Below are 45,217 nucleotides of genomic sequence, written 5' to 3' on the forward strand. Positions count from 1 at the left end.
AGGGCGAGAGGTTCCTAACCTCTCGATCGCGGGTTCGAATCCCGCCGTGCCCGCTACCTGCGAACAAAGTGAGCAGTAGCGGCACAAGCGGGATTCGAAGCAGGGAACGGAGCGAGCGTAGCGAGCGGAGTGACTGAGGTTCGAATCCTGTCGCGCCCGTTCCTTCGCTTCGCTCAGTCACGGGCGCGACTGGCTCCACGCTCGCTCACTCCGTTCGCTCGCGTGGATCCCGCCGCGCCCTCTCAGTCATTCCCGCCGCGCCCTCTCACCCGTCCTCCCCGAGTCGCGGGAACGACCGCCACGCCAGCCATACCGCGAACGCGGCGATCGCGAGCGTCGCGCCGGCCAGCAGCGGTCCGGGTTCGTATAAGAGGGGCGGGTGGTAGCCGAGCCCGTAATCGAGGGCGACGTTGCCGACGGCGAGCGTCAGCGCCAGCGCCAGCGCTCCGCGGGTCGTCCGGCCGAACGCGGGGAACAGCAGCGCGAGACCGACGAACAGCAGGTGCGTGCCGAGCACGCCCCAGTAGTATATCCACGCGTCGGGAGCCGCGACGTACTGCGAGACGGCGAGGTTCAGCGAGACCAGCGGCCAGAGGCCGAAGGTGACCAGCCAGACGAACGCGAGGGTCTGGAGGTACGCCAGCGGCCGCGAGGTCGGCGCGTCGTCGACGACGCTTCCGCCGGCCCGGACCGTCGGGACGAGCGCCGCGAGGGCGGCCCCGCCGAGGGCGACCGCGACCGCCGAGTCCGCGTAGAGGGGCCACAGCGGAACCGGCACCTCGCCGGCGGTCGGCGCGTAGTACCCGATCCCAACCGCGAGCATGAACGCGACGAACGCGAGCACGACGCCGAGGCTCCGAGGCGTGCCGAGCAGCTCCTCGGCGATCGCCGCGCGGACCCGCCGGCGGACGGCCGACAGCCGGAGGCGACCGAGCGCGCGGCGAACCGGAGCGTCGTCTGAGCGCGTCACGGCGTCGCTTCGGCGTCCACCGACCTAAAACCGCTCGCTCGCCGGGCGATTATCAGTCGCGGGGTTTTGCGAGACATCTTTTTTAACTGGAACGGAGTTAATACGACTATGGCAACAGAGGACGCCGAGCGCCCGCCCCAGTCGCCCGCCGAGGCGGCCGGAGCGACGCCGGCGTCCGACCCCGCGGAGACGGCCCGCCGGATTCGGGCGGCCGCGGCCGTCGGCGAGGTGGTTCGGGACCTGTGTTCGGTCCGGTACGACCTCGACGAGGTCCCGGTGTGTAAGGGGTACTACACGTGGGACGACTACCGCGACGAGTACTTCCTCGACGACGGGGGGAATCCCCCGACCGACGAGGCGGACGACCCCCTCGAATTCACTCACGAGGACAAGACGGAGGCGCTCGGATTCGACCCCGACCGGACCGAGGAGCTGCTCGGCGCGGGCGAGAGCGCCGCCGCCGAGCTCGCCGACCTGGTCGACGAGCGCACGGTGAACGTCAACCCCGAGGTCGACGAGGACGCGTTCTTCTCGACGGCCGCGGGCGACACCACGCTCGCGAACCGGTACGACCTGGAGAAGGCCGTGCCGATGCCGAAGAAGCGCCACTTCCGCGAGACCGAGCGGTACTGGGTGAACGAGCCGTACGCGTTCGTGATCGTGTTCCGGTCGACGAAGGAGAACGAGGTGAAGTACTACGCGGTCCAGCCGTACCGGACCGAGATCGAGACGGACCTCGTCGAGTTCCTGACGGGGAAGCTCCGGACCTCGATCAAGTACGCCGACGAGGCGATCGCCGGCGGCGACGAGGCGTTCCGGAAGGACGTTATCGTCGACGAGGCGCTCACGCTGCTCGACCGGTACGACCTCTACGAGCGCGAGGACGGCGGCCGCGGGGTCGTCGACGACCTCGTCGACGGGGCGGTCGAGCGGTTCGGCTTCGACGTCACGGAGGGGATCGCCGCCCGGATCACGCAGTCGCTCGGCTACGAGCCGCCCGCCGAATCGCCGTCCGAATCGGGCCCGACGAGGGTCCCCGCGCGACCCGAGCCCGCGGTGCTGGCGGAGGACTCGGAGACCCTCTCCGAACACCAGGTCGAGAAGCTGCTGTACTACCTCAAGCGCGACTTCATCGGGTACGAGCGGATCGACCCGATCAAGTACGACATCAACGTGGAGGACATCTCCTGTGACGGGTACGACTCCCCCGTCTTCGTCTACCACTCCGACTACGAGCAGATCATTACCAACGTCTACCACGGGACCGACGAGCTCGACGACTTCGTCGTGAAGCTCGCCCAGCGCTCGGGCAAGGGGATCTCGAAGCGGCGCCCGCAGGTGGACGCCACGCTCCCGGACGGCTCCCGCGCCCAGCTCACGCTCGGCCGGGAGGTGTCGGACCACGGGACCAACTACACCATCCGCCAGTTCAACGAGATCCCGTTCACGCCGATCGACCTGATCAACTGGAAGACGTTCTCGCTCGACGAGATGGCGTTCCTCTGGCTCTCGATCGAGAACCACAAGAGCTTGATCTTCGCGGGCGGCACCGCCTCCGGGAAGACGACGAGCCTGAACGCCGTCTCTCTCTTTATCCCCTCGAACGCGAAGATCGTCTCGATCGAGGACACCCGCGAGGTCGAGCTCCCCCAGCGCAACTGGATCGCCTCCGTCACCCGACCCTCCTTCTCCGACGACGACAAGGGGGACATCGACGAGTTCGACTTACTGGAGGCCGCGCTCCGCCAGCGCCCCGACTACATCGTGATGGGCGAGATCCGCGGCGAGGAGGGCCGGACCGCCTTCCAGGTCATGTCGACCGGTCACACCACCTACACCACCTTCCACGCTGACACCGTCGGCGAGGTGCTCAAGCGGTTCACCACGGAGCCGATCAACGTCTCCAAGACGATGTTCACCGCCCTCGATCTGGTCTCCGTCCAGACCTCCACGCGGGTCCAGGGGAAGAAGGTGCGCCGGAACAAGTCGCTGACCGAGATCAACCACTACGACGCCGAGAACGACGAGATCAACGTCCAGGACGTGTTCCAGTGGCAGGCCGAGACGGACGAGTTCCTCCAGATGGGCGACTCGAACACGTTAGAGGACATCATGTTCGACCGCGGGTGGAGCCGCGAGACGCTGAACGCCGAGCTCCGGAAGCGCCGGGTCGTGTTAGCCTACCTCATCGACCGCGGGCTCAACAGCTACGCGCAGGTGGCCGCGACGTTCCAGGCGTTCATCAACGACCCGGAGACGGTGCTCGCGCTGATGGCTAACGAGGAGCTGGAGCGCTCGCTGGAGGACCTCCGGGAGATGGAGTCCGTCCTCATCAACGTCGACCGCGACAAGGAGGAGATGGTCCCCCGGCCGGAGCCGGACGAGGCCGGCCGCGCGGAGGTCGAGCGGATCCTCGACGAGGCCGAGGACCTGTTCGCCGAGTACCGCGGTCGGATGCCCGACTCCGTCGCCGACGCGCTGCTCGACGTGGCCCCCGCTCGCGACGTCGAGGCGACGCCCGACGCCGCCCACGAGACGCTCGCGGAGACGGCCCGGGAGGCGGCCGCGCTCGCCCCCGAGGCGGCCGGTCCCGAGCGATCGGACGCGAGCGCGGACGGCGAGGAAGCGAGTGCGGACGGCGAGGACGCGACGAGCGGCGAAGCGGCGGCCGAACCGGTCCCCCGCGACGACTTCGAGGGGATCGCCTCCGTCACTCCCCTCGACGGGGACCCCCGAATCGGTCCGGGCGATCGGGGCTCGGACGCGGACGGTCCCGATACGAGCGGCGAAACCGGCGAGAGCGACGGAGCCGGCGACGGCGACGGGATCGACTTCGACGAGCCGTTCGAGGAGGGGGTCGACGTACTGGATCCGGCCGCCGACGAGAGCGGGGCGTCCGACGCCGCTCCCGGCGAGCGTGACGCGGCCGAATCGAAGCCCGAAGCGGGGGACGACCCCGACTCGGACGGCGACGCCGAGAGCGAGTCCGACGGCGACTGGGGGTTCGGCACCGTCGAGTCCCCGGAGGAGGGGTAACGCCGTGTCCCGGGCGAGGTGGACCGCGTGAGCCTCGATACGGGGGTCGGCGACGGCTCCGCCGACGGCGACGCCCTCGGCGAGCTGTTCTATCCCGTCTTCGAGCTACTGTTCGACCCCGACGGCGACTTCGTCGGGGACGTCGAGCGAAAGCTCGCGGAGGCGCGGATGCCGGACCAGGTGGAGATGTACGTCTCCCGGGCGCTCGGTGCCGGGCTGCTCGTCGGCGGCCTCCTCTGGGCGCTCGGCACGCTGATCGGGTACGGCGTGTTCTCGCTCGGGCTGATCGACCCGAGCGCGCTGTCGCTGGGCATGCCGGCGCCGACGCCGGCGATCCGGGAGCTGTTGCGGTCGCTGGTCGTGCCGACCGCGGTGCTGCTCAGCGGACTCATTTTCGGCTCGATCGGGTTCGCGCTCGGGTTCGGCGGCGTCGTGGCGATCCCCTACTCGCGGGCGTCCTCGCGGAAGCGCGAGATCAACCTCCTGCTCGCGGACTCGGTGTCGTTCATGTACGCGCTCTCCGTCGGCGGGCTCAATCAGCTGGAGATCCTGCGCGCGATGGCGACGGCGGAGGACACCTACGGCGAGGTCTCCCGCGAGTTCCAGAGCATCGTCAACGAGACGGAGTACTTCGGGACCGACTACCGGAACGCGATCCGTCAGCAGTCGATGGAGACCCCCTCCGACGAGCTCTCGCAGTTCCTCGCCGACATGCTCTCGATCGTCAACTCCGGCGGCGACATGGAGAGCTTCCTGAAGGACAAAAAGGAGAAACACCTCCGCACGTCGAAACAGGAGCGCGAGATGACCCTGGAGACGCTGGAGCTGTTCGGCGAGATGTACATGACGCTCTCGCTTTTCCCCCTGCTTCTCATCATCATCCTCGTGATCATGGGGATGATGGGCGAGGCCGACGACCGGCTGCTGTACGCGACCGTCTACGTCCTGATCCCGCTGACCGGGATCGGCTTCCTCGTGCTCGTCTCCACGGTCAAGCAGGACGAGCCCGGCGACGGCTACCTCCATCCCGACGGAGGAAGCGAGCGCCTCAGGCAGACGAGCCAGGAGGGACTGCTCCACTTCGGGCTGATCGAGGGGTTCGTCGGCCGTTTCGGCGTCTTCGACCGGATCCGCGACCGCGAGGGGACGTACAAGACGAAACGGATCGTCTCGGCGCCGCACGTCTTCCTGCGGGACAACCCGCTGTACACGCTGGCGCTGACCGCACCGGCCGCGGTCGCGATCGTCGCCGTCGCCGCGCTCACCGGCAACGCGCCGGCGACCTTCGACGGGTGGGTGGACCGTCCCGTCTGGTCGACGTTCGTCTGGGTGTACGTCCCGGCGTACCTCGTCATGGTCCCGCTCGCGACCTTCCACGAGTGGAGCCGGCGGTCGAAGCGCGCGATCACCGGGAAGCTCTCCGAGAGCCTCCGGAAGCTCTCCTCGGCGAACGACACCGGACAGACGCTCCTCGAATCGGTCCAGACGGTCGCGGAGACCTCCACGGGGCAGCTCGCCGAGGAGTTCGAGGTCGTCCACGCGAAGGTGAACTACGGGATGAGCCTGCGCGACGCCCTCGTGGAGTTCAACAACAAGTACGCGGTTCCACGGCTCGCTCGAACGGTGAAGCTCATCTCGGAGGCGCAGGAGGCCTCCTCGCAGATCACGGACGTGTTGACCACGGCGGCGCAGGCGTCCGAGAACCAGGACGACATCGAGCGCGACCGCGTCTCCCGGACCCGGATGCAGGTGGCTATCATCGTCATGACGTACGTCACCCTGCTCGGGGTGATGGCCATCCTCCAGACCCAGTTCATCGACGTGATGGGCGGGCTCTCCTCGCAGGCGGACGGCGGAGGCGCCGCCGGCGGCGCCGGCTTCGGCGGGGGCGGCGGCGTCGACCCCGAGGTCCTCTCGTTGCTGTTCTTCCACGCGGTGACCCTACAGGCGCTGCTCTCCGGGTTCATCAGCGGCTACATCCGGAACGCCGACATCGTCTCCGGGGTCAAGTTCGCGGTGGTCCTGATGACGCTCGCGCTGGGGGTGTGGATCTATGTCGGGTGAGCCGCGGGGGCCCGCTTCCGGGTCGAGCGAGACGGCCCGCGCGCAGACCCCGATCGACTTCGCCGTCGGCGCGAGCGTCTTCCTGCTGACGCTGGCGTTCGTGGTCGCGTTCACCCCGACGCTGTTCGACCCGTTCACCGCGGCCGAGACCGCCTCGCCGCTCGTGAGCGATCGCGTCGCGGCCGGGATCGCGGGCGACGTCCTCGCTGCGTCGCCGGCGGAGCCCGGGGTACTGTCGCCCGCCTGTACCGTCGCCTTCTTCGAGTCGAACGAGAGCCTCGCGACGGACGCCGGTTGCGACGGGGTCACGGAGAGCCCCGCCGACCGCTTCGGGACCGACGGCGACGTCCTGGTCGTGATCCACGCGCTCGGCGAGACGCGTCCGAGCGGGAACGCGTCGAGCCTCTCGGTCCGGACCCGCCACGGAACGTTCGAGGACGTCGAACTCTCCCGGTCGACGGACGAGGCGGGCGCGACCGGGGGCGACGACGTCACCGTCTCGCGTCGACTCGTCTCGATCGACGGGACGCAGTACCGGCTCACGGTGCGGGTGTGGTGACCGTGTTCGGGAGCGACGACCGCGCGCAGGCGCACACGCTGGAGGCGTTCGCGGCCGCGATCCTGCTCGTCGCCGGTCTCGTGTTCGCGCTCCAGGCGACCGCGGTGACGCCGCTGTCCGCCAGCACCTCGAACCAGCACATCGAGAACCAGCAGCGCGCGGTCGCGACCGACCTGCTGGCGACGTGCGCCGAGAGCGGGGCACTCCGGGAGGCGCTGCTCTACTGGGACCCCGAAGACGAGCGGTTCGCGGGGAGCCGCCCGGAGTTCGGCACCTACACCCGCGGCGGGCCGCCGAACGGGTTCGGTGAGGCGCTGAACCGCACCTTCCTCGACAGGAGCGTCGCGTTCAACGTCGAGGTCCGCCACGGCGACCGGAACCGGACCGCGATTGTCGATATGGGATCGCCGAGCGATAACGCCGTGACCGCGACCCGGGCCGTGTCGCTCCCGGACGACGCGAACCTGACCGCGCCGGGGTACGAGGAGACGACGCTGGAGGGATTGACCGCCGGGGACGATCCCGGATCGTTCTACGCCGCCCCCGACGCCGACGGCGCGGTGTACGACCACGTGGAGGTGCGCATCACCGTATGGCGGATGTGAGCTCCCCGCCTCCGGCGAGAGGCGGGAGAGGCGGGTCCGAGGGCGACGGCCGGTTCCGCGACGCCGACCGCGGACAGCTCCTGCTCGTCGCGGGGGTGGTCATGGCTGTCTCGCTGGTGACGCTCGTGGTCCTGTTGAACGCCTCCATCTACAGCGAGAACCTCGCGACTCGCGGCGTCGAGGCAGCCGACGGCGAGGCGCTGGAGGTCAGGGCGGCCGCGGTCGAGGGGACGGGGACCGTCGTCGACGCGGCGAACCGCGACGCCACGAACGAGACCACGCACGCCGAGGTCAGTACGGCGGTGAGCGACGGGATCGCCGCCCTCGACGAGGACCTCCTCCGCACGTACGCGGGGAGGGGAGGGACGCTCCGTCTCGAGACCGACGCGTCCGCGATCCGGGACGGGAGCCGGATCGCCGACGACCTCCCGGGAACGGTGAACGAGACGACCGTCGCCGGGGGAGTCACCCGGACGCGGGGGTTCGTGCTCGACGTCGACGCGTCGACGCTCGCGGAGACGAACGCGTCGACGGCCCGCGAGGAGGCGTTCCGCGTCGCTCTCAACGTCTCTGGGGGCGGGAGCGACGAGGTATACGTCTACAGGAACGAGTCGGCGACCGACGCGGTCACCGTCGCGGTCGGCGACGACGGCGGGACGCCATCCGTCCTCTGTGAGGTCGATCTGAGCGGCGACGACCGGGTCGCAGTCGACCTCACCGGCGAGCGGCTCGGCGGCGAGTCCTGCCCGGGGCTCTGGCCGACGGGGCTCGTCGACTCGGGGGACGCGTACGACATACGCGTCGAGAACGGCGACGCGGCCGACGGCGAGGTGACCGCGACCGTCCTCCCGGCGTCGGGCGACGTCACCTCCGACTTCGACGCCACGGCCGCGGCGTACGACGCGGCGATCGACCTCCGATACCGGACCGCCGAGCTCCGGTTCGAGACGACGGTCCGGGTCGCCCCGGGTGAGCCGGATGCGTGACCGGACCGGCCGCGACGGGCGGCGAAGCGGTCGGCTCGACCGAGGGAGCGACCGCGGCGGTGCGCCCGTCGGAGGCGGCTTCCGTGCCGACGACCGTGGCGTGAGCGTCGCGGTCGGGTACGTCCTCACCCTCGCGATCGGCGCGGTCTTGCTCTCGGGGGTCGTGATCGGCGTCGGCGGCGTCGTCGACTCCCAGACCGAACGGACGATCGACGGCGAACTCGAAGTCGTCGGGGAGACGACCGTCGCGAACCTCGAGAGCGTCGACCGCCTCGCGCGTGCGGCGCACGAGGACCGACCGTCGTCGGGCATCGACCCGACCGTCTCCGTGATCGTCGACCTCCCGACGCGAGTCGCCGGCATCCCGTACCGGATCGAAGTGGGGAACGAGAGCGTCACCCTCCGGACCGACGCCCCGGCGGCGAGCGTCGAAGTGACACATGCCGCGCACCTGGACGTCGCCCCGACGAGCGTGCGGGGCGGCCCGCTCCGGATCGCGTACGTTGACGACGGGACCGGCGACGCCGAACTGGAGGTGACGGAGCGGTGAGCCGGCGTCGTCAGTCGACCGTTTCGATCGGCGGAGCGGACGCGTTCGCGAGTGACGACCGCGGCGTCAGCGACGTCGTCGGGTACGTCCTCGTGTTCTCGCTGATCACGATCACCATCGGGACGGTGTTCGCGGTCGGGATCACCGGCTTGGAGGACCGGCGAGCGGCCGAGCAGGTCGCGAACGTCGAGCGCGCGTTCGACGTGTTCGACGACAACGTGCGGGACATCCAGCGGTACGACGACCCCGGTCGGTCGACGGAGATCCGGCTCAGCGGCGGCGCGCTGTCCCTGTCCGAGACGACGACGGTGACGCTGACGAACGGGACCGGCGACGTCGTGCTTCGGCGCGAGCACCGGTCGCTGACGTACGCGAACGGCGACGCGACCGTCGCGTACGAGACGGGCGCCTGGTTCCGCGGCGACGGCGACGGTGCGGTGATGCGCTCCGAGCCGCGGTTCGTCGCCGCCGACGGTCGGACCACCCTCCCGCTCGTGCTGTTGTACCCCGTCGGTGACCCGACCGTGCGCGGCGACGGGACCGTGCAGGTAAGCGCGAGCCGACGTTCGACCACCGGCTTCGACTACACCGAGGCGAATGACGGCCCCTATGAGCTCCGGATCGACTCGACGTACGCGGACGCGTGGGAGCGGTACTTCGAGCGGACGGACGGGTTCGACGTTAACGGGACCGCGACCGAGAACGCCGACGACGCCGTCGTCGTCGGCCTGACCGAGGCCGACGACGCGCTGTACGCTCCTCGGATCGCCCTCGACGTCGCGCTGCGTCGCTGACGGGACGCCGTTCGGAGGGTCGACGCATAGTATAAGCCGACGGCGCCGCTCCGTTCGGCCATGACCGAGGCGTTGTACCTCGCCGACGACACGGTGACGACGTTCGAGGCGACCGTCGAGCGGACGCTCGACGACCGGGTGGTCCTCGACCGGACGGGATTCTACCCGACCGGGGGCGGTCAGCCCCACGACACGGGGACGCTCCGCGTCGCTGACGAGGGGAGCGACGCCCGATGGCGGGTGGTCGACGTCGAGAAGACGGACACGATCTACCACACGCTCGCACCGGTGGACGGCGACGGGGGAGACGACCCCTCACCGCCCGAGCCGGGAACGGTCGTGGTCGGCGAGGTCGACGCGGCGCGTCGGGCGGCCCACTCGAGGTACCACACCGCCCAGCACCTGCTGTCGGCGCTGCTGCTCGACGAGTTCGACGCGCCCACCACCGGGAACCAGCTGTACGACGATCACGCGCACCTCGACGCGGCGTACGACCGCTTCGACGAAGCGGACCTCGACCGGATCGAGACGCGACTGAACGAGCTCGTCGCCGACGGGCGTCCCGTGACGAGCTCCCTGCTGGACCGCGCCGAGGCGGAGGCGACGCTGGACCCCGAGCGCACGCGCATTCACCTCCTCCCCGATTCGATCGAGGAGATCCGGATCGTCGAGATCGGCGCGGCGGGCGCGGACGAGGCGAGTCCGAAGGCCGACGCCGACCCCTACGACCGCACCGCCTGCGCCGGGACTCACGTCGGCGACACCGCCGACATCGGCGAGGTCGTCGTCACCGGCCGGGAGACGAAGGGGAGCGACGAGGAGCGCGTGCGGTTCGCGCTCGCCGACCACCTCGACCGCGAGGAGTAACGGGTCCGGCGACGCGCCCGTTCGTTCGCGATCCCGCCGTTTATATACGATCCGTGGCTGGGTTCCGCCATGAAGTTCTGCGACGAGTGCGGCTCGATGATGAAGTCGGGCGAGGGCGAGGACCACTGGGTGTGCGACTCCTGCGGCAACGAGATCGGACGCGACGACGGCGACGACGAGTGGACCACGGAGTCGCAGGTCGAGTCCGAGGTCATCGACGTGAGCGACGCCGAGGACAAGGGGCTTCCGCAGACGACGGCGCACTGCCCGGAGTGCGGCAACGACCGCGCCTACTGGTATATGCAGCAGATCCGCTCGGCCGACGAGTCCGAGACCCGCTTTTTCGTCTGCACCGACTGCGAGCACAAGTGGCGCGAAGACGACCACTGACCCGCCTCAAGCGGCTCCTCGCGACCCGTCGGACCCCGCCGCGTCATCGCTCCGATCCCTCGCCCCGCGACCGCTTTTAATTACCCTCCCGCCGAACGGCGACCATGGACCCGCCCGTCTCGCCAGCCGACCGCCTCGACGGCTGGCGACGCGTCGCCGAGACGACGGACCGCCCGTTCGCCGCCGGCCCCGTCTCGGTGACCGCGAGCACGGTGCGGTACGAGCGCGCGGACGCGACGGCGCCCCGGCCCTTCTGTTTCGCGAGCCGCCTGCGGATCCGCCCCGAGACCGCACCGAACGCCGCGCTCACCCGGCTGGTCGAGCGCGAGGCCAGGTCGGGGTTCCGCGACCGGCTCGCCGAGCGCGACATCGAGGCGGTCGAGCGCCGCGGCGACCGCGAGATCGCGGTCGACGACCCGGCGGGATCGCGCGCGACGCTCTGGACGTTCCGCGGCGACTGCCGGATCGAGGCGGACGACGGCAGTGACGACCGCGATGTCCCGGTCGAGGCGCTGCTCGCGGTCTGGGCGACGGACGAGTACCTCCTCGCCGGGGGCGCCTACCCGCTCGCCGCGGACGCGTACCCGGCCGGTCGGAGCGCCGAGGACGCGCGGCGGGAACTGCTGGGAATCGTTCGCGGCGTTCGCTCGCCGCCGCGCGAGGAACGCGACGATAGGTAGCGGAACGCGCGGCGCGCTCCGCCTCAGCAGTCCGCGGTGCCGGCGCCCGACTCGATCGGCGGGCCGTCGTCGCGGTACTCCGCGTCGTCGACCGCCCCGCCGAACATCGGGAGGTTGAGTTCGTACGCGTACAACACGTCGAACGCCGCGAACGGGTCGACCCCGTTCGCGACGGCCTCGCGCGCGGTGAGACGGACGCCCGCGGCGAGCGTCACGACGGGGTCGTCGTCGAGGGTCCCGGCCGCCTCCAGCCCAAACTCGTTGCCGGCGGCGGGATCGGTCAGCACGGAGAGGTGGACGATCGCGTCGATCGTCGCCCCGGTCTCGCCGATCGAGATCGGGTAGCCGTCGCCCGCGAAACAGCCCGTCGGCGACGCCGCGGCGCCGCCGGGCGCGTCGCCGTCGGCACCGCCCGGAGCGCCGCCGTCCGTCTGTGTCGCGCCGTCGCCCGCCTGCGCCGCGCCGACCCCGACGGCCGCACCGCTCGCGGCGAGCGCCGAGACGAGGAGGAGCGCGGTCGCCAGCGCGGCGAGGCGGGCCGCCGAGTGACCGGTCATGGATCCGAGGTACGAGGGACGCACCTAAAATTTCGCCCCTCGCGCTATCCGATCTGATACTCGGGGCGAGGCGCCGTCACGGTGAGCCGAGCAGCCCCTCGACGAGCAGCTCGCCGGAGGCGACGTTGGTCGCCAGCGGCACGTCCTTCACGTCGCAGACGCGCAGGAGCGCGGAGATGTCCGGCTCGTGGGCCTGCGCGGTGAGCGGGTCCCGGAGGAAGACGACGCCGTCGATCGCGTCGTTCGCGATCATCGCGCCGATCTGGAGGTCGCCGCCGTACGGGCCGGACGCCTGCCGGTTCACGGCGAGGCCGGTCTCCTCGCTGATGCGCTTCCCCGTCGTCCCGGTCGTCACGAGTTCGCAGTCGTCGAGGGTCGCGGCGTGTTTCGTGACGAACTCGACCATCTCGTCTTTCAGCTCGTCGTGAGCGATGAGCGCGATGCGCATGGGACGACGTTGCCGCGTCGCGATTTAAAAACTCGCGTCGCCGCAACGGGGGAGCGGGATGGGACGACGAGCGTCTTCGCCGGACCGGTTCACTTGAACCGGAACGTCTCCAGGTTCTTCGGCGCGAACGTCCGCATGTTGTAGTCGTGGTACAGCGCCGACGAGAGGTCCTGGACGGAGCGCTCGTCGCCGTGGACACAGAGCACCTTCTCGGGGCGCGGGTTCATCGTCTTCACGAAGTTCTCTAACCCCTGCCGGTCGGCGTGGCCGGAGAAGCCGTCGACGACCTCCGTCCCCATCTCCAGGGTGAGCGTGTCGCCGCGGCTCCCGCCGCCCCAGCCGTCGACCGGGATCTCGTCCCAGCCGTTCTGGATCCGGCGGCCGAGCGTCCCCTGCGCCTGGTAGCCGACGAAGACGAGATTTGAGTCCGGGTCGGGGCCGATGTGGCGGAGCCACGACATGATCGGGCCGCCCTCGATCATCCCGGAGGTGGAGATGACGATACACTCGTCGCCGTCGGCGACCTCCTGTCGCTCGTCCTCGCCGGCGTCGATGTGGTTGAACTGGTCGGCGAGGAACGGGTTCTCGTCGTCGTGGAAGATCCGGTCGCGGAGGTCGTCGCGGAGGTACTCGGGGTAGGTCGTGTGGATCGCGGTCGCCTCCCAGATCATCCCGTCGAGGTGGACGGGCATCTCCGGAATCTCGCCCTCGCGCATCGCCTCCTCTAAGACGAGCATGATCTCCTGGGAGCGCCCCACCGCGAACGCGGGGATGACGACCTTCCCGCCCTGCTCGTACGTCTCGTTGATGACTTCCTTGAGCGCCTCCTCGGAGTCGGCTTGGTCGGTCTGGTAATCGTCACGACCGCCGTAGGTGGACTCCAACACGAGCGTCTCGACCCGCGGGAAGTCGTTGACGGCGCCGTTGAACAGGCGGGTGTCCTCGTAGTGGATGTCGCCCGAGAAGGCGACGTTGTAGAGCCCGTCGCCGATGTGGAAGTGGGTCACCGCGCTGCCGAGGATGTGGCCCGCGTTGTGGAAGGTGAGCTTCACGTCGGGCGCCACGTCGGTGACGTCGCCGTACTCCAGCGGGATGGTGTGTTTGATCGCCTCGCGGACCTGCGCCGACTCGTACGGCGGCGTCCGCCCCTCCTTGGCGGCGACATCGAGGTAGTCGAGCGTGAGCAGGCCCATCAGGTCGCGGGTCGGCTCGGTCGTGTAGATCGGGCCGTCGTAACCGTACTTGAAGAGGAGCGGGACCAGCGCCGAGTGGTCGAGGTGGGCGTGCGTCAGGATGACCGCGTCGAGGGTCGCCGCGCCGGCGCCCAGCGCCTCGGGCACTTGGAGGTACGGCACCTCGCCCTCCGCGCCGGGCTTGTCGCCGCAGTCGATGAGGATGCGCGTCTCGGGCGTCGAGAGGATGAAGGCGGCGCGGCCGACCTCGCGGCAGCAGCCGAGGGTCGTGATCCGGACCCACTCGTCGTCGGACATCTCTTCGCGGTGGATCTGTCGCCCGACGCGTTCGAGGATGTCGCGGCGCTCCTCGCGCTCGTTCTTCAGGAAGCCGCGGACGTTCGAGACGGTGGAGGACTCGATCGGGGGCGTCCGAACGACCTCGGGGGTCCAGCCGACCTCTTGGGTGATCTCGCGGAGGGTCGAACCGCGGCGGCCGATCACCATCCCGGGCTTTTCGGCCTCGATGACGACCTCGCCGGTGTCCTCGTGGAAGTCGAGGTCGGTCACGCCGGCGTCGTCCGGGATCACCTCCCGGACCTCCTCCTCGGCGCGGGCCGGCGGGGAGAGGGCGCTCGGGTCCGGACGGACCGTGATCCGCTTCCGAAGCTTGGAGGCGAGCCGGCGGATGAGGTCGCCGTCGCCGGCGAACTCCTTGGGGTCGCGCGTGTACACGACCAGCTCCGGTCCCTCGTACTTCACGTCGGTGACCGTGATGTCGTTCGGAATCTCCTGTTCGATCTCTGATTTCAGGGTATCGAGTTGCTTATCGACTTGACTCATATCTCACCGCGGGTCGTCGCGATCGCCGTCGCCGTCGAGTCGTGTCGCGTGCCGATACGCGGCTCGGCGCCGAACGGTCGACCGTGACGGGGTAGGCATAGTGGTAGTACTGTCCGTAGGTGGTACCGTGCGGGAACAGCCAACGAAAACCCGCTTAGATGCTCGTACACCCCGGTTGTTATAAAACCCTTCGCAAAGGGCAAACCCCTTTCCCGCCCCCGCCGTTCGCAATCGCATGCGCGTCACGCCCGAGACGGTCCGCGACGAGCGCGCGTGGGTGCGCGACCGCGCCTCGGTCATCGTTCCCCTCATCAACGAGACCCGCGAGCGGCTTGGAACGCTGTTCGAGACGGACGTGGACCCCGTGAGCCGCGCGGCGTATCGCGCCGAGGTCGACGCCGTCTTCGCCGACGGCGAGGTCGCGGTCAACGTGGCCGGCTGCGTCGCGCTCCTGCGCGACCTCGACGTCGCCGGCGACTACCCCGGCTTCGTCGTCGATGAGGTCCTCGGCCGCGAGCTCGCGGCGACGGTCGCCGGCGGTCGCCCGCTCTCGCTGCTCGCGGAGGCGACGTTCCACCTCGTGGACGTGCGCGTGAGCGAGGACGCGACCGCGCCGGGCGACGACGCCGGGACCGCCGGCGCCGACGACCTCGACGCCGCGCTCGCCGCGGGCTTCCAGACGCGGCTCCCGGGCTGGAAGTGGCGGGAGGGGGAGAGTCCGTTCGCGGTCGGGTCAGGGGACGACGGCTCGGGGCCCGGGAATCTGAACCCCGACGACTGATCTTACGACGTGAACTTCCGGACGAACTCGTAGCCGCGGTCGAGCAGCGCATCCGGGAGGAACCGCGCGAGCACGCCGACGCGGGCGGCCGTGCCCGGCTGGACCCGCGCCGGGGGCCGGGTCGCGCTCGCGGCGTCGTAGATCGCGCTCGCGACGAGCTCCGGTTCGACCGCGCCCGGGCCGCCGCCGCCGATCAGCTTCGCGTCCTCGAACATCGCGTAGAACTCCTCGTAAGCGCCGGAGCGATCGATGCCGGCGTCGGCCTCGTCGCCGTCGTCGGCCCCGTCGGCGCCGCCCGCGTCGCCGTCCGGATCGACGCCCGCCTCCTCTTGGGCGCGCTTCGAGAAGTTCGTCTTCACCGGCCCCGGCTCGACGACGACGACGTCGATCCCGTGCTCGGCGACCTCGTTGCGGAGCGCGTCCGACATCGCCTCGACCGCGAACTTCGAGCCGCAGTACACCCCGCCGCCGGGGAACGAGACGCGCCCCGCGACCGACGAGACGTTGACGATGGTGCCGTCGCGCTCGCGCCGCATCGCCGGCAACACCGCCCTGATCAGCCGATGCGGGCCGTACACGTTCACGTCGAACTGCTCGTGCACCTTCGCCGTCGACACGTCCTCGATCGGGCCGAACTGGCCGTACCCGGCGTTGTTGATCAGCGCGTCGATCGCGCCCTCCTCGTCTAAGATCCGCTCGACGACACGGTCGATGTCGGACCCGTCGGTGACGTCGAGCGTCGCGAGCTCGCAGCCCGCCTCGCCGAGCGCCTCGACGTCCGCGGGGTTCCGCGCGGTCGCGTACACGGTCCACCCCTCGTCGTTGAACGCGTGGGCCGCGGCGCGGCCGATACCCGAGGAACAGCCGGTGATGAGTACCGTCTTCTGCACGCGTCGTCGGTCGGCCCCCGTCGGCATAACTCTCCCGACCGGATGTCGCCGCGACGGGGCGAAAAAGAGCCGAGCAGCGGGCGCCTTACTCCTCGTCGGCGTCGGTCGCGTCGTCGTCTGCGTCCCCGTTCTCGGTCTCCGCGTCTCCGTCGGTCGCGAGCAGGTCGCGCTCGTCGAGGATCGACTCGATCTCCTCGTTCGACCGCTCGGTGTAGCCGTCGTCGTCGCCGACGGTGATCGTGGCGACGCCGACGCCGTCGGGCGCTAGCTCGCCGTCGTTCGACTGCGCGAGGGTGTCGAGCGCGAGCCCGACCGCCTCGTCGGTGGAGAGGCCCGCCTCGTACTCCTCCTCCAGGTAGTCGCGGAGGTCGCTCCGGTCGGAACCGATCGAGAGCGCCTGCCACTCGTAGGGGGTGCCGGAGGGGTCGGTCTCGAAGAGACGCGGCTCGCCGTCCTCGATCCCGCCGACGATCAGCGCGACGCCGAAGGGGCGCGCGCCGCCGACCTGCGTGTACTGCTGGATGTGGTCGGTGATGTTCTTCGTCAGCGTCTCGATGCCGACGGGCTCGCCGTAGCGGAGCTGGTTCACCTGCGCCTGCCGGCGCGCGAAGTCGATGAGCTGGCGGGCGTCGGCGACGTGGCCCGCGCTCGCGACGCCGACGTGGTCGTCGGCCTTGTGGAGCTTCTCGATGCTCGCCGGCTCCATCAGCGGGGAGCGGGCGCGCTTGTCGGCCGCGAGGACGACGCCGTCCTCGGCGCGGACGCCGACGCTCGCCGTCCCGCGTTTCACCGCCTCCCGGGCGTACTCGACCTGGTAGAGCCTGCCGTCGGGAGAGAAGATCGTGATTCCGCGGTCGTACGCCTGCTGTTGGGATTGTCCCTGCATGATATCACTCGATGTCGAACGCCGCCGCGCCGACGTAACCCGACTCGGTCCGCACGTCGCACGCGTCCTCGCGCACGACCGCGGGCCGCTCGGCGTCCCGGAACGCGACGTCTCGCTGTGTTGAATTAGCGCCCGCGCGACCCATATATCTTTCCTCACAGGCACGCACCGTCCCCGAGATCCCACGGACGTGGATCCCGACCGACTCGCCGTCGACCTCGCTCACGCAGGCGATCGCGGCGCGCGCCTCGGCGACGTGTCCGTGGCGGACCTTCACCACCGCCTCCCCGATCCCGTCGCCGTGCGAGAACGAGAGCAGCGTGAGGTCGGCGTCGGCGCTGCCGGCGTCGCCGAGCAGGTTGCCGGCGGCGTACCAGAGCGCGCGCTGGAACGCGCGGCGTCCGAGCTCGGCGTCGGGCCACGTCTCGATCCCGACCGCGACGTACCGCCAGCGCGGCCGGAGGTGTTTGGGGAGGTGTTTCATCGCGCTCGGTCTACTCCCCGTCCGCGCCGGCGGCGCCGGACTCGTCGCCGAGCCGCTCCGCGACGATCACGGCGACTTGGTCGTGGACACGCTCGACCGCGGTCACCGCGAACCCCTCCGCGGTGAACGCCTCGACGAGGGTGCCGACGGTGGCCGGATCGTCGACCTCGGGGCCGTAGAAGGGCGCCTCCGGGTCCGGATCCTCGAAGAAGGCCACGTCGCCGAGGACGATCCGGCGGGCGTCCGTGGCGGCCATCTCGCGGATCGCCTCGCGCTTCTCGTCGTCCGCGAGGTGGTGGAGCGCGAAGTTCGAGGTGACGATATCGATCCGCTGATCGGGGTCGACCCCGGGGTCGCGGAACTCGCCGTACGCGAACTCGACGTTGTCGAGGCCGCGCTCCTCCGCCTTACGGCGCCCCTCGTCCATCATCCCCTCGCTGATGTCGCGGGCGAGCACGCGCTCGGCGACCGGCGCGAGCGCCAGCGCGATGGCGCCCGTTCCGGCGCCCAAGTCGAGGACGACGTCGTCGGTGTTCGGGTCGGCGTAGTCGGTCACGAGGCTCGCGCAGGCGTGGTACTCCTCGCTCTTCGAGTCGTCGTACTCGGCTGCCTTCTCGGAGAAGCGCGCCGCGTGCTCCTCAACCGTCTTCTTCATGTCTCCCCAGTCGGACCCCCGGCTCTATGAAGCCCTCGGAGCGCCGCTCGCGGTTCCGCTCGGCGATCTCGCCCCACGCGCGGAGCCCCTCGCGGACCCACTCGGCGTCGAACCCGACGGCCTCGCCGACCGCGACCAGCTCCCGGGGCGCCCGGAGTCCGAGGTGCGACCGCGGGTTCGCGCTGACGACGTGGGGCGCGTCGTAGTAGGTGACTATCTCGCGGAGCTTCCGGAGGTCGGCGAGCGCCCGCACCCGCTTCCCGCCGGTCGCCCGGAGGACCGGACCGAGGTCGAACTCCACGTGGACGCCGTTGTCGCGGGCCGCCTTCGCGAGGACGTGGTTGAAATCTCCCGACCCCTCTGTCGGGCGTGCGAGCACGTCGACGCGCGGCTCCTCGACCGCGAACCGGTTGAGGCCGTCGTCGCCGCCGACGAGACAGACGACGGTGCGCTCCGACCGGTAGTTCCCGACCGCGCCCGACGCGCTCGTCGGGTCGTCGGCGTCGACCTCGACCGCGTCGACGACGTCGACCCCGTACTCGTCGCGGAGCCCGGCCGCTTCGTCCGATGGCTCGCCGGCCTCTCCGGCCGGGGCGAGCGCGTCCCGCGTGCGGACGACGATCCCGTCGTAGCCGCACCGCGCCGCCGTGGCGGCGTGGCGAGCGACGGTCGCGTCGCCGTCAGGGTGGGCGTGGACGGCCTCGTACATAGACACTCCTTTCGCGCCGGGCCGTATCGTCGTTGCGCTTTCGGCGCCGCTCTCGCTTCCCGTCTTCCCTCCCCTTTCGTGTCGTCGCTTCCGAGTCCAATTGCACCTCTCGCTTTCGGTCCGGGATCAGTCGTCGCCGGCAGACTCCTCCCGCTTCTTCCACTCCCGTCTCGGGTCCTCGCCGGTGAACCACGTCGCGATCCCGTCCGGGTCGTCCTCGCGGACGGCCCGACGCCGCCCCCACTCGACGGTCGCCTTCGCGAGCGCGGTCGGGAGGAGATACGGCAGGAGGACCGCTTCGGCACCGAAGGCGTCGGCGACGCGATTGAGCAGCCCGGGAGCGAGGGCCGCTTCGATCACAACGATCCCGACGGTGACCGGGATCACCGTCAGCATCCCGATGACGAAGTAAAAGAAGACGACGCGCTGGGCGGCCTCCACGACCATGTACGGCGACCGCTCCTCGTAGGCGCGCTCGGCAAAGAACTCCCGGTAGACCTCCGCCGCCTGCGCGCCGCAGACGCCGAGCGCCGCCAGCCCGACGGTGGGTGTGAGGTACGAGAGCGCGTCAAAACCGACCGGCGCAAGCGGGAACAGGAGGAAGGCGAACACCCCCAGCGACCGGGCGACGACGCGCGCGTTCCGGCGGTAGATCGGCGGGAGCCACGAGACGGGGCGGATCGGGTTCGGATCGCGTTCCCACACGTCGTCGCGCTCCGCGTCCTCGTCGTAGCCGGTGATGTAGAACGAGCGGTCCTCCAGCACGATCGGTCGCTCCGCGAACATCGCGGCGACGCCGTGAGCGAGCACCAGCGCGGCCACCTCGATCCAGTAGACGGCGAGCAGCTCCCCGACGCGCCAGTCGAACGCGACCACTCCGGCGAGCGGGAGGAGGTTCGTCGCGACCACGATCCCGAGGGCCCCGGGACCGGTCGGGTCGAGGGGGCGCGACGGGCCGGACTCGGTGTCGGGCGATCCGTCGGAGGGCATCGCCCGGTAGTGCGGACGGAGCGAGTATAAATCCGGCTTCGCGGGCGTCCGCTCCTGCGGTCGAGCGTCCCGAGTTCCGGTCTCTCGTCCGGCCGCAATCCCCAGCCGTCACCCCGGCCGTCCCCCGCGTCCGGCCGCCGCGCCGCCCGCGCCCCGACGCCCTTTTCATCCGCTCGCGGGAACCGGGGCGCATGAGCGCCGACTTAGAGGAGAAGACCGACCGGTACGAGCGCATGCTCGCCGACGCGCTGGCGGCCGCGGAGCCCCGGCCGCCGGCCGACACGCCCCTCGGTGAGGCGGCGGCCGACGTCGTCGAGATGGCGGAGTCGTACCTCGACGACGGGCGGCACTTCCGGGAGGACGACGACCCGGTGAACGCGCTCGCGTCCTACTCGTACGGCTACGGCTGGCTCGACGCCGGCGTCCGGCTGGGGCTGTTCGCCGTCCCCGACGACACCGAGCTGTTCACGACGTGAGCGTTTAGTATGTGAGCGTTCACAGCGTGTGGAGTGACGCAAGCGTGAGTGTCTGGTTGTCTGCAGTCGATCGAGTATGAATTGTTGCCGATGGGTCCGCGGTGAACACGTTCAAATCCCCAACCGCTCGGCTATATGTGATTGTTAGCGGATCGACGGAGAACACCTCCAAAGCCCCAGCCGGGAGGCGGACGCACGCTCGCTGCGCTCCTCAGTCGCTCACTCCGTTCGCTCCCTTCGGTGCTCGCGTCGCCTGGGCCCGCCTCCCGGCTGCCCCTTTGAGTCCCACCCGGCCGCAACCGCGCCGCAGCCTCACGCCTCCCCAGCCTCGCCGCGGCTGCCACAGGCAGCCGCGGGCTCCCTCGCGCGTGCTCCTCGCGCCCGGTGGGCGCTCGGAGGCACGCGCCACGGCACCGTTTATTAATAAGATCTCACGTGGCCGTCGCTCGGTGTTTATAAGTAACTCTCCGTTGAGGAGCCTCACTCGCCCCGCTCTCGCATGTCGGCCAGCACCCCGGCAGTCCCGTCCATGTACGCCTCGTCGAGGACAATGTCGGCCGCCTCGCGTGCGGTCGCGTCCGCGTTGGCGACCGCGTACGCCTCGCCGGCGACGCCGAACGTCGAGGCGTCGTTCTCGCTGTCGCCGACGGCGACGAACGCCTCGGGGGCGACGTCGAGCGCGTCGCCGACGCGCTGTAGGGCCGTTCCCTTGCTCACGTCGGGCGACTTGACGTGGTACGCGTAGCCCGTGTCGACGACCTCGACGCGCCCCTCGGCCGCCGCTGCGACCTCGCGGAGCAGCGCCTCGTCGGCGTCGGGCGACAGCGCCACCTCCGTCTCGCGCCAGCGGTTCACCGTGTCGCCGTCGCCCCAGCCGATCTCCCCGCCGCGCGCCTCGAACGCCTCGACGACGGCGCGGGGGGCCGCCGGGTCGCCGAGGATCGCCGTCTCGCCGTCGACGTGCGCGACCCCGCCGTTCTCGGCGATCACGGTCTCGGGCCGGCCGAGGAAGTGCGCCAGCGCGACCGGGAACGGGAACGCCTTCCCCGTCGCGAGGACGACCGGCGCGTCCCAGTCGGGCAGCAGTTCGAAGACGCGGGGATCGATCCGGCCGGTCGGCGTCGTCAGCGTTCCGTCGATGTCCAGCGCGAGGGGCGGGACCATACCGGCGGTGGGGCGGCCGGGCGCAACTGTCTTGCGCTCGGGCTCGGCGCGGGGTCGAGCGGTGATAAAGAGAGGCGTCCGCGGTCGTCGACCGCGGCGGCTTGGTCGATCGGGGCGGCTCAGACCGACCACGACGGCCGGTCGAACAGCTCCCGAAACACGAGCGTCGGGAACCGCGGGACGAGCCGGCTCGGCGGGCGGCCCTTCCCGTCGCTCCGGCGGACCGTCACCCGGTCGAGCAGGCCCGCGTCCGCGAGCTCGTAGAGCACCCGGCGCACGGTCGAGGCCGAGAGGTCGACGGCGGGCCGCGAGGCGATCGTCTCGGTCGCGGCGCTCACCGACTCGCGGTCCTCGTCCGGCAGGCTGACGAGCTCGTACAGCAGCCGGCGGCGGCTCTCGGAGAGCGCGAGGACGCGGCCGAGCGCCGCGCCGGGCCGCGGCACGTTCTCGATCCCCGCGTCGAGGTCGGCCGGCCGGACCGTCGAGGCCCCAGCCCGCTCCGCGCTGATCGCGGCGCCGGTGACCGCGGCGAGCGCGTCGTGGGCGTCGCCCTCGGCCCACTCGCCGACCTCGCGGATCTGGTCGTGGCTGATCGCGTCGCGGCCGAGCCCCGTCGAACACCGGCTCGTCAGCAACTCGACGAGCACGTGTCTCCGGTACGGCTCGAACGCGACGCGCTCGTCGGGCTCCCACTCGATCGCGTCGGGCGGGTCCCGGCCGAGACAGACGGGCGCGACGTGCCCGCTGAGGTCCGCGAGCCAGTCGACGACGGTCGTCGCGTCCGGCATCTCCGGCTCGTTGACATGGTCGACCGCGACGACCACGTCCGGCCCGGTGCGGACGGCGTCACGGAGCTCGTCGGCGAGCTCGTCGGTGCCGATCCCGTGCTCCGGGACCGGGTCGTCGCCGATCTCCGAGAGGACGTCGTGGTAGAGCCGGAACCGGGTCGAGCCGCGCCGCGCGTCGACGTAGACGAACCCCGGCAGGGTCGGCTCGACCGCCCGCGTCGTGGTCTGGATGGCCCGCCGCGGACCGCTGTGGGACGCGAGCCGATCGAACAGGGCCGAGACGACGGCCGACTTCCCGCTCCCCTTCGGCCCGTGCACGTAGGTGCTCGGCGGGAGCGACCCGGAGAACGCCGGGCTGAACGCGTCGAGCAGGCGCTCGAACACCGGTCCCCGACCGGTCGGGGACGCCACGTGCGAGACGGGGGAGACGGCGTCGAGGTCGACGAGGACGCCGGCGCCGGCGTCGTATCCCAGCCGGCGCTCGATCCGGTCGTCGATGTTCACGGTTGGGCCTCCACGGTGATCGGCCGAGAGCGATTCGGAACGGTCGCGAACCCCTGCGGCGTCCGGCTTCGGGTCGGCGGGCGTCCGCCGCCGGTCACCAGTGGTCGGGCTTGTACCGGTTGATGAGCACCGTCGAAATCACGAAGACGACCCCGCTGATGAGGCCGGTTATCAGTCCGACGGTGAGACGAACGCCGAGCGTTCCCTCTGAGGCGACCGCCATCACGACCGCGACGACCGCCATCACTACGAGGAGGTTCCGTCGGTCTCGCCGCCCGAAACTCAACCGATCCAACATACCACGTCATCCTCGCCGCGGTGTTTAAATACCTCACGTTCGGTCCGCGGTCGTCACGCCACGGTCGGGCGACCGCTCCCGCGGTCGTCGCCATCGAGCGAACGGTTCCCACCCGATGGAAACTTATACGACTATTCGGCGAGGTACGCTCGGTATGTCGAACGATCCGGCCGTGGAGACGCTGCACACGGTCGACGACCGAAGCAAAGTGGCCGCCGTCTTGGCGACACTGATCGCGTTCGGGGCGGGCATGCTCACCATCGGCGATATCGAGTTCGTCTCGATCCCCGCGGCCGCGGTCGGAGTCGGGGTCCGATTCGCGTCGGTGTGGTGGGGCGCCCGTGCCTTCGTCGAGGGCGATTCGGCGACGGTCGCCGAGCAGCCGACTGCCGGGAGCTACCATCATGGGGCGATCGGCATCGCGCTTGCGGCGGCCGGGGGACTCGCGCTGACCGCCCGGTACCTCGGCGGTGGGGTACCGGCGGTAGCCGTCGGCGCCCCGGTGGTCGCCGTCGGCGCGTTTCTGGCGCTCTCGATGCTGCTCCCCGACTGACGGTCGCACTCGCTCGCGGGCGGTCTCACACTGGTCGCTGCCCGGACGATTCCGACCGACCGCGGATGAGCGAAGTGCCATAATAAAATACTGCCGAGAGTGAGGACGCGTTAGATCCCCGTGCCGGGGATCCAGACGGCCCAGTTGAGCAGTCCGGCGATGACCATCAGTCCGAGCGTCAGCGTCCAGACCACGATGGCGGCCGCCGGCGGGTCGAAGTGCGTGTCGGAGTGCGCGTAGAACACGCGCTGAGACGCCTCACCGACGACGGCGGAGAACAGCCCGAAGACCGCGCCGAACAGCAGTGCCGGCGCGGCACCGAACGCGAGCGGCGCCGTCAGGTCGGCCGCCGAGAGGTCGGTGAGCATCAGGATCCCGCCCTCCCACGTCGAGAGGAACGCCGTCGCCCCCGCCAGCGTCATGTGGTGGGTGACCGGTATCCGGTCGACGCCGAGGTTCAGGAACAGCAGCGACGCCGCGCTGATCCCGAAGCCCGCGAAGACGGCGATAAGGCCGTGCCCGCCGCTGATCATGTTGTAGGTGATGACGCCGGCACCGAGACCGGTGAAGAATCCGATCGCGGCGACGTGCGACCACTTGTACATGTTCGGCAGCCACGGCTCGACGGCGAGCCGGTCCTCGCTGCTCTTCCCGCCGTCGCCCTTGACCTCGCCGGGCTCGCGCATCTCCTCGCGCTCGAACGGCCCCATGTCGAAGTAGCCGTTGGCCTTGTCGCTCACCTTGCCGACGATGCTGTACCCGAAGACGGCCCGGACGACGAGCGCGCTGATGACGATGCTAACCGGGATCGGGTCGACCGGCAGGGCGAGTTGGCGAGAGAGCTGTTCGATGAGGACGCCGAAGACGCCGAAGACGGCGCCGACGGCGAGGATGTCCGGTTTACTCCCGAGCGCGAAACCGATGTCCTTCGCGTTGTGGTAGTCGAAGCCGGACTCCATGTATCCCTTGTTCGCCGCGTACCCGGCGGCCGCGACACCGCCCGCGAAGGAGATGTGCGGACCGAACACCGGCCCGAAGCCGACGTCGACGCCGAAGCCGCCGCCGCCGAGCGACCCGCCGATCACGAGGAAGCCGGTGAAGATGAACGCCGGCAGCGCGCCGAGCGCCGCCCCGAACGCGCCCCCGGCGAGCGCGCCGAGGAGGATCCCCGGATTGGTGAGGCTCTGTACCACGTCGGTCGGCGCGCCGGGCTCGTACCCGACTTGCAGCACGGCGTCGGCCGCGACGGCCAGCTCCGGAACCAGTTCGACGCTCATCTACTCGTCCTCCTCGTCGTCCTGCGCCCAGTCTTTCGAGCGCTCGACCGCGTCGTCCCAACGGCTGTACAGCTTGTCGACCTCCGCCTGCTCCTTCTCGGGGCTGAACTCGCGGTCGACCTGCCAGTTGTCGCGCAGCTCGTCGACGTTGTCCCAGTAGCCGACGGCGAGCCCGGCAGCGTACGCCGAGCCGAGCGCGGTGGTCTCGTCGACCTCCGGTCGCGCGATGTCCGTCTGGATGATGTCCGACTGGAGCTGACAGAGGAAGTTGTTCTTGACCGCGCCGCCGTCGACGCGGAGCGTCGTCGTCTCCACGCCGGAGTCGGCCTCCATGGCCTCGGCAATGTCGCGGGTCTGATAAGCGATCGATTCGAGCGTCGCCCGAACGATGTGCTCCTTGCTCGTCCCGCGGGTCATCCCGACGATGGTCCCGCGGGCGCGGCCGTCCCAGTGCGGGGCGCCGAGCCCCGTGAACGCCGGGACCATGTAGACGCCGTCGGTCGAGTCGACCGACCGAGCCAGCTCGGCCGTCTGTGCGGCGTTGTTGATGAGGTCGACGTCCTCCAGCCACTCGATGGCGGCGCCGGTGATGAAGATCGAGCCCTCCAGCGCGTACTGGACGGGCTCGCCGGACATCTGGAACCCGACGGTCGTCAGCAGTCCGTGGTCGGATTTGACCGCCTCGTTGCCCGTGTTCATCAGGTAGAACGAGCCGGTGCCGTACGTGTTCTTCGCGTCGCCCTCGTCGAAGCAGGTCTGGCCGAACAGCGCGGCCTGCTGGTCGCCCAAGGCGCCGGCGACCGGGACCTCCTCGCCGAGGAAGCCGTCGGCGTCCGTGTGGCCGTAGTAGTCCTCGTCGGACGAGGGGCGTACCTCGGGGACCATCTCCTTCGGTACGTCGAACTCGTCTAGGAGTTCGTCGTCCCACTCCATCTCCCGGATGTTGTACAGCATCGTCCGGGAGGCGTTCGTGACGTCCGTGATGTGGTTGCCCGTCAGGTTGTAGATGAGCCACGAGTCGATCGTGCCCATGAGGAGTTCGCCGTCACGGGCCCGGTCGCGGAGGTCTCGACCGCGGGAGGCCGACATCTTGAGCGGCTCGGCGTTGTCGAGGATCCACTCGGTCTTGGTCGCGGAGAAGTACGCGTCACACTCCAGACCGGTCTTCTCGCGGATCTCCTCGACCTTGCCCGCTTCCTGGATCTCCTCGACGCGGTCCGTCGTCCGCCGGTCCTGCCACACGAGGGCGTTGTGGACCGGCTTGCCGGAGTCTTTGTCCCAGACGATCGTCGTCTCGCGCTGGTTGGTGATCCCGATCGCGTCGAGCTGATCCGCGTCCAGCCCCGCGTCCGCGAGGCCGTCGAGGACGACCTGTTGGGTGTTCTCCCAGATCTCGATCGGGTCGTGCTCGACCCATCCGGGGTTCGGGTAAATCTGTTCGTGCTGTTCGTAAGCGTTCGCGACGACCTGGCCCTCGTGGTCGAACACCATGAACCGGGTGCCGGTCGTCCCTTGGTCTATCGCACCGACGTACTGTGTCATGTTTTGGATCCCTCCTGTGGCGCTGGTCCGCACGCGTCGACGACGCCGATCCCGTCTCGGGCGCCCCCCGGACGAGACGGCTCCCGGCCGGACCGGGAGTCGGTTCCGCGAGGCGACCCTGCCCGAGAGACCGCGTCCGGCCCGCGCGCCGGCCGCACGGCCCGAGTTCGGGGGGCACCATCGTCGTCACCGCGGTATATCTTCACGGAAGCTACCACGCCGTTCGTGAACATAATGTACTACCATAATAATCTAACCCTTAAAATCCGCTTCTCAGCGCGATTGAAAAAGGGGATATATAAACAAATTGCTCCAACCAACGCTTACACCAGTTGAACGTCCCTGATAGTTATGCAAACCACCGGGGAGGGGGTAAAGTAAAGTGCACGGAGTCCGAGCGGCCGGATATGGACCAACAGGTGGACGTCGTGGTCGTCGGGGGCGGGTCGACCGGCTGCGGCGTCGTCAGGGACCTCGCGCGACGGGGGCTCGACGCGGTACTCGTCGAGAAGGGGAACCTGACGCACGGCACGACGGGACGGATGCACGGGCTCCTCCATAGCGGGGGCCGGTACGCGGTCTCCGACCAGAAGAGCGCGAAGGAGTGTATCGAGGAGAACCGGGTACTCCGCGACATCGCCGCCCACTGCGTCGAGGAGACGGGCGGGATGTTCGTCAAGCGCCCCGAGGACTCCGAGGAGTACTTCCAGGAGAAGCTGGAGGGGTGCCGGGCGTGCGACATCCCGGTCGAGGTGCTCGACGGCGAGGAGGCCCGCCGCCGCGAGCCGTACCTCGCGCGCGACGTCGAGAAGGCGATCGCGCTCCCGGACGGCGCGGTCGACCCCTTCCGGCTCTGCGTCTCCAACGCGGCCGACGCCCGCGAGCACGGCGCGCGGATCGAGACGCACGCCCCGGTGACGGACGTGCTCGTCGAGGACGGCGAGGTCGTCGGCGTCGAGATCGAACACGAGACCGGGCCGGGCAAGCGGGTCCACCGCGACCCCGGCGCGACCGAGGAGATCCGCGCGCGCCACGTCGTCAACGCGACCGGCGCGTGGGCCGGCAACGTCGGCGAGATGGCCGGCGTCGACGTCGAGGTCCGCCCCTCGAAGGGCGTGATGACGGTGATGAACACCCGCCAGGTCGACACCGTCATCAACCGATGCCGACCGAAGGGCGACGCCGACATCGTCGTCCCCCACGAGACGGCCTGCATCCTCGGCACGACCGACGAGGAGGTCGACGACCCCGAGGATTACCCCGAGGAGGAGTGGGAGGTCGACCTGATGATCGAGACGCTCTCCGAGCTCGTGCCCGCGCTGAAGGACGCCCGGACGCTGCGGTCGTTCTGGGGCGTCCGCCCCCTTTACGAGCCGCCGGGGACCGGCACCGAGGACCCGACCGACATCACGCGCGACTACTTCCTCCTGGACCACGGCGACCGCGACGACCTCCCCGGGATGACGACCATCGTCGGCGGGAAGCTCACCACCTACCGCATGATGGCCGAGTCGATCTCCGACCACGTCTGCGAGACGCTCGGCCACGAGGCGACCTGCGACACCGCGGAGGCGCCGCTCCCCGGGTCGGAGAGCGAGGCGCGGATGGCGGAGCTGATGGACGAGTTCGGACTCCGCTCGCCGGTCGCCCGCCGCTCGGGCCAGCGACTCGGCTCCCGCGCCGACGACGTGCTCGACGAGTACGACCCGAACCCGATCGTCTGTAACTGCGAGAGCGTCACGCGTGCCGAGGTCCAGGACGCGATCGGCGACGCGGGCAGCGATCTCAACGCGGTCCGCCTGCGGACCCGCGCCTCGATGGGGAACTGTCAGGGCGGGTTCTGCACCCACCGGATCGCCGCGGAGCTGGCACAGGAGTATCCGGAGCCCGTCGTCCGCGACGCGGAAGACGAGCTGTACCAGGAGCGCTGGAAGGGCCAGCGCCACGCGCTGTGGGGCGAGCAGCTCTCGCAGGCGATGCTGAACCACCTGCTGCACGCGACGACGATGAACCGTGACGGCGACCCGGCGAACCTCGATAGTGAGGTCGACTTCGGCGCGTTCGACGGCGGGGCGGAGGCGCCGGACGCCGCCGATACCGGCGGCGAGACCGGGACCGCCGCGGCCGACGGCGGCCGCGCAGCGGACGACGCGGTCACCGACGGAGGCCGCTGATGGCGATAGACAGCGACGTCCTCGTCGTCGGCGGCGGGCTGGCGGCGATCACGGCGGCGATCGCGGCCTCGCGCGAGGGCGCCGACGTGCGGCTCGTCTCCCACAAGTCGAGCACGCTCCGGCAGGCCTCCGGGCTGATCGACGCGCTCGGCTACGTCCCGGCGACGGAGCCCGCGACGCCGCTCCGCGAGGGGCCGCCGACCGCGGGCCGCGAGCTCGACCGCGACGAGTGGCCGGACCCCGAGGGGCCGCTCGCCGACCCCTTCGAGGGGATCGAGCGACTCCCCGAGACGCACCCCTACCGGATCGTCGGCGTCGACGCGCTCCGGGAGGGGCTCGCCCTGTTCGACGAGCTCGCGGGCGACGCCTACCGCGGCGGCCACACCGACCGCAACGCCCTCCTCCCCACCTTCGGCGGGAGCGTGAAGCCGACCGCGCGCTACCCGGCGGCCGCGGAGGCGGGGCTCGCGAGCGACGACCGGCCCGCGCTCATCGTCGGCTTCCGGTCGCTGACGGAGTACGACGCGCGGGCGTTCGCCGGCCGGCTGGACGCCGCCGGCGTCCCGTTCGATGCCGCCGGCGCGGAGGTCGAGTTCGCGGAGGCGTTCCGGGCCGACGCGAAGATAACTCGGCTCGCGAAGGCGCTCGACCACGACGAGGCGATCGACGGCGTCCCCGCCCGCGAGGCGCTGGCGAAGGCCGTCGCCCCGCACCTCCACGACGTGGTCGACGAGGCGGGCGGCGTCGACCGCGTCGAGCGCGTCGGCTTCCCGGCGTTCCTCGGCGACGACGAGGGCGACGAGGTGCGCGCCGAACTCGCGGACCGGCTCGGCGCCGACGTCTTCGAGATCCCGACGGGGCCGCCGAGCCTCCCCGGGCTCCGATTAGAGGATCGGCTGTTCGACGCGCTGGACGCCGAGGGCGTCCGGTTCGAGACGGGGAACCCCGTCGTCGGGATCGAGACCGAGGCCGACGGTCGGGTCGAGACCGTCGCCGTCAACCGCAAGGGGCGCGAGACGCCGTACGGCGCCGACGCGTTCGTGCTGGCGACGGGCGGGCTCGTCGGCAAGGGCCTCGACTCGGACCGCGAGGGCGTCCGCGAGCCCGTCTTCGACCTGCGCGTCGAGCAGCCGGCGGACCGCTACGAGTGGTTCGTCGACGACGCGTTCGGCGACCAGCCGTACGCGCGGTTCGGCGTGCGCCCCGACGAGCGCGGGCGTCCGCTCGACGGCGACGGGGAGGCACAGTACGCGAACGTCTTCGCGGCCGGCGGGGTCGTCGGCGGCGCCGACGTGGCGCGAGAGAAGTCCGCGAGCGGGGTGTCGCTCGCGACCGGCCTCGTGGCCGGGCGGCAGGCGGCGACGGAGGCGACCCAATGACACGAGATACAGCGGACGACACGGACGAGGCGGACGGAACGGGGGAAGAGCGCGACGACGGGCCCGAGGGGTGGGGAACGCCCAGCCCCGGGGTCCCGGAGGCCGGTCGCGACGAGCAGCCGTCGATATTCGTCCCCGACGAGGGGGAGGTGCCCGAGGGAGAGGCCGGCGACGCTCGCGGCGCGAGCGACCGCGCGGCCACCGACGGCGGCGTCGAGAGCGCGACCGGCGGCTCCGAGTCGACCGACCTCGACCCCGACGCGTACGATCCGGTCGACGTGTTCCCCGGCGGCGACCTCGACCTCCGCGAGGGGGCCGACTCCTGTTACAAGTGCACCAGCTGTGACACCTCCTGTCCGGTCGCCGAGGTCGACGACGAGTTCCCGGGGCCGAAGTTCCAGGGCCCGGAGCAGTGGCGGCTCAAGCGCAAGGACGACCACGACATCGACGAGTCGATCACCTCCTGTTCGAACTGCATGCGCTGTGACGACGCCTGCCCCTCCTCCGTGCCGCTCTCGCAGATGCACAACGAGGCGCGCGGGCAGTTCGTCGAAGAGCAGATGGAGAAGCTGTCGCTGGAGTACGTCCGCAACCGGATCTTAGCGAACTACCGCACCTCGGCGCGGCTGGCCAGCGTCTTCCCGCGCACCTCCTCGTTCGTGATGAACTTCGGGCCGGTCCGCTGGGCGATGGAGAAGACCCTGGGAATTCCGAAGGAGCGCGACTTCCCCGAGTTCGCCACGGAGACGTTCCGCGAGTGGTGGAAGGCTCGGGGCGGCGCGCAGGTGGAGAACCCGGACAAGCGGGTCGCGTACTTCCACGGCTGCTACTCCAACTACAACACCCCCGAGGTCGGCAAGGCGATGGTCTCCGTCTACGAGCACTTCGGCTACGAGGTGATGGTACCCCCCCAGAAGTGCTCCGGCACCCCGATGTTCGCGAACGGGATGCTGAAGGACGCCCGCCGCCACGCGGAGACGAACGTCGAGAGCCTGATCGAGGCCATCGGCGAGGGGGCCGACGTGATCGCCTCCTGTACCTCCTGCTCGATGTCGCTCCGCCAGGAGTACCCCGAGCTGTTCGACATCCACGGGATCGAGGACGTCTCCGAGCACACCTACGAGGCGCTGGAGTACCTCCGGATCAACGAGGACCTGGAGGGCGAGCTCGCGGGCACGGAGCTCGCCGACGATCGGGCGTTCGCCTACCACGCGCCGTGTCACGCCCGCAACCAGGGCCTCTCCCGGCAGGCCGTCGAGACGTTCCGCGACGTCGACGGCGTGACGATGGAGGACGTCGGCGACTCCTGTTCCGGCATCTCGGGGACCTACGGCTGGAAGGAGGAGAAGTACGAGAAGTCGATGAAGATCGGCGAGGAGATGTTCGAGCACATGGAGGACGCCGAGGGCGACGTGGGGATGACCGAGTGCCCCACCTGCGCGATGCAGATGGAACACGGCACCGGGTACGAGATCAAACACCCGCTCCAGCTGCTCGACGAGACCGTCGGCGCCTGACGGGTCGGCGCATCGAGCGCCGATCGTCCGAGGCGATCCGAAACGACTCGAAACCCGTTGACGTGACGCCGCTCCGTTTTTCAGATCGGATAATCACGGACGAACGCTTATTCGTCGGAGTTCCGCAGTCGGGGTACGTGACCCTCGCACAGCTCCTCGATCGATTCGACGGCGTCGAGCGATCCATCGTGGTCGTCAACCGCACCGACCCCGACCCCGTCCTCAACATGCTCGCCGACACGTTCGGCGAGGGCGCGGTAGACGTGACCGACGGGAGCCTCGCCGGCGACGGCGGCACCGGGTCCGGCCGCGCCGGCGCGCGTTCCGATCTCGCCGGGTCCCGGTCGGGCGGGGTCGCCGACGTCGCCGGCGGGGCCGGCCTCTCCGCCGAGCGGCTGACGATGCGCTCGGCGGACGCGGGCGAGGGGCCGGTGATCGACGTCGACGCGCTCCGGCGGAACGACGCGGTCCCGTTCGACGGCGACGACCCCGAGGCGGTGGAGAACCTCGCGCTGCTCGTCGAGGGCGACGAGGTCGTCGCCGGCTCGACGCTCGGCGAGCTCGGCGACGCCGTGCTGTTCGTGAACTCAGACCTGTACGTCACCGGCACCCGAACGCTGGAGGACGTCGACCTGCCGTCGGTGATACGCGGGCTCGACGACACGACGTTCACCCTCCGCGGGTACCCGGAGTCCAACCGACAGAAGCTCCTCCTCATCACCGTTTCCCGGTTCATCGAGCGCGTCGCGTGGATGGCCGGCGACGGGACGCTGCGGTCGTCGTTCCAGCGCCTCTCGCGGATAGACGACGAGGTCGGGACGCGGCGGGTGTACGAGAGCGTGGCCGACGCCGGCGTCGACACCCACCTGTACGGCGTGCCCGACGACCTGCCGCGCGGGCTCGACGCGGTCGTCCACGGCGGCGACGGTCCCGATTTCACCAACAGTTGGTTCGTCGTGTACCGACCGCCCGAGGGGCCGCACTCGGTCGGGGACGACACGGGAACGGACCTCGGGCGCGGCGTCGAGGGCGGCGTCGGGCTCCTCGCCGTCGAGGCCGAGCCGCGGGTCTGGCGCGGGACGTGGACGTTCGACGCGGCGCGCGTCCGCGCGATGAACCGGTATATCGAGCGGAACCTCTGACGGGACCCGTTACGCCGAGCGAGATCCGTAACCGGCTCCGCGGAGTCGGGCGAACTCCGCGGTCGGACCCCGGCGTCGTATTTAGATCTCTCGGCCCGAATCCAACCCATGAGTTCATATTCCCCGAGCGGTGACGGGCGACCATGTTCACCGAGCGGTCCGACCTCGTCGGCGACGACGACCCGATCCGCGGGTACGGCGTCGCGGTGACGCCGGGACGGGACGGACCGCTCGTCTTCGTCGCCGGCTACGGCGAGCCGAACCGGCTCTACGCCCGCGACGGCGACCGCCTCGTCGACACGGCCTGCGGCATCGTCGCCGACGGGACCCGCCACGGGATGGGCGTCTGCGCGGCCGACCTCGACGCCGACGGCTGCGAGGAGGTGTACGTCCACAACTGCACCAAAGGCGTCGACGGCGGCGGCGACCCGGACCTCCTCTTGAGCCGGCTCGAATCGGACGGCTACCGCTGGACCGACGTGTTCGCGCTCGACGTCAACGCGGACCGCTTCGACGTGCGCGCCGGCCGGTCCGTCGCCGCGCTCGACAGGCTGGGGACCGGCAGATACGGCGTCGCAGTCTCCGGGTACGCCGCGCCGCTCGCCTTCTACGAGCTGGGCGACGACGGCGAGGTCACCGACATGGCGGACGCCGTCGGGCTGGAGGTCGACGGCGGCTGCCGGTCCCTGCTCGCGGTCCCGCACTGCTCCGGGGCCGGCGACCTGTTCGCCGGCGTCGAACGCGGTCCGAACCGCCTGTTCCGGAACGAGAACGGTCATTACGACCCGACCGGCGGCGGTTCGCTGTCCGACCCCGCGGGCGACACTCGGGGGGCGGCCCTCGTCGACGAGGGCGGGCGGTTCGCGTTCGCCGTCGGCAACGAGGACGGGCCGAACCGCCTCCTCCGTCGCGGCTCGGGCGGCGGATTCGAGGACGTCGCGTCCCCGGCCCTCAGCGAGCCCGACCGCGTCCGGACCGTCGTCGCGGCCGACTTCGACAACGACGGCCGCGAGGAGCTGTTCTACAACGTCTCGGGCGAGCCGAACCGGCTCTACGAGCGGGTCGGCGGGGACGGGTCGGACGCGGGCGAGGACGCCTCCCGCTGGGAGCCCGTCGACCCCGGTCCCGCCGCCGAGCCGGACGGCTTCGGCACGGGCGCGGTGGCGGCCGACCTCGACGGCGACGGCGTCTTGGAACTCCTCGTCGTCCACGGCGAGGTCGCCGCCCAGCCGGTCGCGGTCTACGACGTCCCGGACGCCGCCGACGCCGGGTGGCTCCGCGTCCGGCCGACGACTCGCCACGGGGCCCCCGCCCGCGGCGCCGTCGTCAGGCTGGAGACGACCGCCGGGATCCAGCGCCGCACCGTCGACGCCGGCGGCGGCTGCCTCTGTCAGACCGAGCCGGTCGCGCACTTCGGGCTCGGCGGGGCGGCGCCGCGGCGGGTCGTCGTTCGGTGGCCGGACGGCCGCGAGCGGATCCTCTCCGACCCCGCGCCCGACGCGGAGATCGCGGTCGAACACCCCTCGGAGCGGCGGTCGCCGTCGAGCGGGGGACGCCGCCGCCGCGGCGACCGGCCGGTCGGGCGATAGCCGACACCGCGGCGATCCCTCCCGATCGCCCGGCCAGAACTGCCGCCCCTCGCAGGTTCAAGTGTCCGGGGGTGTAGGGACGGGTATGGTAGACCCGACTTCCGACCTCGAGGAGGACGTCGACGAGGAGTCCGCGCCGCGCTGTGCGACCTGTGGGGAGCCGGCGCTGGGCGTCGGCCGTCGAACCGTCACGTGGGTCGACGGCGTCGACGTCGAACACCGACACTTCTGCTCGCAGACCTGTCGCGACGACTGGGCGGACGAACGGCCCGAGGCGGGCGGCTGATCCGGGAGACGACGGCGCGGACCCCGCGCGGGAGGCTTTTTCAGTACGGGGGTGGTATCCGGAGGTATGATATCGCTCGACGAGGCCGTGACGGCCCGACTGGAGTCGCACGGCGAACGGTTCGAGGTGCTGATCGACCCGGACGCGGCGCTCGCGATGAAGCGCGGGGAGTTCGAGGGCGACCTGGAGGACGTGATCGCCGCGGAGGACGTGTTCGAGAACGCCTCGCGCGGCGACCGGCCGGCGGAGGAGGACTTAGAGACCGTGTTCGGCACGACGGACGCGCTGGAGATCATCCCCGAGGTCGTCGAGCGCGGGGAGATCCAGATCACCGCCGAACAGCGCGAGGAGATGCAGGAGCGGAAGCACAACCAGCTCGTCACCACCATCACGCGCAACGCGGTGAACCCGCAGATGGACGACTCGCCGCACCCGCCCGAGCGCATCGAACGCGCGCTGGAGGAGGCGGGGTTCCAGATCGACCCGATGGAGCCGGTCGAGAACCAGGTCGACGACGCGCTGGAGGCGCTCCGGCCCGTCATCCCGATCCGGTTCGAGGAGGTGACGATGGCGGTCCAGCTCCCCGCGGACTACGCGGGCTCCGGACAGGCGCAGATCCGCGAGTTCGGCGATCTGGAGCGCGAGGAGTGGCAGAACGACGGCTCGTGGGTGGGCGTGCTCACCTTCCCGGCCGGCCTCCAGAACGACCTGTACGACCTCGTCAACGAGATCACCTCCGGCGAGGGCGACGCCCGCGTCATCAAGGACAAGGACGAGCTGCGGACGCGGTAGGACGTGCACGTCGCGGTCGACGCCGGACTCGTCGCGCTCCCGGCTTCCTTCTGACGGGTCGCCATACGTGCCGCGGCCGAGAGCTTCATACCCCGCCGCGAGCCTCCTTCCTCCATGCACGAGCGCGCGGCGGAGTTCGCGGCACGGGCGCGGGACCGATACGGCGCTGACCTCGAAGTCCTGGAGTTCGACGCCGGCACGGAGACGGCGGCCGCGGCGGCCGACGCCGTCGGCTGCGACACCGCGGCGATCGCCTCCACGATCGTGGTGTCGCTCTCGGGCGGCGACGCCGAGGCCGACGGCGACGCCGAAGGGGACGACGACGCCGACCGCCTGGTCGCCGCGATCACCAGCGGCGCGAACCGGCTCAACCTCGACGCGGTCGCGGCCAACTTCGGCGCGGCCGACGCCGCGATGGCGGACCCGGCGCGCGTCCGCGAGACCGTTGGCTGGAGCATCGGCGGCGTGCCCCCGCTGTGTCACGACGCCGCGCTCCCGACCGTCTTCGACCCGACGCTCGCCGGCTACGACACCGTCTACGGCGCGGCGGGGACGCCGAGCGCCGTGTTCGCGATCGACCCCGACCGGCTCGCGTCGCTGGCGGAGGCCACGACCGTCGACCTCACCGAGTGAGCGGGACGGCGGTCCCGGTCGCCGATCCCGCCGGTCGACGACGTCCGCGGTTAGTAATCGACCCCGCTCTCCTCGGCCTCAGTTATTAAATCCGAGTTGTGAAGTAACAACTCTTTTCTATTAACAGGCGATAGAGTCGGGTATGACTCACTCACGTCGGTCGGTGTTGCGTGGCGGGGCGGGCCTGCTGGCGGCCGGCGCGTCGACCTCGCTCGCCGGCTGTTCGGGCGCCGCGGGCGGCGGCTCCGGCGATTCCGAGGGGTTCGACGGCGGGTACGCCGCCTTCTTCACCCTCAACGACTGGGCCAACGAGGTCGTCGGCGACCGCGCGAGCTTCGAGAGCCCCGTCGAGGTCGGCCGCCTCGGTCACGGCTGGACGCCGGACGGGACCCTCGCCGCGGACGTCGCCTCGACGGACGCCTTCGTCTACCTCGACAGCCCCGAGTTCGCGTGGGCGCAGGACCTCGCCGCGACGCTCGAGGCCGACTACGACTCCGTCGCGGTCGTCGACGCGCTCGCCGACGTCGAGGGCGACCTGCTCGCGTGGGACCACTCGCACGAGGGCGAAGGGGAGGAGGACGGACACGACGGGGATGGGGAGAACCACGAAGGGGAAGAGGGCGGCCACGACGACCGCCAACACGACCCCCACGTCTGGGTCGACCCGGTGCTCGCGGCGCGGATGGTCGAGACCGTCGCGACGGGCCTCGGCGAGGCGGACCCCGAGAACGCCGAGGCCTACGCCGACAACGCGGCCGCGTACGCCGCGGAGCTCGACGCGGTCGACACCGCCTTCGAGTCGATCGCCGAGCGCGCCGAGCGCGACGTGGCGGTCATCGCGGGCCACAACTCCTTCCAGTACCTGGAGGCGCGCTACGGGTTCCGGCTCCACTCGCCGGTCGGCGTCTCGCCGCAGAACGAGCCGAGCCAGAGCCAGATCGCCGACACCATCGAGATCGTGAACGCCGAGGGGATCGACGCGGTCCTCTACGACCGCTTCGAGTCGCCGCGGCTCGCCGAGACGATCGTCGAGAACAGCGACGCGACGGCGACGGTGCCCGTCAGCCCGGCCGGCGGGACGACAGAGGAGTGGAACGAGGCCGGCTACGGCTACCTCGAACAGATGACTGAGATCAACGTCCCCGCTTTCGAGCGGGCGTTCGGGGCGCAGTGAGCCGGCGTCTCGACCGTCCCGCCGGCGGTGACGGCCCCCGGCCCGAGCGCGGAGTAAAAGGGCTAAACGTTCGGCCGACCCAGAGGGGGGACACGCAGTGACAGACATCGTCAACCTCGACGGCGTGACGTTCGCCTACGGCGACACCGTCGCCGAGAGCGACGTCTCTCTGACGGTCGAAGCGGGCGACTTCCTCGGGCTCGTCGGCCCGAACGGGTCCGGGAAGACGACCCTGCTCCACCTCATGCTCGGGCTTCACGAGCCCGACGCGGGCTCGGTCGAGCTGTTCGGCCGCCCCGTCGACGAGTTCGACGACGGCGGGCGGATCGGCTACGTCTCCCAGCAGGCGACGAGCCGCGGCGGGGCGATGCCCGTCACGGTCCGCGAGTGCGTCACCATGGGCCGCTTCGCGCACGCCGGCCGGGGGCGGCTCTCCGAGGCCGACCGCGGCGCCGTCGTCGACGCCATCGAGACGGTCGGAATCGGTGACCTCGCCGACCGGCTCGTCACCGAGCTGTCGGGCGGCCAGAAGCAGCGCGCGTACATCGCCCGGGCCTTGGCGAGCGACGCCGACCTCCTCGCGCTCGACGAGCCGACCGTAGGGGTCGACGCCGAGTCGCGCGACGCGTTCTACGCCCTCTTGGACGAACTGAACGACGACGGGATTACCATCATCCTCATCGAGCACGACATCGGCGTCGTCACCGACCGCGCGAACCGCATCGCCTGTATCAACACCGAGCTGTACCACCACGGCGACACCGAGTCGTTCGTCGAGAGCGACGCGCTCTCCGAGGCGTACGGCGCGACCGGACAGGTCGTTCACCACCACCACTGATGGGCGGGAGCACGGCGACTGACGGCGAGAGGGAAGGAGAATCGAGCCGAAACGCGGCCGCGACTCCCGACCGCGGGCTCCGCCGGACGGCCGAACTCGTCGCGCTCGGGCTCACGGGGGTCGTCGCGGTCGGCATGCTCGGATTTCTCCTCCTCTACTGGACGCAGGACCTCCCGGTCGCGAGCGACCTGTACGCGGGGTTCCGCGCGCTCGGCCGGGGGATGGACGCCGCCTTCGGCACGAACGTGTTCCGGCACCCGATCATGTGGCAGTCGATGGCGGTCGGGGTGCTCGTCGGCGTCGTCGCCCCGCTCGTCGGCTCGTTCCTCGTCCACCGGGAGATGGCGCTGATCGGCGAGACGCTCGCGCACACGGCGTTCGCGGGAGTCGCGATCGGGATCCTCGTCAACGCGTCGACCGGGTGGGAGAGTTCGCTCCTGCTCGTCGCGCTCGCCGTCGCGATCGCGGGGGCGCTCGCCGTCCAGTGGCTCACCGAGCGCACCGACGCCTACGGCGACGTCCCCATCGCGATCATGCTCAGCGGGAGCTTCGCGGTCGGCACCCTGATCGTGAGCTACGGGCGCGGGCTGACCGCCATCAACATCGAGGGGTACCTGTTCGGGAACCTCGCGGTCGTCACGGCCGAGGGCGCGCGGCTGATGGGCGCCCTCTCGCTGCTCGTCGTCGCCGGCGTCGCGCTCACCTACAAACAGCTCCTCTTCATCACCTTCGACGAGCAGGCGGCGCGGGTCGCCCAGCTCAACGTCACCGGTTACAACACGCTGCTCGTGGTGTTGACCGCGGTCGTCGTCGTCGGCGCGATGCAGGTGCTCGGCGTCATCCTCGTCGCCGCGATGCTCGTCGTCCCCGTCGCGGCCGCCTCGCAGGTCGCGCGGAGCTTCCGCGAGACGACGTACCTCGGCGTGATCTTCGGCCAGCTCTCCGTGCTCGGCGGCTTCGCCGTCTCGATCGGGCTCGGCCTCCCCTCCGGCGGCTCGATCGTCGTGACCGCGATCGCGGTGTACCTCGCGAGCATCGCACTCTCGGGCTTCTCGGTGACGGCGATCTCAGCGCACGGGTAGCCCGAATCGGGAAGGACGGCGCTCCGGATCGGCCCGCGTGTGCGTCCGCGGCGCGCGGTTTCCACAGACCCTTATGTCCCGACCGCGAGTGAGGCGTATGGGAGAGACGGAAACCTACACGATCACCGGTCCCGACGGTGACGAGGAGTCGTTCGAACTGCCCGCCGGCCTCGTCGACGTGCTCAGCGAGCAGGGCGAGCAGGGCACCCGCGTCGTCAGCGACGTCGTGGTGCAGGCGATGGCCCAGCAGGCGCACGTCATCGTCCACCACAGCGAGGGCGACGTGCCGGAGGACATCGCGGAGATGAACGAGACGGCCGCGGAGCTGTTCGAGGAGCGGTTCGGGCAGTCGCTGGAGGACGCGCTCGGCCACTCGCACTGAGCCGCGGCAACGACTCCCGACCTCGGTTTTCACCGGCGGCCGGTCGCTTAAGCCGCCGCGGCACGTACGACGATCCATGAGCCACGACTCGGACGCGCCGGTGCTGATCTTCGATGGCGACTGTCCGTACTGCTCGGTGGCGGCGCTCGCGCTCCGCCGGCTGGACGGCGTCGTCGCGGTGCCGTGGGAGGCCGATCCGGTCGGTCCGTTCCTCGACGCGCAGTTCGGCTCACGCCCGTTCGCGATGGTGCTCGTCGACCCCGGCGAGCGCCGGGTGTACGCCGGCCGGTCGGCCGCCGAAGAGCTCGCCGACCGCGCGGGTACTCCGGGGATCGTCGGCGGGCTCGTCCGCGACAACTACGACCGGATCGCCGACGTGGTCGGGACCCTGTCGGGCCGCGACCGCGACCCCGACGACGTCCACGAGGAGTACCGGCTGACCGACGCCGCGCGCGACCTCGTCGACGACCTGCGCCCGGCCGCGAGCGACCCGCCGGAGGCGCTGTCGTGAGCGGGGCCGGGGGCGGTACCTACTCCCTCCTGATCGACCTCGCCGCCCCCGCCGAGATCGAGGTCGGCGCGCTCGGCGAACACCGCTTCGACGCCGGCGTCTACGCGTACACCGGGAGCGCGCTCGGCGCGGGCGGGTTCTCGCGCGTCGACCGCCACCGCCGGACCGCGCGCGGCGAGCACGACGTCCGCCACTGGCACGTCGACCACCTGCTCGGGCACCCGGACGCCCGGATCGACCGCGTCGTCCGGAGCGTCGGCGTCGACGTCGAGTGCGCGGTCGCCGAGCGACTCCCGGCGGGGCCGGTCGACGGGTTCGGCGCGTCGGACTGCGGCTGCGAGAGCCACCTCGCCGCCGGCGACGAGGGGGAGTCGCTCGACCCCTTCGCCGCGCGGGTCAGGGCGGCGCACGAGGCGGCGGTCGAATCGGGCAACTCCGGCGCGATAGCTGAAAGCGAGGACCCGACCGATTACGCCGAGAGCGACGCGCGAGTCGACGTGGTCGCCGGCGAGTAGCGGTCGCACCGAGCCCCGTTTACAGATCGTACCGGTCGACGATGTCGGTGAGCTGTTCGCGCCGGCCGTCGATCGCCTCCTCGCGGAGCGCCTCCTCCTCCGGCGTCGGACAAGTTAGATCCGGGACGCCCGCCGGGGCGCCCTCGTCGTCGAGCGCGACGAACGTGAAGTAGGAGGTCGTCGTGCGACGCTCCTCGTCGGTCCGGGGGTTCTCCGCGCGCACGTCGACCTTCACGTCGAGGCTCGTGCGGCCGACGTTGAACACGTACCCCTCGATGACGGCGACCTCTCCCATCTCGATGGGCGCGATGAAGTCGACGTGGTCCATCGAGGCGGTGACCACCTGCCGGTTCGCGAAGCGCATCCCGGCGATGGCGCCGCAGATGTCCATCCAGTGGAGGACCGCGCCCCCGAGCGCCCGGCCGAGGTTGTTCGTGTCGTTCGGCAGCAGCATCTCGGTCATCTCGGTGTACGACTCCGCGACGGTCGCCGTCTCGTCCATACCGGAGGGTGGACGGGCGGGCGACTTGAACCTCCGGCTCTCGGGAACGGCGTTCGTCGCGGCGTCAGGACCCCTCCGGCGGCCCGTCGTCGAAGTGAACGGAGTCGGGGGAACGGCCGGCCTCGTCGACCACCTCGTCGGAGACGACGATGGGGCAGTCGATCCGCACGGCGAGCGCGAGCGCGTCGGAGGGGCGCGCGTCGAAGACGAACCGCTCCGGCTCGCCGTCCTCGTAGCGCTCCGCGTCGACCTTCGCGTAGAAGGTGCCGTCGCGGAGGTCGTCGATCCGGACGCGGTCGATCGCCCCGCCGAACTCGGTGAGGATATCGACGAGCAGGTCGTGCGTCAGCGGCCGGTCGAACGGCTCGCCCTCTAACGCCATCCCGATCGACTGCGCCTGGTCGGCGCTGACGAAGATCGGGACGTACTCGTCTCGGACCGAGAGGATGACCGCCGGCACGTCGCCGCCCGGCGCGGAGCCCGCTCCGACCCCGACAACCTCGGCTTCGTGTTCCATACCGGACCGTGGTGGCGGCGGCATGAATAGCTGTCCCACGGGGGCCGCCGGCGAGCGCGCGGGGCGTCCGCTCGCGTCTTGGCGGTCCGGTCGCTCACTCCCCGCTCGTCCGGTCGCTCGGGCCTCGGCGGTCCGGCGCCTACGCCTCGGCGACCCGGTACCAGTACGCCCACGCGAGCGTGAACACGAGCGCCGCACCGAGGAAGAAGACGACGCCGGGTTCGAGCGCGGAGACGGCGTACTCGGCCAGTGGGTCGACGACGTACTCGACCGTTCCGTCGATGGCCTCGCCGCCGCCCGCGTCGGCGTCGGCCCCTCCGCCGTCGCCGCCGGCCTGCTCGGCGGTGACGCCCGCGTCGTCTCCCCCGCTCCCGGTCGTGGTCGTCACGCGGGCCGTCGGGCCCGCGACCGCGAGGAGGCGCTGCGCGACGACGGCAGCGAGCGCGATGAGCGCGTACCCGCCGAGCAGCCGCGTCAGCGCGCTCTTGATCCCGGTCGACTCCTCCTCGCCGCCGGCGAACAGCACGAGGGGCTCGTCCGCGGCGGCGTACACGTCCATCTCGCGGCCCTTCTCGGAGTAGGTGGTGTCGACGACGTCGACGAGGTCGGCGCCGTCGAGCTTCGAGAGGTGGTACTGCACGTTCTGGAGCGACGTGTCGACCTCGGCCGCGAGCTCCGACTTCGTCGCCGGCTCGTCGTGGAGGTGGGTGAGGATCTCGCGGGCCGTCTCTGATCCGAGCGCGGCGATGAGGTCGTCCGCGTCCTCGTCGTCGACGCCCACGACCCGCGGCTCCCGGTCCTCGGGAGTCGCGTCGGGCAGGGAGGGCAACAGCCGCGACATGACCGCCGATTCGCGCCGTGAGGATACAAATTTGTTGGATCGGCGACGACCCCGGCCGCCCGCTACCGACTCACAAACCCTAAACGCGGCGAGAGGGTACGTCCCGCCAATGACAGAGACGCCAGGGGGCCCCGACGGCGCGTCCGCGCCCCCGACGGCGAGCGACCCCTCGGCCGCGCTCGGTCCAGACGGGGACGGCGGGTCCGTCGGCGACGGCGGCGACTCGACCGGCTCCGTGACGGTCGTCGGCACCGCCCACGTCTCCGAGCGCTCCGTCGACGAGGTCGAGGCGGCGATCGAGCGCGAGCGCCCCGACGTCGTCGCCGTCGAGCTCGACGAGGGCCGCTACCGCCAGCTCCAGGGCGAGACCCCGGACGACCTCGACGCGGGCGACCTCCTGCGGGGGAACACCGTCTTCCAGTTCCTCGCGTACTGGATGCTCTCGTACGTCCAGACCCGGCTCGGCGAGCGCTTCGACATCGAGCCCGGCGCGGACATGCGCGCGGCGATCGACGTCGCCGAGGGGCTCGGGATCGACGTCGCCCTCGTCGACCGGGACATCCAGACGACGATCCAGCGCTTCTGGGCCCGGATGACGGTCACGGAGAAGCTCCGGATGGTCGGCGGGCTCGCGTTCGGCGTCACCGACTCGCGGGTCGTCGGCGTGCTCGCGGGGCTGTTCGTCGGGCTCCTCGCGGGCCCGGCGATCGGGCTGTTCGGCGGCGCCCTCGGAGTCACGAGCGCGCTGCTGACGAGCGTGACCGCCGGCGTCCTCGTCGCCGTCGCCGTCGGGGTCGCCGTCGATCAGGTCGGGAAGCTGGCGCTCTCGCCCGACGGCCGGCTCTACGCGGCGAGCGGACTCGGCGTCGCCGCCGGGCTCGCCGCGGCGGCCTCCGGCGTCGCGAACGGGCTCGTCTCGGCGACCCTCGGCGGCTTCGCCGTGACGGCGATCGGCAGCCTCGGGATCGGGATCTCGCTCGGGCTGACGCTCGGCGTCGCCGTGGCGGCGCTGCTCGGGCTGGCCGGCCGCGGAGGGGAGCCGGAACACGGCGGCATCGAGGAGCTCGGCGTCGATGAGCTCACCGACACCGACGTGGTGACGATGATGATGGAGGAGTTCCGCCAGTTCTCGCCGGGCGGCGCCGAGGCGCTCATCGACGAGCGCGACGCGTTCATCGCCCACCGGCTCGTCGCCCTCCGCGAGGCCGGCAAGGACGTCGTCGCCGTCGTCGGCGCGGGCCATCAGGCGGGGATCGAGGGGTACCTCGCGAACCCCGAGACGCTCCCGCCAATGGAGGGGCTCGTCGGCCGCGAGCGGGGCGGGAGCAGGCTGCCGTGGAAGAAGGCGATCGGCTACGCGATCACCGTCGGCTTCGTCGGCTTCTTCGTCCTGCTCGCGCTGGCGGGCGTCGAGAACGCGTTCCTCTTCCGGCTGTTCGGCGCGTGGTTCCTGATCAACGGGGCCTTCGCGTTCGCCTTCGCGAAGGTCGCCGGCGCGCGGTGGACCTCTGCGGGCGTCGGCGGCGCGGTCGCGTGGATGACCTCGATCAACCCGGTGCTCGCGCCCGGCTGGTTCACCGGCTACGTCGAGCTCAGAACCCTCACGGTGAACGTCGGAGACATCGGGACGCTCAACGACCTGCTCACGGACGAGACGCTGTCGCCGTGGGAGCTGGTCTCGTCGATGCTCGACGTCCCCCTGTTCAAGCTCATCGTCGTCGTCGCGATGACGAACGTCGGCAGCATCGTCGCCAGCTTCCTCTTCGCGGTCTACGTGATCCCGGCGATGTTCGGCGCCGAGGTCGGCGGCGTCGACGAGGTGGGTCGACTGCTGATCGACGGCGCCGGCACCGGCGCCGAGCTGATCCGAGGCGTCCTCCTCGGCGGAGGCGGCGCGTGACCCGACCCGCGCCGGGAGGTGACGCGTGAGCTCGACCTTCCGGGGGCGCCGGATCGCCGGCCTCTACTTCAGCGGCGCGGAGCTGCGGGACCTGCTCGTGGCGTGGCTCGCGCTCGGGGTCGCGTTCACGCTCTTCTTCGTGAACGGGACGGCCGGCTTCGACCGGCTGCTGGCTGCCGGCGTCGTCCCGCCGCTGCTCGTCGGCCTGCTCACCGCGGGCGTCGCGTTCCTCCTCCACGAGATCGCCCACAAGGTCGTCGCGGTCCGCTACGACCAGGTGGCCGAGTTCCGGGCGGACAACAGCATGCTGTTCCTGGCCGTAATGAGCTCGCTCCTCGGGTTCATCTTCGCCGCGCCGGGCGCGGTCCACCACCGCGGCCGGCTGACGCCGCGGGAGCACGGCCACATCGCGCTCGCGGGCCCGGTCGTCAACCTCCTGCTCGCGCTCGTCTTCCTTCCGGCGCTCCTGCTCGGCCCCGTCGTCGGGAGCCCGGTGGTCACGCTGATCGGCTCCCGCGGGATCGCGATCAACGTCTTCCTCGCGGCGTTCAACCTGATCCCGTACGGCCCCCTCGACGGGAAGACCGTGCTCGACTGGAGCAAGGCGACCTGGGCCGGCTTCTTCCTCGTCTCTGCGGCGCTCACGGTCGGGCTCGTCTTCGTCGGCGGGCTCGGCTTCGGCGGGCCGTTCTGAGGCGGGCGTCGCGGTCGTCGGTGACAGACCTCCCGGACGGCCGCACCCGTCCTATCGGGAACGGTGCGCTTTTGCTCCGCGGCCGTCCCTCCACACACATGACCGAGGGCGACGCCGGGGACGACGGAGGCGCGAGCGGGAGCGACGGGCAACCGACGGGCGCGGGCGATGAGGAGCCGACGGGCGCGGGCGATGAGGAGCCGACGGGCGCGGGCGATGAGGAGCCGACGG

The 45,217-nt window shown here is 70.8% G+C and carries 47 protein-coding genes; 29 read left to right on the forward strand and 18 right to left on the reverse strand.

Annotated features, from left to right (window positions below):
• Positions 1–265: 265 nt before the first annotated feature.
• On the reverse strand, positions 266–970 hold the full coding sequence (locus SD626R_RS01215) for a DUF1405 domain-containing protein (protein ID WP_092562359.1): 705 nt from the start codon (positions 968–970) through the stop codon (positions 266–268).
• Positions 971–1,078: 108 nt separating this feature from the next.
• Here SD626R_RS01215 and SD626R_RS01220 point away from each other — a divergent pair, with 108 nt between their 5' ends.
• The 10 genes from SD626R_RS01220 (at position 1,079) to SD626R_RS01265 (ending at position 11,501) form a co-directional block, all read left to right on the forward strand.
• Positions 1,079–4,006 carry an ATPase, T2SS/T4P/T4SS family gene (locus SD626R_RS01220; protein WP_241996631.1) on the forward strand — a complete coding sequence of 976 codons (2,928 nt, stop codon included), beginning with the start codon at positions 1,079–1,081 and terminating at the stop codon, positions 4,004–4,006.
• A gap of 27 nt (positions 4,007–4,033) precedes the next feature.
• Positions 4,034–6,070 carry a type II secretion system F family protein gene (locus SD626R_RS01225; protein ID WP_092562488.1) on the forward strand — a complete coding sequence of 679 codons (2,037 nt, stop codon included), beginning with the start codon at positions 4,034–4,036 and terminating at the stop codon, positions 6,068–6,070.
• Positions 6,060–6,629, forward strand: a complete 570-nt coding sequence (locus SD626R_RS01230) for a DUF7287 family protein (RefSeq protein WP_092562362.1) — start codon at positions 6,060–6,062, stop codon at positions 6,627–6,629. Before SD626R_RS01225 ends, SD626R_RS01230 begins: the two co-directional genes overlap by 11 nt.
• Positions 6,623–7,234 (forward strand): DUF7288 family protein, encoded by a 612-nt coding sequence (locus SD626R_RS01235; RefSeq protein ID WP_394324689.1) that lies wholly within the window; start codon positions 6,623–6,625, stop codon positions 7,232–7,234. Before SD626R_RS01230 ends, SD626R_RS01235 begins: the two co-directional genes overlap by 7 nt.
• Complete coding sequence (locus SD626R_RS01240; protein ID WP_092562365.1) at positions 7,222–8,220, forward strand: DUF7261 family protein; 999 nt, start codon at positions 7,222–7,224, stop codon at positions 8,218–8,220. The genes SD626R_RS01235 and SD626R_RS01240 overlap by 13 nt, the downstream gene beginning before the upstream one ends.
• Positions 8,213–8,770 carry a DUF7266 family protein gene (locus SD626R_RS01245; protein ID WP_241996630.1) on the forward strand — a complete coding sequence of 186 codons (558 nt, stop codon included), beginning with the start codon at positions 8,213–8,215 and terminating at the stop codon, positions 8,768–8,770. The genes SD626R_RS01240 and SD626R_RS01245 overlap by 8 nt, the downstream gene beginning before the upstream one ends.
• Complete coding sequence (locus SD626R_RS01250; protein ID WP_092562368.1) at positions 8,767–9,564, forward strand: DUF7289 family protein; 798 nt, start codon at positions 8,767–8,769, stop codon at positions 9,562–9,564. Before SD626R_RS01245 ends, SD626R_RS01250 begins: the two co-directional genes overlap by 4 nt.
• Before the next feature lie 60 nt (positions 9,565–9,624).
• Positions 9,625–10,431, forward strand: coding sequence for an alanyl-tRNA editing protein (locus SD626R_RS01255; RefSeq protein ID WP_092562371.1), 807 nt, complete (start codon positions 9,625–9,627; stop codon positions 10,429–10,431).
• Positions 10,432–10,500: 69 nt separating this feature from the next.
• Entirely contained in the window at positions 10,501–10,821 is a 321-nt protein-coding gene (locus SD626R_RS01260) for a transcription factor S (RefSeq protein ID WP_092562374.1), read from the forward strand.
• Between the two features lie 104 nt (positions 10,822–10,925).
• Complete coding sequence (locus SD626R_RS01265; protein WP_092562377.1) at positions 10,926–11,501, forward strand: DUF6517 family protein; 576 nt, start codon at positions 10,926–10,928, stop codon at positions 11,499–11,501.
• Positions 11,502–11,524: 23 nt separating this feature from the next.
• On the opposite strand, the gene SD626R_RS01270 is transcribed toward SD626R_RS01265, so the two are convergent.
• From SD626R_RS01270 to SD626R_RS01280, 3 genes are all read right to left on the reverse strand, one after another.
• A complete protein-coding gene (locus SD626R_RS01270; protein ID WP_092562380.1) occupies positions 11,525–12,058 on the reverse strand; it encodes a DUF7332 family protein in 534 nt (177 codons plus the stop codon).
• A 76-nt stretch (positions 12,059–12,134) separates the two neighbouring features.
• Positions 12,135–12,506: a methylglyoxal synthase gene (locus SD626R_RS01275; RefSeq protein WP_092562383.1), complete on the reverse strand. Its 372-nt coding sequence runs from the start codon at positions 12,504–12,506 to the stop codon at positions 12,135–12,137.
• 89 nt (positions 12,507–12,595) lie between these two features.
• Positions 12,596–14,521, reverse strand: a complete 1,926-nt coding sequence (locus tag SD626R_RS01280; protein WP_092562386.1) for a beta-CASP ribonuclease aCPSF1 — start codon at positions 14,519–14,521, stop codon at positions 12,596–12,598.
• Between the two features lie 235 nt (positions 14,522–14,756).
• Here SD626R_RS01280 and SD626R_RS01285 point away from each other — a divergent pair, with 235 nt between their 5' ends.
• Positions 14,757–15,302: a DUF7984 family protein gene (locus SD626R_RS01285; RefSeq protein WP_092562389.1), complete on the forward strand. Its 546-nt coding sequence runs from the start codon at positions 14,757–14,759 to the stop codon at positions 15,300–15,302.
• A gap of 2 nt (positions 15,303–15,304) precedes the next feature.
• Here SD626R_RS01285 and SD626R_RS01290 read toward each other — a convergent pair whose 3' ends face one another.
• The 6 genes from SD626R_RS01290 to SD626R_RS01315 form a co-directional block, all read right to left on the reverse strand.
• Positions 15,305–16,219 (reverse strand): SDR family oxidoreductase, encoded by a 915-nt coding sequence (locus SD626R_RS01290; protein WP_092562392.1) that lies wholly within the window; start codon positions 16,217–16,219, stop codon positions 15,305–15,307.
• A gap of 58 nt (positions 16,220–16,277) precedes the next feature.
• Positions 16,278–17,078, reverse strand: a complete 801-nt coding sequence (psmA, locus tag SD626R_RS01295) for an archaeal proteasome endopeptidase complex subunit alpha (RefSeq protein WP_092562395.1) — start codon at positions 17,076–17,078, stop codon at positions 16,278–16,280.
• A 4-nt stretch (positions 17,079–17,082) separates the two neighbouring features.
• The gene (locus tag SD626R_RS01300) at positions 17,083–17,562 is read right to left on the reverse strand and encodes an Rpp14/Pop5 family protein (RefSeq protein WP_092562398.1); all 480 of its coding nucleotides are present in this window, start codon (positions 17,560–17,562) and stop codon (positions 17,083–17,085) included.
• Between the two features lie 10 nt (positions 17,563–17,572).
• On the reverse strand, positions 17,573–18,217 hold the full coding sequence (locus tag SD626R_RS01305; RefSeq protein WP_092562401.1) for a class I SAM-dependent methyltransferase: 645 nt from the start codon (positions 18,215–18,217) through the stop codon (positions 17,573–17,575).
• Positions 18,201–18,926 (reverse strand): RNase P subunit p30 family protein, encoded by a 726-nt coding sequence (locus SD626R_RS01310; RefSeq protein WP_092562404.1) that lies wholly within the window; start codon positions 18,924–18,926, stop codon positions 18,201–18,203. The genes SD626R_RS01305 and SD626R_RS01310 overlap by 17 nt, the downstream gene beginning before the upstream one ends.
• A gap of 126 nt (positions 18,927–19,052) precedes the next feature.
• Positions 19,053–19,916 carry a DUF6498-containing protein gene (locus SD626R_RS01315; RefSeq protein WP_092562407.1) on the reverse strand — a complete coding sequence of 288 codons (864 nt, stop codon included), beginning with the start codon at positions 19,914–19,916 and terminating at the stop codon, positions 19,053–19,055.
• Between the two features lie 191 nt (positions 19,917–20,107).
• Between SD626R_RS01315 and SD626R_RS01320 the strand changes: the two genes are divergently transcribed.
• Entirely contained in the window at positions 20,108–20,392 is a 285-nt protein-coding gene (locus tag SD626R_RS01320) for a DUF357 domain-containing protein (RefSeq protein ID WP_092562410.1), read from the forward strand.
• A gap of 480 nt (positions 20,393–20,872) precedes the next feature.
• On the opposite strand, the gene SD626R_RS01325 is transcribed toward SD626R_RS01320, so the two are convergent.
• From SD626R_RS01325 to SD626R_RS01335, 3 genes are all read right to left on the reverse strand, one after another.
• The gene (locus SD626R_RS01325; protein ID WP_092562413.1) at positions 20,873–21,556 is read right to left on the reverse strand and encodes an HAD-IIB family hydrolase; all 684 of its coding nucleotides are present in this window, start codon (positions 21,554–21,556) and stop codon (positions 20,873–20,875) included.
• A gap of 119 nt (positions 21,557–21,675) precedes the next feature.
• Positions 21,676–22,848: a Cdc6/Cdc18 family protein gene (locus SD626R_RS01330; RefSeq protein ID WP_092562416.1), complete on the reverse strand. Its 1,173-nt coding sequence runs from the start codon at positions 22,846–22,848 to the stop codon at positions 21,676–21,678.
• Positions 22,849–22,942: 94 nt separating this feature from the next.
• The gene (locus SD626R_RS01335; RefSeq protein ID WP_092562419.1) at positions 22,943–23,146 is read right to left on the reverse strand and encodes a hypothetical protein; all 204 of its coding nucleotides are present in this window, start codon (positions 23,144–23,146) and stop codon (positions 22,943–22,945) included.
• Positions 23,147–23,300: 154 nt separating this feature from the next.
• Between SD626R_RS01335 and SD626R_RS01340 the strand changes: the two genes are divergently transcribed.
• The gene (locus tag SD626R_RS01340; RefSeq protein WP_092562422.1) at positions 23,301–23,699 is read left to right on the forward strand and encodes a hypothetical protein; all 399 of its coding nucleotides are present in this window, start codon (positions 23,301–23,303) and stop codon (positions 23,697–23,699) included.
• 110 nt (positions 23,700–23,809) lie between these two features.
• Here the strand turns inward: SD626R_RS01340 and SD626R_RS01345 are convergent, their stop codons facing one another.
• Together SD626R_RS01345 and glpK are read right to left on the reverse strand one after the other, a co-directional pair.
• Positions 23,810–24,976, reverse strand: a complete 1,167-nt coding sequence (locus SD626R_RS01345; RefSeq protein ID WP_092562425.1) for a DUF7973 family transport facilitator — start codon at positions 24,974–24,976, stop codon at positions 23,810–23,812.
• Complete coding sequence (gene glpK / locus SD626R_RS01350; RefSeq protein ID WP_092562428.1) at positions 24,977–26,518, reverse strand: glycerol kinase GlpK; 1,542 nt, start codon at positions 26,516–26,518, stop codon at positions 24,977–24,979. It abuts the gene before it with no gap.
• A 407-nt stretch (positions 26,519–26,925) separates the two neighbouring features.
• Between glpK and glpA the strand changes: the two genes are divergently transcribed.
• The 14 genes from glpA (at position 26,926) to SD626R_RS01420 (ending at position 40,532) form a co-directional block, all read left to right on the forward strand.
• Positions 26,926–28,692, forward strand: coding sequence for an anaerobic glycerol-3-phosphate dehydrogenase subunit GlpA (gene glpA / locus SD626R_RS01355; protein WP_092562431.1), 1,767 nt, complete (start codon positions 26,926–26,928; stop codon positions 28,690–28,692).
• Complete coding sequence (glpB, locus tag SD626R_RS01360) at positions 28,692–30,071, forward strand: glycerol-3-phosphate dehydrogenase subunit GlpB (RefSeq protein ID WP_092562434.1); 1,380 nt, start codon at positions 28,692–28,694, stop codon at positions 30,069–30,071. The genes glpA and glpB overlap by 1 nt, the downstream gene beginning before the upstream one ends.
• Positions 30,068–31,588 (forward strand): anaerobic glycerol-3-phosphate dehydrogenase subunit C, encoded by a 1,521-nt coding sequence (locus tag SD626R_RS01365; protein ID WP_092562437.1) that lies wholly within the window; start codon positions 30,068–30,070, stop codon positions 31,586–31,588. The genes glpB and SD626R_RS01365 overlap by 4 nt, the downstream gene beginning before the upstream one ends.
• Before the next feature lie 137 nt (positions 31,589–31,725).
• Positions 31,726–32,730, forward strand: a complete 1,005-nt coding sequence (locus SD626R_RS01370; protein ID WP_092562440.1) for a hypothetical protein — start codon at positions 31,726–31,728, stop codon at positions 32,728–32,730.
• A 143-nt stretch (positions 32,731–32,873) separates the two neighbouring features.
• Positions 32,874–34,319, forward strand: coding sequence for a CRTAC1 family protein (locus SD626R_RS01375; protein WP_092562443.1), 1,446 nt, complete (start codon positions 32,874–32,876; stop codon positions 34,317–34,319).
• Between the two features lie 85 nt (positions 34,320–34,404).
• Complete coding sequence (locus tag SD626R_RS01380) at positions 34,405–34,605, forward strand: DUF7576 family protein (protein ID WP_092562446.1); 201 nt, start codon at positions 34,405–34,407, stop codon at positions 34,603–34,605.
• Between the two features lie 66 nt (positions 34,606–34,671).
• Positions 34,672–35,397 carry a ribosome assembly factor SBDS gene (locus SD626R_RS01385; protein ID WP_092562449.1) on the forward strand — a complete coding sequence of 242 codons (726 nt, stop codon included), beginning with the start codon at positions 34,672–34,674 and terminating at the stop codon, positions 35,395–35,397.
• Between the two features lie 114 nt (positions 35,398–35,511).
• Entirely contained in the window at positions 35,512–36,030 is a 519-nt protein-coding gene (locus tag SD626R_RS01390; RefSeq protein ID WP_092562452.1) for a YbaK/EbsC family protein, read from the forward strand.
• A 142-nt stretch (positions 36,031–36,172) separates the two neighbouring features.
• Complete coding sequence (locus SD626R_RS01395) at positions 36,173–37,204, forward strand: metal ABC transporter substrate-binding protein (RefSeq protein WP_092562455.1); 1,032 nt, start codon at positions 36,173–36,175, stop codon at positions 37,202–37,204.
• Positions 37,205–37,301: 97 nt separating this feature from the next.
• Positions 37,302–38,042 (forward strand): metal ABC transporter ATP-binding protein, encoded by a 741-nt coding sequence (locus tag SD626R_RS01400; RefSeq protein WP_092562458.1) that lies wholly within the window; start codon positions 37,302–37,304, stop codon positions 38,040–38,042.
• Complete coding sequence (locus SD626R_RS01405) at positions 38,042–39,124, forward strand: metal ABC transporter permease (protein WP_092562461.1); 1,083 nt, start codon at positions 38,042–38,044, stop codon at positions 39,122–39,124. The genes SD626R_RS01400 and SD626R_RS01405 overlap by 1 nt, the downstream gene beginning before the upstream one ends.
• A 97-nt stretch (positions 39,125–39,221) precedes the next feature.
• Complete coding sequence (locus tag SD626R_RS01410; RefSeq protein ID WP_092562464.1) at positions 39,222–39,506, forward strand: DUF7545 family protein; 285 nt, start codon at positions 39,222–39,224, stop codon at positions 39,504–39,506.
• Positions 39,507–39,582: 76 nt separating this feature from the next.
• A complete protein-coding gene (locus SD626R_RS01415; RefSeq protein WP_092562467.1) occupies positions 39,583–40,017 on the forward strand; it encodes a thiol-disulfide oxidoreductase DCC family protein in 435 nt (144 codons plus the stop codon).
• Positions 40,014–40,532, forward strand: a complete 519-nt coding sequence (locus tag SD626R_RS01420; RefSeq protein WP_092562470.1) for a GIY-YIG nuclease family protein — start codon at positions 40,014–40,016, stop codon at positions 40,530–40,532. Before SD626R_RS01415 ends, SD626R_RS01420 begins: the two co-directional genes overlap by 4 nt.
• A gap of 19 nt (positions 40,533–40,551) precedes the next feature.
• Here the strand turns inward: SD626R_RS01420 and SD626R_RS01425 are convergent, their stop codons facing one another.
• The 3 genes from SD626R_RS01425 to SD626R_RS01435 all read right to left on the reverse strand — a co-directional run bounded on the left by SD626R_RS01425 (position 40,552) and on the right by SD626R_RS01435 (position 42,392).
• Positions 40,552–41,034: an acyl-CoA thioesterase gene (locus tag SD626R_RS01425; RefSeq protein ID WP_092562473.1), complete on the reverse strand. Its 483-nt coding sequence runs from the start codon at positions 41,032–41,034 to the stop codon at positions 40,552–40,554.
• Positions 41,035–41,098: 64 nt separating this feature from the next.
• The gene (locus SD626R_RS01430; protein WP_092562476.1) at positions 41,099–41,551 is read right to left on the reverse strand and encodes a bifunctional nuclease family protein; all 453 of its coding nucleotides are present in this window, start codon (positions 41,549–41,551) and stop codon (positions 41,099–41,101) included.
• 139 nt (positions 41,552–41,690) lie between these two features.
• Entirely contained in the window at positions 41,691–42,392 is a 702-nt protein-coding gene (locus SD626R_RS01435; protein ID WP_092562479.1) for an ArsR/SmtB family transcription factor, read from the reverse strand.
• 109 nt (positions 42,393–42,501) lie between these two features.
• Between SD626R_RS01435 and SD626R_RS01440 the strand changes: the two genes are divergently transcribed.
• Positions 42,502–44,292, forward strand: a complete 1,791-nt coding sequence (locus tag SD626R_RS01440; RefSeq protein ID WP_092562482.1) for a TraB/GumN family protein — start codon at positions 42,502–42,504, stop codon at positions 44,290–44,292.
• Between the two features lie 25 nt (positions 44,293–44,317).
• Positions 44,318–44,986, forward strand: coding sequence for a metalloprotease (locus tag SD626R_RS01445; protein WP_092562485.1), 669 nt, complete (start codon positions 44,318–44,320; stop codon positions 44,984–44,986).
• Positions 44,987–45,217 lie beyond the last annotated feature (231 nt).

The organism is Halorubrum sp. SD626R, assembly GCF_001261915.1.
Taxonomy (GTDB): Archaea; Halobacteriota; Halobacteria; order Halobacteriales; family Haloferacaceae; genus Halorubrum.

Bases quoted from the DNA above. Each gene is read 5' to 3' on its own strand.
- SD626R_RS01240 (WP_092562365.1), top strand. From the start codon at position 7,222: ATGGCGGATGTGAGCTCCCCGCCTCCGGCGAGAGGCGGGAGAGGCGGG.
- glpB (WP_092562434.1), top strand. From the start codon at position 28,692: ATGGCGATAGACAGCGACGTCCTCGTCGTCGGCGGCGGGCTGGCGGCG.
- SD626R_RS01435 (WP_092562479.1), bottom strand. From the start codon at position 42,392: ATGTCGCGGCTGTTGCCCTCCCTGCCCGACGCGACTCCCGAGGACCGG.
- SD626R_RS01385 (WP_092562449.1), top strand. From the start codon at position 34,672: ATGATATCGCTCGACGAGGCCGTGACGGCCCGACTGGAGTCGCACGGC.
- SD626R_RS01275 (WP_092562383.1), bottom strand. From the start codon at position 12,506: ATGCGCATCGCGCTCATCGCTCACGACGAGCTGAAAGACGAGATGGTC.
- SD626R_RS01290 (WP_092562392.1), bottom strand. From the start codon at position 16,219: ATGCCGACGGGGGCCGACCGACGACGCGTGCAGAAGACGGTACTCATC.
- SD626R_RS01410 (WP_092562464.1), top strand. From the start codon at position 39,222: ATGGGAGAGACGGAAACCTACACGATCACCGGTCCCGACGGTGACGAG.
- glpK (WP_092562428.1), bottom strand. From the start codon at position 26,518: ATGACACAGTACGTCGGTGCGATAGACCAAGGGACGACCGGCACCCGG.
- SD626R_RS01255 (WP_092562371.1), top strand. From the start codon at position 9,625: ATGACCGAGGCGTTGTACCTCGCCGACGACACGGTGACGACGTTCGAG.
- SD626R_RS01315 (WP_092562407.1), bottom strand. From the start codon at position 19,916: ATGCCCTCCGACGGATCGCCCGACACCGAGTCCGGCCCGTCGCGCCCC.
- SD626R_RS01395 (WP_092562455.1), top strand. From the start codon at position 36,173: ATGACTCACTCACGTCGGTCGGTGTTGCGTGGCGGGGCGGGCCTGCTG.
- SD626R_RS01345 (WP_092562425.1), bottom strand. From the start codon at position 24,976: ATGAGCGTCGAACTGGTTCCGGAGCTGGCCGTCGCGGCCGACGCCGTG.
- SD626R_RS01405 (WP_092562461.1), top strand. From the start codon at position 38,042: ATGGGCGGGAGCACGGCGACTGACGGCGAGAGGGAAGGAGAATCGAGC.
- SD626R_RS01280 (WP_092562386.1), bottom strand. From the start codon at position 14,521: ATGAGTCAAGTCGATAAGCAACTCGATACCCTGAAATCAGAGATCGAA.
- SD626R_RS01245 (WP_241996630.1), top strand. From the start codon at position 8,213: ATGCGTGACCGGACCGGCCGCGACGGGCGGCGAAGCGGTCGGCTCGAC.
- SD626R_RS01425 (WP_092562473.1), bottom strand. From the start codon at position 41,034: ATGGACGAGACGGCGACCGTCGCGGAGTCGTACACCGAGATGACCGAG.
- SD626R_RS01340 (WP_092562422.1), top strand. From the start codon at position 23,301: ATGTCGAACGATCCGGCCGTGGAGACGCTGCACACGGTCGACGACCGA.
- SD626R_RS01230 (WP_092562362.1), top strand. From the start codon at position 6,060: ATGTCGGGTGAGCCGCGGGGGCCCGCTTCCGGGTCGAGCGAGACGGCC.
- SD626R_RS01325 (WP_092562413.1), bottom strand. From the start codon at position 21,556: ATGGTCCCGCCCCTCGCGCTGGACATCGACGGAACGCTGACGACGCCG.
- SD626R_RS01260 (WP_092562374.1), top strand. From the start codon at position 10,501: ATGAAGTTCTGCGACGAGTGCGGCTCGATGATGAAGTCGGGCGAGGGC.
- SD626R_RS01220 (WP_241996631.1), top strand. From the start codon at position 1,079: ATGGCAACAGAGGACGCCGAGCGCCCGCCCCAGTCGCCCGCCGAGGCG.
- SD626R_RS01265 (WP_092562377.1), top strand. From the start codon at position 10,926: ATGGACCCGCCCGTCTCGCCAGCCGACCGCCTCGACGGCTGGCGACGC.
- SD626R_RS01390 (WP_092562452.1), top strand. From the start codon at position 35,512: ATGCACGAGCGCGCGGCGGAGTTCGCGGCACGGGCGCGGGACCGATAC.
- SD626R_RS01415 (WP_092562467.1), top strand. From the start codon at position 39,583: ATGAGCCACGACTCGGACGCGCCGGTGCTGATCTTCGATGGCGACTGT.
- SD626R_RS01285 (WP_092562389.1), top strand. From the start codon at position 14,757: ATGCGCGTCACGCCCGAGACGGTCCGCGACGAGCGCGCGTGGGTGCGC.
- SD626R_RS01335 (WP_092562419.1), bottom strand. From the start codon at position 23,146: ATGTTGGATCGGTTGAGTTTCGGGCGGCGAGACCGACGGAACCTCCTC.
- SD626R_RS01365 (WP_092562437.1), top strand. From the start codon at position 30,068: ATGACACGAGATACAGCGGACGACACGGACGAGGCGGACGGAACGGGG.
- psmA (WP_092562395.1), bottom strand. From the start codon at position 17,078: ATGCAGGGACAATCCCAACAGCAGGCGTACGACCGCGGAATCACGATC.
- SD626R_RS01430 (WP_092562476.1), bottom strand. From the start codon at position 41,551: ATGGAACACGAAGCCGAGGTTGTCGGGGTCGGAGCGGGCTCCGCGCCG.
- glpA (WP_092562431.1), top strand. From the start codon at position 26,926: ATGGACCAACAGGTGGACGTCGTGGTCGTCGGGGGCGGGTCGACCGGC.
- SD626R_RS01305 (WP_092562401.1), bottom strand. From the start codon at position 18,217: ATGAAGAAGACGGTTGAGGAGCACGCGGCGCGCTTCTCCGAGAAGGCA.
- SD626R_RS01320 (WP_092562410.1), top strand. From the start codon at position 20,108: ATGAGCGCCGACTTAGAGGAGAAGACCGACCGGTACGAGCGCATGCTC.
- SD626R_RS01380 (WP_092562446.1), top strand. From the start codon at position 34,405: ATGGTAGACCCGACTTCCGACCTCGAGGAGGACGTCGACGAGGAGTCC.
- SD626R_RS01310 (WP_092562404.1), bottom strand. From the start codon at position 18,926: ATGTACGAGGCCGTCCACGCCCACCCTGACGGCGACGCGACCGTCGCT.
- SD626R_RS01270 (WP_092562380.1), bottom strand. From the start codon at position 12,058: ATGACCGGTCACTCGGCGGCCCGCCTCGCCGCGCTGGCGACCGCGCTC.
- SD626R_RS01375 (WP_092562443.1), top strand. From the start codon at position 32,874: ATGTTCACCGAGCGGTCCGACCTCGTCGGCGACGACGACCCGATCCGC.
- SD626R_RS01300 (WP_092562398.1), bottom strand. From the start codon at position 17,562: ATGAAACACCTCCCCAAACACCTCCGGCCGCGCTGGCGGTACGTCGCG.
- SD626R_RS01440 (WP_092562482.1), top strand. From the start codon at position 42,502: ATGACAGAGACGCCAGGGGGCCCCGACGGCGCGTCCGCGCCCCCGACG.